The organism is Natronohydrobacter thiooxidans (assembly GCF_001884735.1).
GTDB lineage: Bacteria > Pseudomonadota > Alphaproteobacteria > Rhodobacterales > Rhodobacteraceae > Roseinatronobacter > Roseinatronobacter thiooxidans_A.
Map to the genome: position 1 here is coordinate 57,672 of NZ_MJAP01000035.1, position 57,671 is coordinate 115,342.

General features: G+C 61.0%; 51 protein-coding genes (1 of these 51 only partly in view). 17 read left to right on the forward strand and 34 right to left on the reverse strand.

Annotated features, from left to right (window positions below):
* Nucleotides 1–306 precede the first annotated feature (306 nt).
* From mutT to BG457_RS18595, 3 genes are all read right to left on the reverse strand, one after another.
* Nucleotides 307–705, reverse strand: a complete 399-nt coding sequence (gene mutT / locus BG457_RS18585; RefSeq protein WP_071799356.1) for an 8-oxo-dGTP diphosphatase MutT — start codon at nt 703–705, stop codon at nt 307–309.
* Nucleotides 702–2,018, reverse strand: coding sequence for a bifunctional glutamate N-acetyltransferase/amino-acid acetyltransferase ArgJ (gene argJ, locus BG457_RS18590; RefSeq protein WP_084657740.1), 1,317 nt, complete (start codon nt 2,016–2,018; stop codon nt 702–704). Before argJ ends, mutT begins: the two co-directional genes overlap by 4 nt.
* Before the next feature lie 62 nt (nt 2,019–2,080).
* Entirely contained in the window at nt 2,081–2,938 is an 858-nt protein-coding gene (locus tag BG457_RS18595; RefSeq protein ID WP_071799357.1) for a peptidylprolyl isomerase, read from the reverse strand.
* A 221-nt stretch (nt 2,939–3,159) separates the two neighbouring features.
* Here BG457_RS18595 and secA point away from each other — a divergent pair, with 221 nt between their 5' ends.
* A complete protein-coding gene (gene secA / locus BG457_RS18600; RefSeq protein ID WP_071799358.1) occupies nt 3,160–5,850 on the forward strand; it encodes a preprotein translocase subunit SecA in 2,691 nt (896 codons plus the stop codon).
* Nucleotides 5,851–5,966: 116 nt separating this feature from the next.
* The gene (locus BG457_RS18605; RefSeq protein WP_071799359.1) at nt 5,967–6,992 is read left to right on the forward strand and encodes a hypothetical protein; all 1,026 of its coding nucleotides are present in this window, start codon (nt 5,967–5,969) and stop codon (nt 6,990–6,992) included.
* Between the two features lie 47 nt (nt 6,993–7,039).
* On the opposite strand, the gene radC is transcribed toward BG457_RS18605, so the two are convergent.
* Entirely contained in the window at nt 7,040–7,774 is a 735-nt protein-coding gene (gene radC, locus BG457_RS18610) for a RadC family protein (RefSeq protein WP_071799360.1), read from the reverse strand.
* A 206-nt stretch (nt 7,775–7,980) separates the two neighbouring features.
* Here radC and BG457_RS18615 point away from each other — a divergent pair, with 206 nt between their 5' ends.
* Both BG457_RS18615 and BG457_RS20390 read left to right on the forward strand, forming a co-directional pair.
* Complete coding sequence (locus BG457_RS18615; protein WP_071799361.1) at nt 7,981–8,277, forward strand: hypothetical protein; 297 nt, start codon at nt 7,981–7,983, stop codon at nt 8,275–8,277.
* A gap of 186 nt (nt 8,278–8,463) precedes the next feature.
* Entirely contained in the window at nt 8,464–8,802 is a 339-nt protein-coding gene (locus BG457_RS20390; protein WP_175546836.1) for a hypothetical protein, read from the forward strand.
* On the opposite strand, the gene dnaJ is transcribed toward BG457_RS20390, so the two are convergent.
* The gene (dnaJ, locus tag BG457_RS18625; RefSeq protein ID WP_071799363.1) at nt 8,803–9,954 is read right to left on the reverse strand and encodes a molecular chaperone DnaJ; all 1,152 of its coding nucleotides are present in this window, start codon (nt 9,952–9,954) and stop codon (nt 8,803–8,805) included.
* A gap of 72 nt (nt 9,955–10,026) precedes the next feature.
* On the reverse strand, nt 10,027–11,937 hold the full coding sequence (dnaK, locus tag BG457_RS18630; RefSeq protein ID WP_071799364.1) for a molecular chaperone DnaK: 1,911 nt from the start codon (nt 11,935–11,937) through the stop codon (nt 10,027–10,029).
* A 261-nt stretch (nt 11,938–12,198) separates the two neighbouring features.
* Between dnaK and BG457_RS18635 the strand changes: the two genes are divergently transcribed.
* Complete coding sequence (locus BG457_RS18635) at nt 12,199–13,320, forward strand: baeRF11 domain-containing protein (protein WP_071799365.1); 1,122 nt, start codon at nt 12,199–12,201, stop codon at nt 13,318–13,320.
* Nucleotides 13,321–13,372: 52 nt separating this feature from the next.
* Here the strand turns inward: BG457_RS18635 and BG457_RS18640 are convergent, their stop codons facing one another.
* The 3 genes from BG457_RS18640 to BG457_RS18650 form a co-directional block, all read right to left on the reverse strand.
* On the reverse strand, nt 13,373–15,379 hold the full coding sequence (locus tag BG457_RS18640; protein WP_071799366.1) for a M3 family metallopeptidase: 2,007 nt from the start codon (nt 15,377–15,379) through the stop codon (nt 13,373–13,375).
* An 89-nt stretch (nt 15,380–15,468) separates the two neighbouring features.
* A complete protein-coding gene (gene cueR / locus BG457_RS18645) occupies nt 15,469–15,906 on the reverse strand; it encodes a Cu(I)-responsive transcriptional regulator (RefSeq protein WP_071799367.1) in 438 nt (145 codons plus the stop codon).
* Nucleotides 15,903–18,380, reverse strand: coding sequence for a heavy metal translocating P-type ATPase (locus tag BG457_RS18650; RefSeq protein ID WP_071799368.1), 2,478 nt, complete (start codon nt 18,378–18,380; stop codon nt 15,903–15,905). The genes cueR and BG457_RS18650 overlap by 4 nt, the downstream gene beginning before the upstream one ends.
* Before the next feature lie 164 nt (nt 18,381–18,544).
* On the opposite strand from BG457_RS18650, the gene BG457_RS18655 reads away from it, so the two are divergent.
* Together BG457_RS18655 and copM are read left to right on the forward strand one after the other, a co-directional pair.
* Nucleotides 18,545–18,739 (forward strand): heavy-metal-associated domain-containing protein, encoded by a 195-nt coding sequence (locus tag BG457_RS18655; RefSeq protein ID WP_071799369.1) that lies wholly within the window; start codon nt 18,545–18,547, stop codon nt 18,737–18,739.
* 86 nt (nt 18,740–18,825) lie between these two features.
* On the forward strand, nt 18,826–19,149 hold the full coding sequence (gene copM / locus BG457_RS18660; RefSeq protein ID WP_425434938.1) for a CopM family metallochaperone: 324 nt from the start codon (nt 18,826–18,828) through the stop codon (nt 19,147–19,149).
* Nucleotides 19,150–19,229: 80 nt separating this feature from the next.
* Here the strand turns inward: copM and BG457_RS18665 are convergent, their stop codons facing one another.
* The 10 genes from BG457_RS18665 to BG457_RS18710 form a co-directional block, all read right to left on the reverse strand.
* Nucleotides 19,230–20,339 (reverse strand): Gfo/Idh/MocA family protein, encoded by a 1,110-nt coding sequence (locus BG457_RS18665; protein WP_084657736.1) that lies wholly within the window; start codon nt 20,337–20,339, stop codon nt 19,230–19,232.
* A 2-nt stretch (nt 20,340–20,341) separates the two neighbouring features.
* Nucleotides 20,342–21,403 carry a sugar phosphate isomerase/epimerase family protein gene (locus BG457_RS18670; RefSeq protein WP_071799372.1) on the reverse strand — a complete coding sequence of 354 codons (1,062 nt, stop codon included), beginning with the start codon at nt 21,401–21,403 and terminating at the stop codon, nt 20,342–20,344.
* 36 nt (nt 21,404–21,439) lie between these two features.
* On the reverse strand, nt 21,440–23,041 hold the full coding sequence (locus tag BG457_RS18675) for a glycoside hydrolase family 43 protein (protein ID WP_071799373.1): 1,602 nt from the start codon (nt 23,039–23,041) through the stop codon (nt 21,440–21,442).
* Nucleotides 23,038–24,081: an L-glyceraldehyde 3-phosphate reductase gene (gene mgrA, locus BG457_RS18680; RefSeq protein ID WP_071799374.1), complete on the reverse strand. Its 1,044-nt coding sequence runs from the start codon at nt 24,079–24,081 to the stop codon at nt 23,038–23,040. Before mgrA ends, BG457_RS18675 begins: the two co-directional genes overlap by 4 nt.
* The gene (locus BG457_RS18685; protein ID WP_071799375.1) at nt 24,078–25,199 is read right to left on the reverse strand and encodes a Gfo/Idh/MocA family protein; all 1,122 of its coding nucleotides are present in this window, start codon (nt 25,197–25,199) and stop codon (nt 24,078–24,080) included. The genes mgrA and BG457_RS18685 overlap by 4 nt, the downstream gene beginning before the upstream one ends.
* 10 nt (nt 25,200–25,209) lie before the next feature.
* Nucleotides 25,210–25,959: a sugar phosphate isomerase/epimerase family protein gene (locus BG457_RS18690; protein ID WP_071799376.1), complete on the reverse strand. Its 750-nt coding sequence runs from the start codon at nt 25,957–25,959 to the stop codon at nt 25,210–25,212.
* A 33-nt stretch (nt 25,960–25,992) separates the two neighbouring features.
* Nucleotides 25,993–27,078, reverse strand: coding sequence for an ABC transporter ATP-binding protein (locus BG457_RS18695; RefSeq protein WP_071799377.1), 1,086 nt, complete (start codon nt 27,076–27,078; stop codon nt 25,993–25,995).
* Between the two features lie 4 nt (nt 27,079–27,082).
* A complete protein-coding gene (locus tag BG457_RS18700; protein WP_071799378.1) occupies nt 27,083–28,006 on the reverse strand; it encodes a carbohydrate ABC transporter permease in 924 nt (307 codons plus the stop codon).
* Entirely contained in the window at nt 28,003–28,914 is a 912-nt protein-coding gene (locus BG457_RS18705; protein ID WP_071799379.1) for a carbohydrate ABC transporter permease, read from the reverse strand. Before BG457_RS18705 ends, BG457_RS18700 begins: the two co-directional genes overlap by 4 nt.
* Before the next feature lie 65 nt (nt 28,915–28,979).
* Nucleotides 28,980–30,215, reverse strand: coding sequence for an ABC transporter substrate-binding protein (locus BG457_RS18710; RefSeq protein ID WP_071799380.1), 1,236 nt, complete (start codon nt 30,213–30,215; stop codon nt 28,980–28,982).
* A 212-nt stretch (nt 30,216–30,427) separates the two neighbouring features.
* Here BG457_RS18710 and BG457_RS18715 point away from each other — a divergent pair, with 212 nt between their 5' ends.
* Nucleotides 30,428–31,456 (forward strand): LacI family DNA-binding transcriptional regulator, encoded by a 1,029-nt coding sequence (locus tag BG457_RS18715; RefSeq protein ID WP_071799381.1) that lies wholly within the window; start codon nt 30,428–30,430, stop codon nt 31,454–31,456.
* Nucleotides 31,457–31,505: 49 nt separating this feature from the next.
* Here BG457_RS18715 and BG457_RS18720 read toward each other — a convergent pair whose 3' ends face one another.
* The 7 genes from BG457_RS18720 to BG457_RS18750 are packed head-to-tail and all read right to left on the reverse strand — an operon-like array spanning nt 31,506 to nt 38,292.
* Entirely contained in the window at nt 31,506–32,240 is a 735-nt protein-coding gene (locus BG457_RS18720) for a GntR family transcriptional regulator (protein WP_071799382.1), read from the reverse strand.
* The gene (locus tag BG457_RS18725) at nt 32,237–33,124 is read right to left on the reverse strand and encodes an N-acetylmuramic acid 6-phosphate etherase (protein ID WP_071799383.1); all 888 of its coding nucleotides are present in this window, start codon (nt 33,122–33,124) and stop codon (nt 32,237–32,239) included. Before BG457_RS18725 ends, BG457_RS18720 begins: the two co-directional genes overlap by 4 nt.
* A gap of 33 nt (nt 33,125–33,157) precedes the next feature.
* Nucleotides 33,158–34,159, reverse strand: a complete 1,002-nt coding sequence (locus BG457_RS18730; protein ID WP_071799384.1) for an ABC transporter ATP-binding protein — start codon at nt 34,157–34,159, stop codon at nt 33,158–33,160.
* 15 nt (nt 34,160–34,174) lie between these two features.
* Nucleotides 34,175–35,200 carry a Gfo/Idh/MocA family protein gene (locus BG457_RS18735; protein ID WP_175546837.1) on the reverse strand — a complete coding sequence of 342 codons (1,026 nt, stop codon included), beginning with the start codon at nt 35,198–35,200 and terminating at the stop codon, nt 34,175–34,177.
* The gene (locus BG457_RS18740) at nt 35,197–36,033 is read right to left on the reverse strand and encodes a carbohydrate ABC transporter permease (protein ID WP_071799385.1); all 837 of its coding nucleotides are present in this window, start codon (nt 36,031–36,033) and stop codon (nt 35,197–35,199) included. Before BG457_RS18740 ends, BG457_RS18735 begins: the two co-directional genes overlap by 4 nt.
* A gap of 12 nt (nt 36,034–36,045) precedes the next feature.
* A complete protein-coding gene (locus BG457_RS18745) occupies nt 36,046–36,978 on the reverse strand; it encodes a carbohydrate ABC transporter permease (RefSeq protein ID WP_071799386.1) in 933 nt (310 codons plus the stop codon).
* 60 nt (nt 36,979–37,038) lie between these two features.
* Nucleotides 37,039–38,292 carry an ABC transporter substrate-binding protein gene (locus BG457_RS18750; RefSeq protein ID WP_071799387.1) on the reverse strand — a complete coding sequence of 418 codons (1,254 nt, stop codon included), beginning with the start codon at nt 38,290–38,292 and terminating at the stop codon, nt 37,039–37,041.
* A gap of 300 nt (nt 38,293–38,592) precedes the next feature.
* Between BG457_RS18750 and BG457_RS18755 the strand changes: the two genes are divergently transcribed.
* From BG457_RS18755 to nagA, 3 genes are read left to right on the forward strand one after another with little or no spacing between them, the layout of a single operon-like run.
* Nucleotides 38,593–39,483, forward strand: coding sequence for a glucosamine kinase nucleotide-binding domain-containing protein (locus tag BG457_RS18755; protein WP_175546838.1), 891 nt, complete (start codon nt 38,593–38,595; stop codon nt 39,481–39,483).
* Nucleotides 39,480–40,502, forward strand: a complete 1,023-nt coding sequence (locus BG457_RS18760; protein ID WP_071799389.1) for an SIS domain-containing protein — start codon at nt 39,480–39,482, stop codon at nt 40,500–40,502. The genes BG457_RS18755 and BG457_RS18760 overlap by 4 nt, the downstream gene beginning before the upstream one ends.
* Nucleotides 40,502–41,647 (forward strand): N-acetylglucosamine-6-phosphate deacetylase, encoded by a 1,146-nt coding sequence (nagA, locus tag BG457_RS18765; protein ID WP_071799390.1) that lies wholly within the window; start codon nt 40,502–40,504, stop codon nt 41,645–41,647. The genes BG457_RS18760 and nagA overlap by 1 nt, the downstream gene beginning before the upstream one ends.
* 42 nt (nt 41,648–41,689) lie before the next feature.
* Here the strand turns inward: nagA and BG457_RS18770 are convergent, their stop codons facing one another.
* Complete coding sequence (locus BG457_RS18770) at nt 41,690–43,036, reverse strand: NAD(P)-binding domain-containing protein (protein ID WP_071799408.1); 1,347 nt, start codon at nt 43,034–43,036, stop codon at nt 41,690–41,692.
* A 168-nt stretch (nt 43,037–43,204) separates the two neighbouring features.
* Between BG457_RS18770 and BG457_RS18775 the strand changes: the two genes are divergently transcribed.
* The gene (locus BG457_RS18775; RefSeq protein WP_071799391.1) at nt 43,205–44,506 is read left to right on the forward strand and encodes an ABC transporter substrate-binding protein; all 1,302 of its coding nucleotides are present in this window, start codon (nt 43,205–43,207) and stop codon (nt 44,504–44,506) included.
* Between the two features lie 41 nt (nt 44,507–44,547).
* Here the strand turns inward: BG457_RS18775 and BG457_RS18780 are convergent, their stop codons facing one another.
* On the reverse strand, nt 44,548–45,267 hold the full coding sequence (locus tag BG457_RS18780; protein WP_071799392.1) for a FadR/GntR family transcriptional regulator: 720 nt from the start codon (nt 45,265–45,267) through the stop codon (nt 44,548–44,550).
* Between the two features lie 177 nt (nt 45,268–45,444).
* The gene (locus BG457_RS18785; RefSeq protein ID WP_071799393.1) at nt 45,445–46,815 is read right to left on the reverse strand and encodes an ammonium transporter; all 1,371 of its coding nucleotides are present in this window, start codon (nt 46,813–46,815) and stop codon (nt 45,445–45,447) included.
* A 562-nt stretch (nt 46,816–47,377) separates the two neighbouring features.
* Between BG457_RS18785 and BG457_RS18790 the strand changes: the two genes are divergently transcribed.
* The 4 genes from BG457_RS18790 to BG457_RS18805 all read left to right on the forward strand — a co-directional run bounded on the left by BG457_RS18790 (nt 47,378) and on the right by BG457_RS18805 (nt 52,487).
* Nucleotides 47,378–48,628: a sarcosine oxidase subunit beta family protein gene (locus tag BG457_RS18790; protein ID WP_071799394.1), complete on the forward strand. Its 1,251-nt coding sequence runs from the start codon at nt 47,378–47,380 to the stop codon at nt 48,626–48,628.
* 76 nt (nt 48,629–48,704) lie between these two features.
* Entirely contained in the window at nt 48,705–48,992 is a 288-nt protein-coding gene (locus BG457_RS18795; protein ID WP_071799395.1) for a sarcosine oxidase subunit delta, read from the forward strand.
* Complete coding sequence (locus BG457_RS18800) at nt 48,989–51,934, forward strand: sarcosine oxidase subunit alpha family protein (RefSeq protein WP_071799396.1); 2,946 nt, start codon at nt 48,989–48,991, stop codon at nt 51,932–51,934. Before BG457_RS18795 ends, BG457_RS18800 begins: the two co-directional genes overlap by 4 nt.
* A complete protein-coding gene (locus BG457_RS18805; RefSeq protein WP_071799409.1) occupies nt 51,927–52,487 on the forward strand; it encodes a sarcosine oxidase subunit gamma in 561 nt (186 codons plus the stop codon). Before BG457_RS18800 ends, BG457_RS18805 begins: the two co-directional genes overlap by 8 nt.
* Here the strand turns inward: BG457_RS18805 and BG457_RS18810 are convergent.
* Nucleotides 52,462–53,445 (reverse strand): GlxA family transcriptional regulator, encoded by a 984-nt coding sequence (locus BG457_RS18810; RefSeq protein ID WP_071799410.1) that lies wholly within the window; start codon nt 53,443–53,445, stop codon nt 52,462–52,464. The genes BG457_RS18805 and BG457_RS18810 overlap by 26 nt on opposite strands.
* A gap of 134 nt (nt 53,446–53,579) precedes the next feature.
* On the opposite strand from BG457_RS18810, the gene BG457_RS18815 reads away from it, so the two are divergent.
* A complete protein-coding gene (locus tag BG457_RS18815) occupies nt 53,580–54,242 on the forward strand; it encodes a helix-turn-helix domain-containing protein (protein WP_071799397.1) in 663 nt (220 codons plus the stop codon).
* Between the two features lies 1 nt (nt 54,243).
* Here the strand turns inward: BG457_RS18815 and BG457_RS18820 are convergent, their stop codons facing one another.
* The 4 genes from BG457_RS18820 to BG457_RS18835 form a co-directional block, all read right to left on the reverse strand.
* Nucleotides 54,244–55,311: a heme-dependent oxidative N-demethylase family protein gene (locus BG457_RS18820; RefSeq protein WP_071799398.1), complete on the reverse strand. Its 1,068-nt coding sequence runs from the start codon at nt 55,309–55,311 to the stop codon at nt 54,244–54,246.
* 12 nt (nt 55,312–55,323) lie between these two features.
* Nucleotides 55,324–56,289 (reverse strand): PDR/VanB family oxidoreductase, encoded by a 966-nt coding sequence (locus BG457_RS18825; protein WP_071799399.1) that lies wholly within the window; start codon nt 56,287–56,289, stop codon nt 55,324–55,326.
* The gene (locus BG457_RS18830; protein WP_071799400.1) at nt 56,286–56,891 is read right to left on the reverse strand and encodes a dimethylamine monooxygenase subunit DmmA family protein; all 606 of its coding nucleotides are present in this window, start codon (nt 56,889–56,891) and stop codon (nt 56,286–56,288) included. Before BG457_RS18830 ends, BG457_RS18825 begins: the two co-directional genes overlap by 4 nt.
* A gap of 74 nt (nt 56,892–56,965) precedes the next feature.
* Nucleotides 56,966–57,671, reverse strand: partial view of an aminomethyl transferase family protein gene (locus BG457_RS18835; RefSeq protein ID WP_071799401.1) — the 3' portion only. It continues 431 nt past the right edge of the window; only the last 706 of its 1,137 coding nucleotides appear in the window; its start codon lies off the right edge, out of view; the stop codon is at nt 56,966–56,968.

Genomic DNA, 57,671 nt, shown 5'->3' on the forward strand with positions numbered 1-57,671 from the left:
CTTGAGAGGATCAGGGCGTTCTGAGCAGAAACAACGCGACGTTGTTCAAGTGCCGCGCTTGGAGATCGGACTTGCAGGTTGCTTGCGCTTCCCTGTCCGAATTGGTGCCAGACTACAGAGCAGTCCTTAACTTCGTGTTACGTTCACTATGCGGCATTGGTGGTAAACGCGCAATCAAACCCCGCACGCCCAGCGCCATATTTCACCATTTTTCTGACAAATTTTCGCGGCCCCATGCGGGATAGAGCAACAATCTATGCGTGAATTAACCATTGTCTCGGAAAGCGAAAAGGCCCTGAGCCCGGGCTAGAGCCAGTCGCGCAATACCGGAATCAATGGCAAATCCGCAGGCGGCATCGGATAGTTGCGCAGATCCGCTGGCCGCACCCATTTCAATGCCTGCCCTTCGCGACTTTGCGGCTGTCCTTGCCATTTGCGGCAGACAAACAGCGGCATCAGCAGATGAAAGCTCTCATAGGCATGGCTGGCAAAACTCAGCGGTGCCAGGCAACTGGCCCAGGTGTCAATGCCCAGCTCTTCCTGCAACTCGCGAATCAGGGCCGCTTCCGGGGTCTCGCCGGGCTCGATCTTGCCGCCGGGGAATTCCCAGAGCCCCGCCATGGACTTGCCCTCCGGGCGCTGCGCCAGAAGCACGCGGCCATCGGCATCGACCAGCGCCACGGCAGCCACAAGGACCATCTTCACGAGCGATAATCCGCGTTGATCTCGATATAGCGGTGGGTCAGGTCGCAGGTCCAGACGGTCGCCGCGCCCACGCCAAGGCGGAGATCGACCCCGATCACCAGATCAGCCAGTTTCATATATGCCGCGCCGATCTCTTCGGCATAGCTGGGGGCAACCTGTCCATTCACGGCCACCAGATGCGGGCCGAAGCGGATCGACAGCCGGTCGCGATCAGCTTCCGCCCCGGATTTGCCCACAGCCATAACGATCCGGCCCCAGTTGGGATCCTCGCCCGCCACAGCGGTTTTCACCAGGGGCGAATCCGCAATCGCGAAGGCCACCTTGCGCGCATCCGCGTCAGACCGCGCGCCCGTCACAGTGACTTCGATGAATTTCGTGGCCCCTTCGCCATCCCGCACCACCTGATGCGCCAGATCAAGCATCACGCCGCCCAGTGCCTTGGCAAAAGCCTGCCCGTCCTCGCTGGCTGAATCGGTGATTTCGGGAGCATCGCTCTGCCCTGTCGCCGCGATCAGAAGCATGTCCGAGGTTGACGTGTCGCTGTCGACGGTGATGCAGTTGAAGCTGCGATCGGTCTCGCGCGAGGTCAGGGATTGCAGCACCGGGCGCGATATCTTTGCATCCGTGAAAATATAGACCAGCATCGTCGCCATATCGGGTGCGATCATGCCGGAGCCTTTGGCAATCCCCGCGATCCTGATCGGTTTTCCGCCGATTTCGACCTCTGCCGCAGCCCCTTTGGGGAAAGTATCGGTGGTCATGATGGCACGCGCGGCCTCTGGCAGCGCCTGCTCCGACAAGCCGGAGACAAGCAGGTCCAGCGCATCGGTGATTTTCTCATGCGGCAAGGACTGGCCGATCACCCCGGTCGACGAGGTGAAAACGCGACCCTGAGGCAAGTCCAGCTTTTCGGCAACTCCGGCGCAGATCGCGCTGACACTGGCCACACCGTCAGCGCCGGTAAAGGCATTGGCATTGCCGGAATTGACAAGGATGGCAGCCCCCTCGGCGCTGTCCTGACCAATCTTCTCCTGAGCATCCAGCACTGACGCGGCGCGGGTGGCGGACCGGGTGAAGGTTCCCGCAATCACGGTTCCGGGGGCCAGATGCGCCAGCATCACATCGGTACGCCCCTGATAGCGCACCCCGGCCTGTGCCGTGGCAAAGCGCGCACCCTTGATCACAGGAAGTTCGGGAAACGCTGCGGGTGCAAGCGGCGAGACCAGAGGTCCGCTTGTGCGACCATCATTCCCCTGCGCAGCGAGCTGCGCCGTCAGAGCCTTGATTTTCTTCTTGAGCTTCTTCTTGCCCATCGGACGCTCCATGTCAGACTACCAGCCCTGCTCGGGCTGGCCTTGTCCTACACTGGCGCAGATCAGTCGTCCAGAAGGTCGCTCCGCGTCAGGATCGAGGTATCCAGATCCTCATAGGCGCGTTCGATTGTTGCCGCTTCTGTCGCGCGGTTCAGTTCGGCCTGCGCAGCCTCGCGCTGAATGTTCTGCTCCAGCGCCTCGCGCACTTCTTCCAGCGGCGGGGCCGAGGACATGCGCGTGTCGTTCAAGAGCACCAAATGCCAGCCAAAACGGGTTTCCAGTGGCCCCATATAGTCGCCGACCTCCAGCGCCTGCACGGCTTCCTCAAACTCGGGGATCATCGCGCCAAGGCCAAACCAGCCCAGCGAGCCGCCACCCTCGGCGGCACCATCAACGGAATGTTCGCGCGCAAGTTCTGCGAAATCTGCGCCATCGTCGAGCATGGCCTTCAGTTCCAGCGCCTGTTCTTCCGTCTCGACGATGATATGCGAGGCGTTGAATTCCGGGGTGGGTTCGCGGCCGTCAAATTCGGTCACAAAGGCGGTGTAGGCCTCGGTGACATTCTCTTCGGTCAGGGCGGCTTCGGCGGCGCGGGTCAGGGCCGCATTGGCGATGAATGCGCGCTGCTCGTTTTCCAGCGCAATCTGCTCGCGGGCCGACAGGGTGCCTTCGGCTTCCTGCATGATCGCGGTCTGTTCGATCAGTTGTTCCATCAAGGGGGTGAACAACGCATCTGCGGGCATGGCGCGGAACTGATCCGGCAGAGCATCACGCGCCGTCAGCAGGTGCCCGAGCGTGATCTCGGTACCGTTCACGCGTGCCAGAACCGTATCGCGCGACAGGTCATCCTGCGCGAAAACCGGGGCCGAAACGGCGAGTGCGACCACAAGGGCCACCGAAACTCGCGAAAAACTGAGCATAATTCCTACTCCTGACTGGGCGCGGCGGGCGCGCAACGTTGACACTTTTGGGGCCGGCCATTACATCGCTGGCAGGTCTGGCCTGCTTGGGGTCGTGCGGTTCACCTGCCCTTCTATGGAAGCCAGTGCGCGCCGACAAGCCCGGCATCTCCCAGGGACCATGACGATTTGGTTAGCGGCAGGACATCTGGCCGCGCAACGGTATAAAGGGCGAACTACGCATGCTGGGTCTTGGCGCGATCACGAAGAAGGTTTTCGGAACAGCGAATGATCGCAAGGTAAAGACAGTTCGTCCGTTGGTCGCGAAGATCAATGCACTGGAACCTGAGTTTCAGGCCCTGTCCGACGAGGGGCTGATCGCCAAGACCGAGGAGTTGAAGGCGCGTGTCGCCGAAGGCGAAAGCCTTGATGCGGTGCTGCCCGAAGCTTTCGCCAATTGTCGCGAAGGTGCACGCCGCGCGCTTGGCCTGCGCGCTTTCGATGTGCAGTTGATCGGGGGCATTTTCCTGCATCAGGGCAATATCGCCGAGATGAAAACCGGGGAAGGCAAAACGCTGGTCGCCACTTTCCCTGCCTATCTGAATGCCCTGACCGGGCTTGGCGTGCATGTCGTGACGGTCAATGACTATCTGGCCAAGCGCGATGCCGAATGGATGAGCAAGGTCTTTGCCAAGCTTGGCATGCGCACCGGCGTCGTCTATTCGCAGCAGCCCGTCGCCGAGAAGCGCGACGCCTATGCCGCCGATGTGACCTATGCCACGAATAACGAACTGGGCTTCGATTATCTGCGCGACAATATGTGCATGCGCATCGAGGATATGAACCAGCGCGGTCACTATTTTGCGATCGTGGACGAGGTTGACTCGATCCTGATCGACGAGGCGCGCACGCCGCTGATCATTTCCGGGCCATCCGAGGATCGCTCGGATCTCTATGTGAAAGTGGATGCGCTGATCCCATCGCTGCAGCCCGAGCATTATGTGATCGACGAGAAGATCCGCAACGCCACCCTGACCGATGACGGCAATGAGTTCATTGAAGAGAAGCTGCGCGAAGCGGGGCTTCTGCCGGAAGGGCGTGCGCTTTATGATCCGGAATCCACCTCGCTGGTGCACCATGTCAATCAGGGTCTGCGCGCGCATAAGCTGTTCCTGAAGGACCAGAATTATATTGTCCGCGATGGTGAAGTCATCCTGATCGACGAATTCACCGGTCGGATGATGGTCGGTCGCCGCCTGAATGAAGGGCTGCATCAAGCCATCGAGGCGAAAGAGAATGTCGCGATCAAGCCCGAGAACGTCACCTATGCCTCGGTCACGTTCCAGAATTATTTCCGCCGCTACAAAAAACTTGCGGGCATGACCGGGACCGCCGCGACCGAAGCTGCGGAATTCCGTGAAATCTACAATATCGGCGTGGTCGAGATCCCGACCAACCTGCCGATCGCCCGGCTTGACGAGCATGATCAGGTCTATCGCACGGCGAAGGAAAAGCTTGAGGGCGTGCTGCAGGAGATCCGTGACGCACATGCCAAGGGTCAGCCGATCCTCGTCGGGACAACCTCGATCGAAAAATCGGAGGAGTTGTCGAACCTGCTGAAAGACGCAGGCATTCCGCATAACGTTCTGAACGCCCGGCAGCACGAACAGGAAGCGCAGATCGTCGCGGATGCAGGTCGGCTTGGCGCTGTCACGATTGCCACAAACATGGCCGGGCGCGGCACCGATATTCAACTGGGCGGCAATGTCGAAATGCGCGTGCTGCAGGCGCTGGCCAACGACCCCGAGGCTGACCCGGAAGCAACCCGCGCGCGGATTGAGGCCGAGGTCGCCGATGAGAAGGCCAAGGTCAAGGACGCAGGCGGGTTGTTCGTGCTGGCCACGGAGCGCCATGAAAGCCGCCGGATCGACAATCAGTTGCGCGGACGCTCTGGCCGTCAGGGGGATCCGGGCCGTTCGGTGTTCTTCCTCAGCCTCGAAGATGACCTGATGCGGATTTTCGGATCCGAACGGCTGGAGAAAGTGCTTTCAACGCTGGGCATGAAGGACGGCGAGGCGATTGTGCACCCCTGGGTGAACAAGTCGCTGGAAAAGGCGCAGGCCAAGGTCGAGGCGCGCAACTTCGATATACGCAAGGAATTGCTGAAATACGACAACGTGATGAATGACCAGCGCAGGGTGATCTTTGACCAGCGTCTGGAAATCATGGAAGCGGATGACCTGTCCGAAATCATTGATGACATGCGTCATCAGGTCGTGGATGACCTGATCGACCTGCATATGCCGCCGAAATCCTATTCCGAGCAATGGGACATGGAGGGTCTGCGCGCGCAGGTGCGCGAGAAACTCGGATTCGACACCCCAGCCGAAGCCTGGGGCGAGGAAGATGGCGTTGATCAGGAAGTGGTGCGCGAGCGCCTTATCGAGGCATCTGATGCGCTGATGGTCGAGAAACAGGCGCAGTTCGGGGAAGCCACGCTGCGCAACCTTGAAAAGCAGGTCCTGCTGGAAACCATCGACCGCAAGTGGCGCGAGCATCTGCTGACGCTCGATCATCTGCGCTCGGCGGTGCGCTTCCGCGGCTATGCGCAGAAAGACCCGCTCAACGAATACAAATCCGAAGGCTTCCTGCTGTTCGAGAAGATGCTCAACTCGCTGCGCGAAGATGTGTCGCGCTACCTGTCGCGCATCCGCCCGCTGAGCGAGGAGGAGCAGCGCGAGATGATGCGCCAGATCGCGCTGCAGCAGCAGAGTCTTGCTGTGGCCGAAGCAAATCAGGGGGAAGCCCCGGAACCGTTAGTCGCGGGTTTCGATGAAACCGATCCGGCGACATGGGGGAGCCCGGGGCGCAATGACCCCTGCCCCTGTGGCTCGGGCAAAAAGTTCAAGCATTGTCACGGGAGCGTGCTTTAATCCTGCACATGGGTCAATTTTGTTTCACAATCTGACTTTGTGACATTCTTCGGCCCCAAATCCGCCCGATTCGACCCGCATCTTGCGCTCAACCGTTCGAAGTTGGATGCAAGAACATGAAAAAGCAGACGATCATTCGCGGAGTTGCCATTGTGGTGGCGGGGATTTCAGCCTCGGTCTATGGTGCACAGCATTTGTCAGGCAATCGCAGCGGGGTGAGCTCTGTTGCGCAGATTGCCGCCCCGGGTTCGACCGCGCAGATCAGAAGCGCCGGTTTTCTTGGCGGAAGCGTGCCGTCAGCGCCAGAAGATCATGCAATCACGGTAAATGAAACCAGCTTTGCCGCACTGACCGAGGGGACGGACCTTGCATCAGGTGAAGCGGCGCTGGACTTCGCCCCTCAGCTTGAAGCAGCCGGGAACACGCTTACACCGGGCGGCCCGGACTGCACACCGCGCCTGACGGCGCACGCGGCGATTGACGCGCTTATCGAAGTGTCGCTATCGGCCCCGTGTCATCCGCAGGAACGGTTGGTGATCAGTCACGCAGACCTGGCATTCAGCGCCTATACCTCGGAGAATGGCGGCTTCTCGACCTATCTGCCAGCACTCTCGGCGGATGGGAAAATCGACATTTTCCTCGGCGAGGATCACTTCTTACAAACCGAAACGCTGGTGCCGGATGTCGATGCGCATATCCGTGTGGCACTGCAATGGGTGGGGGATGCAGAGTTTTCACTGCACGCCTATCACATGGGCGCCCGCTTCGGAGAGGCGGGGCATATTCACGCCCTCAAGCCCTTCGACGCCGATCTGGACGAAGCCTTCCTGATCTCGCTTGGAGACAAGCGCGGTCCGGAGCCAATGCTTGCGGAAATTTACTCCATTCCGACGCATCTGGTGGGCAGCAGTCGTGTCGAACTTGCGCTGGATTTCGGTGGCGAAGATTGCGGGCGTGACCTGTCGGCTTTCGTTCTGCAATCCGGCGGCGGCGCCGCAACCGAAGTCAATGATGCCAGCTTCGCCACTCCGGACTGCCCTGCCCAGAGCGGCACACTGATTATGCCGCTCACCCTGCCGGCCGTGCAACACGCGGGCATCACTCCAACTGACGGGGTTTTTCTGTCTGGTGTGCTGGACTGAACCGCCCTGCGTTGGGTGGGACGTCCCCGGCGGTGCTGCAAGCCCCGTCAAAGCAACCCTTCGCTGCGCAAGCTGATCTCGCGGGAATGGCCGATGATCAGATGATCATGGACTGTGATCGACAAAGCTTCCGCCGCGCGCCGGACCATCTGCGTCATCGCGATATCCGCCTCTGATGGCGTAGGATCACCAGAAGGGTGGTTGTGGACAAGAATCAAGGCTGACGCATTCAACTCCAAAGCCTGTCGCAGGATCTCGCGTGGGTAGACCGGGACATGATCGACAGTCCCGTCGCCGAGCACAAGATCCGCGATCAGTACATTCTTGCGGTCCAGAAACAGAACGCGGAACTGCTCTGTCTCGCGATGCGCAAGTGATGTATGACAATAATCCAGCAATGCGTTCCAGTTCGATATGATCGGACGGTTCAGGATACGCGCACGCGCCATGCGCTGCGCACATGCCTCCAGAAGCTTGAGCTCAGCGACCATAGCCTCCGACATCCCGGGAACCGCACGCAAGCGGACGGGTGCTGCGGCCACAACCCTGTTCAGATCGCCAAATGTGTCGAGCAGCCGTTGCGCCAGCAGTCCGATACTCGAATCTGGCAGTGCATCCGACAGAAGCATTTCCAGCAGGTCGCAGTCCGAGATCGTTCGCAAACTGCCCTCGACAAAACCCCCACGACGTGCTGCAGCAGTAGCAAGCTGCCCTGAAGCGGCGGGTCTCGCAGCGAATAACGACAAGCCTTGATCTGTGAAACTGGCATGATCTGCACGCATGCCGCGATCATGACTCAGGGAATCATAACAACGCGTTAACCACGGCCTTTTCTGCTCAGAAATGTTGCCAGATCCAGAGTCTGGTGTTAGCATTATCACAAGTGTGGCATTTCCCTGTGATTTAGCAGGATTCCGCGCACTTGGACGGGGCATTTTGAGCAGTTGATAAAAGCATATAATCAAACCTTATCGATTGGAGGACTACAATGAAGAAGATCGCACTCCCGGCACTTGCACTGGCAATGGCTCCGTTTCTCGCGACACCGGCGGCTGCATGGAAGGGTCACGTCGTCGAATGTTTCGACAAAGTCTATGTGGCTCCTGAATACAAGACCACCAAGCATCTGGTGAAAGCGGCAAAAACCACTCTGGAATACCGCAACGGCAAAGGCATGGAGCAAATCTATCGCATGCACTACCCGGCGATCTACGAAGAGAAGAAGCATCTCGTTCGTCCCGGTCACTATGTGATGCGCCCTGCGCCCTGCCGCAAAGGCAACTAACCCTTTACGCATCTGACTTCTGAAAAGATCGCGCGCCCATTTGCGGGTAACTCTTGGTCGCAGATGATCAACAGGACGGAAGTTCGAAGCTTTTTCCTCGGCGCGCTCATATAGCGCGCCGAATCTCAGATGAATCCCCGTGGCGTCATCTTTTTGGTTGCGCCCCCAGGCTGAGGAAAGCGGAACATGCGTGCACTACTACTTCTGGCGGGCACTTTGGCGATTTCAGGATGCGCATATTTCTTCCCAAGTCGCTCGGAGAGTTCATGCGACGCCGCGAGCCACGCGCTCCGGGTTCACGACTCCCGGATTGAAGCGGCGCGCGCGAGTGGCAGCATGGGGTTCACGGCCAATCTCGCGACCCGCGGCTACCAGACCTATCATTGCGTCACGACGCGGGGCAATCAGGTCGCCTGCTCGACACTTGAACATGGCCTGCACAATCACGCGTCCACCCAGGTCAAACGGCTGATACGCGAACGCAGCATGATTGAAAATCGTGTCGCACGCGCCTGCGGGCTTTGATCAGCCCTTCATGCCGTCCCAGAAACCTTTGACCTTGTCAAAGAAACCCGAGCTTTCGGGGTTGTTCTCTGCGCTGAGCTTTTCGAACTCCTGCAGCAGTTCTTTCTGACGCTGTGTCAGATTGACAGGTGTTTCCACGGCCAGTTCGATCAGCATGTCGCCCTGCCCCCCCCCGCGCAGCGCGGGCATGCCCTTGCCACGCAGGCGCATCTGACGGCCGGACTGGCTGCCTGCAGGGACTTTGACACGCGACCTGCCACCGTCGATTGTCGGCACTTCCACCTCGCCGCCAAGGGCTGCGCGCGCCATGCTGACGGGAACGCGGCAATGAAGCGTCAGATCATCGCGCTTGAAGATCTGATGCTCGGCCACATTGACGAAAATATACAGATCGCCCGAGGGACCACCCCGCAGCCCGGCTTCGCCTTCGCCAGAGAGCCGAATCCGCGTGCCGGTTTCAACCCCCGCCGGAATGTTCACAGAGAGGCTGGCCTCTTTCTCGACCCGACCTGATCCGGTGCAAACCTTGCACGGATTCTTGACAATCTGCCCGGAGCCGCCGCAGGTCGGACAAGTCCGCTCGACCGTGAAAAACCCTTGCTGCGCGCGTACCTTGCCCATTCCGGAGCAGGTCGGACAGGTGACAGGCTCAGCGCCACCTTCGGCACCGGTCCCGCTGCAGGATTCACATTCGGACAGGCGCGGGACACGGATGGTTCTGCGCGTGCCGGAATAGGCTTCTTCCAAGGAAATCCGCATATTGTAGCGCAGATCCGAGCCGCGCGTGGCGCGCGATCTTGCGTTGCCGCGCCCACCGCCAACGAAATCACCGAAGAGATCCTCGAACACATCAGAAAAGGCGCTGGCGAAATCGGCATTGCCGCCAAAACCCCCGGGCCGACCACCCTGTCCTGCCCCCATTCCGCCATCGAATGCCGCGTGGCCATAGCGGTCATAGGCAGCTTTCTTGTCGGGGTCTTTCAGGGCATCATAAGCCTCGTTCACTTCCTTGAACTGGGCTTCGGCATCAGGATTTTCAGAGTTGCGATCAGGGTGCAACTCCTTGGCTTTCCGGCGATAGGCTTTCTTCAACTCTTCGGCAGAAGCATTCCGATCAACCCCGAGCACATCGTAGAAATCGCGTTTGGCCATGGCGTTTTCGCTCCTAAGACGGCACCCGATCTGATCTGGTCAGATCGGGCGCACGTTCCATCACCACAAGGCTTACTTGCGTTTGTCTTCGCCGAGATCTTCGAAATCGGCGTCCACAATGTCATCATCAACGCTGCGCGGACCTTCTTCACCTGCGTCACCAGACGCGGCTTCGGCTTGCGCCTTGTAGATGGCTTCACCCAGTTTCATCGACGCATCGGTAACATTCTGGATGCCGGATTTGATCTTGCCTGCATCCTCGCCCTCAAGCGTGTCCTTGAGCGCGGCGATGGCCAGCTCGATCGCCTCGACCGTGGTCGGGTCCACCTTGTCCTTATGCTCTTCGACGGCCTTCTCGGTCGAATGGATCAGGCTTTCGGCCTGATTCTTCGCCTCGACGAGTTCGCGGCGCTTCTTGTCGGCCTCGGCATTGGCTTCGGCGTCGCGCACCATCTTTTCGATATCCTCGTCGGACAGACCGCCCGAAGCTTGAATGGTGATCTTCTGCTCCTTGCCGGTGCCCTTGTCCCTAGCCGAGACATTGACGATCCCGTTCGCGTCGATGTCGAAAGTCACTTCGATCTGCGGCATACCGCGCGGAGCGGGGGGGATATCTTCCAGATTGAACTGACCCAGAAGCTTGTTATCCGCCGCCATTTCACGCTCGCCCTGGAAGACACGGATCGTCACCGCGTTCTGATTGTCCTCGGCGGTCGAGAAGACCTGCGATTTCTTGGTCGGAATCGTGGTGTTGCGGTCGATCAGGCGGGTAAAGACACCGCCCAGCGTTTCAATCCCCAGCGAGAGCGGGGTCACATCGAGCAGCACCACATCCTTGACATCGCCCTGCAACACGCCGGCCTGAATGGCCGCACCCATTGCGACAACCTCATCAGGGTTCACACCCTTATGCGGTTCCTTGCCGAAGAAATTGGTTACTTCCTCGATCACCTTGGGCATGCGGGTCATGCCGCCCACAAGGATCACCTCGTCAATGTCGCCTTTCGACAGACCGGCATCTTTCAGTGCTGCGGCACAGGGCTTGAGCGAGTTCTTGATCAGATCGCCAACCAGCGATTCCAGCTTGGCGCGGGTCAGCTTCATCACCAGATGCAGCGGCTGGCCGGTGTTCTTGTCCATCGAGATAAAGGGCTGGTTGATCTCGGTCTGCGAGGACGAGCTGAGTTCGATCTTGGCTTTCTCGGCAGCTTCCTTCAGCCGCTGCAGCGCCATCTTGTCCATCGTCAGGTCAACGCCGTTCTCTTTCTTGAACTCGTCGGCAAGGTAATTGACGATGCGCATGTCGAAATCTTCACCACCCAGGAAGGTGTCCCCGTTGGTCGATTTCACTTCAAAGAGGCCATCATCAATTTCAAGAATGGTGATATCGAACGTCCCGCCACCAAGGTCATAGACGGCAATGGTCCGGGTTTCCTTCTTGTCCAGACCATAGGCCAACGCGGCTGCCGTCGGTTCATTGATGATGCGCAACACTTCCAGACCGGCGATCTTGCCTGCGTCCTTGGTCGCCTGACGCTGTGCGTCATTGAAATAGGCGGGTACAGTGATGACGGCCTGCGTGACTTTCTCGCCAAGATAGCTTTCGGCGGTTTCCTTCATCTTCTGCAGGATGAAGGCTGAAATCTGGCTGGGGCTGTACTTCTCGCCACGCGATTCAACCCATGCATCACCATTGCCGCCGTCAATGATGGCATAGGGAACAAGTTTCTTGTCCTTTTCCACCTCGGCATCGGTCAAACGGCGCCCGATCAGGCGCTTGACCGCAAAAACCGTGTTGGTGGGGTTGGTGACGGCCTGACGCTTGGCGGGCTGGCCGACAAGGCGCTCATTCTCGGTGAAGGCCACAATGGACGGGGTGGTACGCGCCCCTTCGGAATTCTCGATCACACGCGGCTGGCTGCCATCCATGATGGCCACGCAGGAGTTGGTCGTGCCAAGGTCGATACCGATGACTTTACCCATAGTCTTGCATCCTCTTCTTCAAGCGATGTGGCAGCGGGCTGGTCCCATCAGGCCCCGGCCCATCAGAATTGTGTCAAAGCCCCGTGCCGGGGCGTCTTGGGCGCTATATAGGAAGGGGCTTGAGGCGCTGCAACCGTCACAGAGCTGTGAAAAAGCGGTGATCCGAACTTTTCTTCCTGTCACGCGGCCTTGGCGGTCAGTTGCCATATCGGGGCGAAAATGGCATGCCGCAACCATCACTGAATAAGGAGTAGAGTAATCATGCTATATGTAGATATTCCCACGCAATCCGAGATCGGTCAGCTCATTGCCACGCGCGGCGAGGCGCTGGTCAGCATTTACCTGACGACCACCCCCGAGACGCAGCATATCGACGCCGCCCGTACACGGCTGAAGCAGCTTGCCGGTCAGGCCGTCGCACAACTGGAGGAGGTTGGCGTCGCCAAGCGGACCATCTGGCCCATCGAAGAACAGCTTGACGATCTGCTGGACGACGATGATTTTTGGCGCGTTCAGGCCAATTCTCTGGCGATCTTCGTCACGCCCGAACGGCTGCGCAGCTACCGCCTGCCCAACCATCTGTCCGAGACCGTGCAGGTTTCGGACCGGTTCCATGTCAAGCCCTTGCTGCGCGCGGTCTCGATGCCGCAACACGCCTTTGTTCTGGCGCTGGCCGAAAACGAGCTGCGCCTGGTCGAGGTTCTGGGCGATCAGCCTGCGCAGGAAGTGCATGTGCAGGGGCTGCCCAAGGATGCGGCCTCTGTCGCGAGGACGGCAAATGTCAATTCGCGCAGCTATTCGGGCCGTCTGGGTGGCGGCGAGGGTCAGAAACACCATCTGCGCCAGTATTGCCGCGCCATCGATACAGCCCTTCGCGGCCTTCTGTCGGGGCGGCAAGAGCCGCTGATTCTGGCGGCAACGGATCCGCTCTTGTCGATGTATCGCTCGATCAACAGCTACCCGCATCTGGCCGAAACTGCGATTGTCACCAGCCCGGTACGCGTTCCGGCGCACGAGCTTGGGGCGCAGGCACGCGAGATCCTGGACGAGATCAACGCCGCATCCGTCGCGGCATTCGGCGAGTTGTATTCAGCCCGCGAGAATGAAGGGCGCGCAACGACACAGGTGGCGCGCGCGGCCCGTGCGGCGACCTTTGGCGCTGTGGATACGCTGCTGGTCGATATCGACAATGTGCTGCCCGGTCTTGTGGATGAAACCACCGGCGAGATCACCTTTGACGAAAGCGACAGCGCCGTAAGCTATGGCGTGATTGACGAAATTGCCGGGCGTGTCATCGCCAATGGCGGCAAGGTCATCGCAGTGCGGCGCGCGGATATCCCACAGGAAGCCGAACTCGCGGCGGTTCTGCGCTACGCGATCTGAGTTAGGGTTTCACCATTGTTCAAGGCCGGAGTGCTGCAATTCCGGCCTTTACTCATGCCGCCAGACCCCGGCCTTTCAACAGCGCCGCGACCCCCGGCATGCGGCCACGAAACGCGGTATAGAGCGCTTCCGCGTCGTCGCTGCCGCCAGCCGACAGGATGAATCGCTCTAGCCTATGAGCAGTGTCGCGGTCGAAAGCATCGCCGGTTTCGCGAAACGCGTCAAAGGCATCCGCATCCATCACTTCCGACCACATATAGCTGTAATAGCCACTGGAATAGCCATCCCCCGAGAAAACATGGGCGAAGTGCGGCGTGGCATGACGCATCCGGATGGCGCGCGGCATGCCCAGCGCATCCAGTATCTCGGCCTGCTTCTGCATCGGATCGGCGGGCGGGGGTCCGTCATGAAATTCCAGATCGACGAATGCCGAGGCGACATATTCAACCGTCGCAAAACCCTGATCGAAATTCTGCGCCCCCAGAAGGCGCTCCAGCAGATCTGCGGGCATCGACGCGCCGGTCTCAATATGGCGCGCATGCTGGCTCAGCACGTCGGGCACTTCCAGCCAATGCTCGTAAAGCTGGCTTGGCAGTTCCACAAAATCCCGCGCGACAGATGTGCCCGCGATGAACCCATGCGTGACATCCGACAGGATCTGGTGCAGCGCGTGGCCGAATTCGTGAAACAGCGTGCGCGCATCATCATAGGACAGCAGCGCCGGATCACCCTTGGCGAAGTTGCAGATATTCACGACGACAGGCCGCACGTCGCCCCCCAGCTTGCGCTGGCCGCGCATGGTCGAACACCATGCGCCCGAGCGTTTCGAGGCCCGCGCAAAGTAATCGCCGATGAACACCGCCATAAGTCGTCCGTCGCGCGTCACCTCCCATGCCCGCGCATCCGGGTGATAGAGCGGTATGTCCAGCGGGCGGAACTCCAGTCCGAAAAGACGGTTCGCGCAATCGAATGCCGCGGCGATCATGTTGTCCAGCGCAAGATAGGGCTTCAGCGCAGCCTCATCGATATCATGCTCGGCGCGGCGCAGCTTCTCCGCGTAATAGCGCCAGTCCCATGGCTCCAGCGGCGCGGCATAGCCGTCAGCCTGCAGCATCGCTTCCAACGTCAAGGCATCCGCCAGCGCCTTCGCGCGCGCCGGTTCCCAGACCTGCATCAGCAATTCGCGCACCGCATCCGGCGCCCCGGCCATCTCGGTTTCCAGCTTGTAGCGCGCGAAATTCTCGTAGCCCAGAAGCTGCGCCCGCTCGGCACGCAGCGCGAGGATCTCGGCAGCAATCGCACGATTGTCCGTCGCGCCACCATTGGCCCCGCGCGCTACCCATGCCTCATAGGCGATCTCGCGCAGGTCTCGACGATCCGAGAATTGCAGGAAAGGCACGATCAGCGAGCGGCTCAGCGTCAGCACATGCCCGTCCTGCCCCCGCTCTTCGGCGGCGGCCTTCGCGCTGGAGATCACGAAATCCGGCAAGCCCGCCAGATCCTCCAGCGGCATCATCCAGTCCCGCTCATCCGCAAGCAGGTTCTGGGTGAACTCGGTCCCCAGCGATGCAAGCCGGGATTTTATCTCGGTCAGACGCGCGGATTCCTCACCCTCCAACGCAGCGCCCGCGCGCAGGAACATGCGCCGATAGAGCATCAGCACTCGCGCCTGTTCGGCATCCAGATCCAGCGTATCGCGAGCGTCCCACAGCGCCTCGATCCGCTGGAAGAGTGCCTTGTTATTCACGATTTCCGAAGAATAGGCAGACAGCTTTGGCGACAGGTCGCGCTGCAAGGCTTCGCGCGTCGGGTTCGAGTCGCTGCTGGCGAGATTGAAGAACACGCCCGCCACACGGTCGAGCAGGTCATCGGCCTGTTCCATCGCCGCAATTGTGTTGGCGAATGTGGGGGGCTCGGGGCACTCCGCGATCGCGGCATAGGCCGCGCGGCCTGCATCAAGTGCGGCCTCGAATGCCGGCGCGAAATCCTCGTCACGGATCATCTGGAACGGGGGAAGCTGAAATTCGGTCTGCCAGTCGGAAAGAAGCGCGTTGGTCATTCTGGGCCTTTCGGGATCGCTTTGGCCAGAAGCTAGGGGCATTTCCGCGCAGGTTCAATGCGGGGCGGGATCTGATCCTTGATCGAAGGTCACGCCTTGCCGAAGCGCGAAGCTGCGTTCCGCCGTTCCGGCGCGCGGTTGGTCGCTTCAAGTTCCGACAGGATCGGGCAATCGGGCCGGTCATTACCGTGGCAGGCATGCGCCAGCGTCTCAAGGGTCGAGGCCATATCTTCGAGTTCCGCGATCTTGCGGCGCAGATCCGCCACATGCGCGAGCGCCAGCCGCTTTACATCCGCACTCTGGCGCGACTGGTCCCGCCACAGGCCAAGAAGCTCGCTGATCCCGTCCACGGAAAACCCCAGATCCCGCGCGCGGCGGATGAAGCGCAGCATATGCACGTCCTGACTGGAGTAGACGCGGTAGCCCGAGGCTGTGCGCCCGGCAGGCGGGATCAGCCCGGTTTCCTCATAGTAACGGATCATCTTGGCCGAAACGCCCGAGGCTTTCGCCGCATCACCGATATTCATGCCAATTCCTTTCCCTGAGCGACAGGCGGAACCCAGCCACGCAAGCGCAGCGCATTGGTCAGCACAAAGACTGATGACAACGCCATCGCCCCTGCCGCGAAAACGGGCGAGAGCAGCAGCCCGAAGGCAGGCCAGAGAACCCCCGCTGCAACCGGTATCAGCGCTGTATTATAGGCGAAGGCCCAGAACAGATTCTGCTGGATATTGCGGATCGTGGCTTTCGACAGCGCAACCGCATTTGGCACCGCTTGCAGGCTGCCCGACATCAGCACGACATCGGCAGCCTCGATGGCAATATCCGTTCCGGTGCCGATGGCAATACCCACATCTGCCTCGGCCAGCGCGGGTGCATCATTGATCCCGTCCCCCACGAATGCCAGCTTGCCATAGCGGGCACGCAGGTCGCGTATGGCATCCACCTTGCCCGCTGGCAGCATCTCGGCCATGATATGATCTATGCCCAGTTGATCCGCGATTGCCTGAGCAGTGCGCTGGTTGTCGCCTGTCACCATGGCGACGCACAAGCCCAGATCATGCAGCGCGCGTATGGCCTGCAGGGTCGTGGGCTTTATCGGATCTGCAACCGCAATGATCGCCGCAAGCTTGCCGCCGATAGCCGCATAAAGCGGGGACTTGCCCTCGGTCGCCAGACGCTCGGCGGTCGCAGAGAACGGGCCGACGTCCAGACCGAGCTTTGCCATGTAGCGGTCGGCACCGATCTCGACCTGCTGGCCGTCGACCATGGCCGCGACCCCGAAACCGGTCAGACTGTCAAAGGCCGTCAGCGCAGGCAGGTCGAGCCCCTCGACCTTCGCTGCATCCACAATGGCCCGCGCAATGGGGTGCTCGGATTTCGCTTCTACCGCAGCCACTTGCGCTATCACCACCGCGCGCTCGAAACCGGGCATCACATCCAGATCGGTCAGTACCGGACGGCCCTCGGTCAGGGTGCCGGTCTTGTCAAAGGCCACAATCTGCGTGTCACGCAACTGCTGTAGGGCCTGCCCCTTGCGAAACAGCGCGCCCATTTCCGCGCCGCGCCCGGTACCCACCATGATCGAGGTGGGCGTAGCTAGTCCCATCGCACAGGGGCAGGCAATGATGAGAACCGCCACGGCATTGACCAGCGCAAAGGTCAGGGCCGGGTCGGGGCCGAACAGGAGCCAGACACCGAAAGTCAGCACGGCGACCGCCATCACTGCGGGCACGAACCAGAGCGTCACCCGGTCCACCAGGGCCTGTATCGGCAGTTTGGAACCTTGCGCCGCTTCGACCATGCGAATGATTTGCGCGAGCATCGTGTCCCCACCGACCGCAGTTGCCCGAAAGGCCAGCGCGCCCGTCTGGTTTACGGTCCCGCCCACCACGCTGGCCCCGGCGGTTTTGACCACTGGCACAGGCTCGCCGGTGATCATGGACTCATCGATATAGCTTTCGCCTTCGACGACCGTGCCATCGACGGGCACGCGCTCACCAGGCCGCAATTCGATCATGTCGCCGGGGGTGACGTCCGCGATGGCAAGCTCGACCAGCCCTTCTGCGCGCCGCACCCGCGCGGTTCTGGCCTGCAACCCGATCAATCGCTGAATCGCCTGCGACGTCCGGCCCTTGGCGCGGGCTTCCAGATAGCGGCCCAGTAGGATCAGGGTGACAATGACGGCTGCAGCTTCAAAATAGACATTGACGGTGCCTGCAGGCAGCAGTGCAGGGGCGAATGTCGCCACCGACGAATAGCCATAGGCGGCCATCGTGCCCATGGCAACAAGGCTGTTCATATCCGGCGCTCCGCGCAAAAGCGCCGGAAAGCCATGCATGTAGAACCGGATGCCGGGGAAAGCCAGAACCAGCGTGGTCAGCCCAAACTGAATCAGCCAGTTGGCCTGCATCCCAATGGTGGCCATTATCAGATGATGCAGTGCCGGGATCATATGCGAACCCATCTCAAGCACAAAGACAGGAAGCGTCAATATGCCCGCGATCACCAGGGCACGCCGCAGTTCCGCGGCCTCGGAGTCGCGGCGGAGCGCTGTGCTGTCCTCCTCGGCGGCACGCCGCACATGCGCGCCGAAGCCAACCGATTCGACTGCCGCAATCAGCTGGTCCGGGGCAATATGGCCGGTCACGCTGGCACGCTCGGTCGCAAGGTTCACATGCGCTGCATGTACACCCGGAACGGCACCCAGCGCGCCCTCGACGCGACCCACGCAGGAGGCACAGCTCATGCCTTCGATCACAAGCTCGATTTGCTGTGGCGGCACCTCATAGCCTGCCTTCTCGATGGCTTCGACAAGCGACAAACGATCCACATCCACGCCTGCCTGCACATCAGCCCGCTCTGTTGCAAGGTTTATATGCGCGGAAATGACCCCCGGCACAGCCTCAAGCGCGCGCTCGGCACGACCGACGCAGGAGGCGCAGCTCATGCCCTTGATCGGAAAAGCATGCATCCTTGAGGATTTGGCAGGGGCGTTCATTGGTTTCTCTTTGCATCTTGCGTGGGTGAAATGCATCTAATCCTTCCCACCATGGGAAGGTCAAGATGCGCGTGGGAATCGAAGTAGATTCACATTGGCCTATTGACCTTCCAATGGTGGGAAGCCCCATCTGGGGCATATCAGTGACATGAGAGGATACCCTGATGCAGTTTCACATAGCGAACATGGAATGCGGCGGCTGCGCGCGCGGCGTGACGCGGGCGATCCAGTCGGTCGATCCGAAGGCCATCGTTGAGACCGACCCGCCCGCGCGCCGCGTCACGGTCCAGTCCGAACAACCGCAAACCGCCTTTCTGCCGACGCTCGAAGCCGCTGGCTTCCCGGCGACCCCTGCCTGAGGAGATCACAGATGAGAAAACTATCCCTTGCATTCCTGCTTGGCGCCGGATTGGTGGCGGGCGGTCTGGCTTATGCCCAGTCCCAGATGGATCACGGCGATCATGGCCATATGGACCATGGTGCTCATGCAGATCATGGCCTGACCAGCGACGACCCGGTGATCGCAGCCTATATGGCGGCGAATGATCGGATGCATCGCGATATGGATATTGCTTTCACAGGTGATGCCGATGTCGATTTCGTGCGCGGCATGATCCCGCACCATCAGGGCGCGATCGACATGGCAAAAGTGGTTCTGGAGTTCGGCAGCGATCCTGAAATTCGCGCCCTGGCGGAGGAGGTGATCACCGCGCAGAATGCGGAGATAGCGATGATGCGGGACTGGCTGGCCGCGCGCGGGCTGGAATGACGCAAAACGGTCGGAGCGTGTCAAAACGCTCCGACCGCAAGGCAGTATGTCTTCAGTGTGGCAACGGGCCTCGTCTGAGGTTAGCCGCCAAGTTCGGTCCATTTGCCGCCATCCTGCGATGACCGCAGACAGGCATCAATGAAGCGCATCCCCGACAGACCATCCTTCAGCCCCGGCAGAACGCCAGTGCTGTCCTTGGCGCGGATTGCCTCTGCTGCTTCGCGATAAAGCGTCGCAAAGCCTTCGAGATAGCCTTCCGGATGCCCCGCCGGCGTGCGGATCGTGGCAAGTCCGGCCTCGCTGGCGCCGGCCCCGCCGCGGGTCAGGATCTGTTTGGGCTGACCAAAGCGCGTGAAGGTCATCTGATTGGGGTTTTCCTGCGCCCAGTCGAGCGATCCCTTGTCCCCAATCACCCGCAGACGCAGCGCGTTCTCATTCCCCACGGCGACCTGAGAGGCCCAGAGCATCCCCTTAGCCCCGCTGGCGTAGCGCAGCATGACATGGGCATTGTCATCTACCGCGCGGCCCTCGACAAAGCTGGTCAGATCTGCAGCAAGCGCTGCGGGGGTCTCACCGGTAACGAACTCGGCCAGTTGCCAGCCATGGGTGCCGATATCCCCAATCGCCCCGCCCGCGCCAGAGCGCGCAGGGTCCGTACGCCATTCGGCCTGTTTACCGGTGGCCGCCTCGGTCAGCCAGTCCTGCACATATTCGATATGGACCAGCCGCAAGCGCCCCAATTCGCCATTCGCGACCATCTCGCGCGCCTGCCGGATCAGCGGATAGCCGGAATAGTTATGCGTCAGAATGAACAGCTTGCCCGAACGCGCTGCCACCTCTTCCAGCGCCAGCGCATCTTCAAGCTTTGAGGCCAGCGGCTTGTCGCAGATCACATGGATCCCCGCCTCCAGAAAGGCACGCGCGACCGGCACATGCATATGATTGGGCGTGACGATGGCCACTGCGTCAATCCCGTCTTCGCGCGCGGCCTCTGCCTCGGCCATCTGCGCGAAACTGTCATAGCTGCGCTTGATGCCAAGCGCTGCCGCCGAGGAACGCGCGCGTTCCGGGTCAGATGACAGCGCTCCCGCAACCAGTTCCCACTGCCCGTCGATGCGCGCGGCAATCCGGTGGACCGCGCCGATGAATGCGCCTTCACCGCCACCGACCATTCCAAGTTTCAGTGTCATACTCATTGCTCCGTCCCCAGCATGGCGCGGATCTGGCCCATATCGACAGCGCCGCCCGCAAAATCGTCAAATGCCTTGTCAGTCACTTCGATAATATGACTTGCGATGAAGGGTGCGCCTTCTGCGGCACCCTGTTCCGGCGATTTCAGGCAGCATTCCCATTCCAGCACCGCCCAGCTGTCATAGTCGTATTGCGCCAGTTTCGAGAAGATCCCACTGAAATCCACCTGCCCGTCACCGAGGCTACGGAACCGACCCGCACGGTTCAGCCAGGGCTGATAGCCCGAATAGACCCCTTGCCGCCCATCCGGGTTGAACTCGGCATCCTTGACGTGGAACGCGCAGATGCGGTCGTGATACAGGTCGATGAAGGCCAGATAATCCATCTGCTGCAGCAGGAAATGCGACGGGTCGTAGTTGATCTGCGCGCGCGGATGTTCGTTCAGCGCGTCCAGGAACATCTCCCATGTGGCCCCGTCGAAGACATCTTCGCCCGGATGGATTTCATAGCCCAGATCGACTCCATTCTCGTCATAGACATCCAGAATGGGTTTCCAGCGCCGTGCAAGCTCGGCAAAGGCTTCCTCGATCAGCCCGGCTGGGCGCTGCGGCCAGGGGTAGAGATAGGGAAAGGCGAGTGAGCCGGTAAATCCGACCGAGGCGGTCAGACCCAGATGGCGGCTGGCAATGGCCGCTTTCTTGACCTGATCCACGGCCCATTCCTGACGAGCCGCAGGCTTGCCATGCAAGGCTTTGGGCGCGAAGGCATCGAAGGCAAGGTCATAGGCCGGATTCACGGCAACAAGCTGGCCCTGCAGATGGGTCGAAAGCTCTGTGATCTCGACCCCGGCCTCAGCGCAGATGCCTGCCACCTCGTCGCAGTAATCCTTGCTTTCGGCAGCGCGATCCAGATCGAATAGCCGGGCATCGAATGTGGGGATCTGCACCCCTTTATAGCCAAGTGACGCCGCCCATTTCGTAATATTCGGCAGTGAATTGAAAGGTGCAGCATCACCGGCAAACTGAGCCAGAAACAGCGCGGGGCCTTTGATCTTTGCGGGCATGATATCCTCTTCCTTTATTATCTTGTCTGGGCCGTGTCAGACCCGGTCGGCTTTGGGCAGATAGTCGAAATTGCGAAACCGCGCGCTTCGCCCCTGCCCGGTGATGTCGAAGGCCAGCATCCCGACGAAGGCGCCGGTGAAGGAGCCATGTTCCCCCCGCCCGCCTTCGTCCGAGATGACTGCGGCATCCAGCGCGGGGCCAAGCGCCTGCCAGTCACCGCCCTGATGCCAGAAGAACTGTTGCACCGAACGGCTGACCTTCACCGCGAGCCAGACCGGACCGGGCGCCAATACCACAGGATCGCAGGGCCAGTGCAGCGCCGCGTTAGGCCAGTCACCGGGGCATGACATTATTGTCAGGCAGCGGCCCAGCGTTTCGTCCCATGTCACGGCGGCGAAATGGAACTTGTGACGATTGTAATAGGTCGCAAGCCCGGCGGCTTGTTGATAGGTCTCGGGGTCGAAATCGGCCAGTTCTGTCTCTGCGCGGTATTGCAGATGTTCCTGCCTGCGCGCGATCAGCGCCTGTTCGAACCAACTGCCGATGCTTTCGCGCCCGTGCAGTACCAACCCGTCCTGACCGAGGGTGAACAACCGTTCAGGACAGGGTGTGCGCAGCCATTGAAATTCAGGAGGCAGATCAGGCCCGTCGAACACCCTGCGCACCGACCCCACAGGGCGCGGCGAAGCTGACGCGGGAGCAGGCACGTCCAGCGCGGGCACGGTGCCACCATGCTCCAGATAGAGCCAGTCATCATCGCCCCAGACACATTTCTGGATCGCGGTTTCCCGCCCGAGCGGCGAGAACCGCCCCGGAAGCGGACGCGAGCACAAATGGGTGTGATAAACTTCGCCCTTGGGCGTCTCGACGATCTGGCCATGCCCTGCGCGCTGCAAGGGCGCGTCGGGATGATCTTTCGAGGTGATCAGATGCGTCTGGGGATGCATCTCATATGGCCCCTCGATCTGACGCGCCCGCGCCATGGTGACGGCATGACCGTAGCCTGTGCCCCCCTCGGCGGTGGTCAGGTAATACCAGCCATTGCGCTTGAACAGATGCGGCCCTTCGACCAGCCCAAGCGGTGATCCGGCAAAGATATTGCGCACCGGGCCGATTAGACCGTGCTCGGGGTGCCATTCCTGCAGCAGGATCCCGTCAAAAGCGGGGCTTTTGGGCTGCCCGCCCAATGAGCGCCCGCGATGGTTCCATTGCATGTTGACGAACCATTTGCGGCCATCCTCATCATGGAACAGTGACGGATCGAAACCCGAGGAATTGACATAGACCGGATCGGACCACGGCCCCTCGATGGCAGGCGCAGTGACGATGTAGTTATGCGCGTCCTTGAAATTGCCATCAAGCCGTTTCACATCCGTATAGACCAGCCAGAAGAGCCCGTCGGCATAGGACAGGCATGGGGCCCAGACACCGCAACTGTCCGGGTTGCCCCGCATGTCCAACTGGCTGGCGCGGGACAGCGGGCGGCAGGCCAGATCCCAGTTCACCAGATCGGTCGAGCGGTGGATCTGGACGCCGGGAAACCACTCGAAGGTCGAGGTAGCAATGAAATACTCATCGCCCACCCGACAGATCGAGGGGTCAGGATTGAACCCCGGCAGGATCGGATTGCGGATCATGGCGCGTCGCTTTCCTGCGAGGATTGCGCCCAGAGGTTGATATCCTCCTCTGAAGCGTGACGGTCGATCTCGGCCAGTTCATCCGCCGTGAAGTCCAGATTTCCGACAGCCCCCGCGCAATCGATCACTTGTTCGGGGCGCGAGGCCCCGATCAGGGCCGTGGTAATGCCACTGCCGCGCAAGACCCAGGCAATCGCCATCTGCGCCAGAGTCTGCCCGCGCCGCTGCGCAACCTCGTTCAGCGCGCGGATGCTACTGATCGCGCGCGGGGTGATCATCCGCTGATCCAGCGACTTACCCTGACTGGCGCGACTTCCCTCGGGAATACCGTTCAGATATTTGGTGGACAGCATGCCTTGCGCCAGAGGCGTGAAGGCAATCGAGCCGATGCCCAGTTCCAGCAAGGTGTCCTTCAACCCGTCGCGTTCCACCCAGCGGTTCAGGATATTGTAGCTGGGCTGGTGAATGACGCAGGGCGTGCCGAGATCCTTCAGAATTGCCACTGCCTGCCGGGTGCGGGCGGAATTGTAGCTGGAAATGCCGACATAATGTGCCCTCCCCGAACGCACGATGAAATCAAGCGCCGACATGGTTTCTTCCAATGGCGTGTCCGGGTCGAAGCGATGGGAATAGAAGATATCGACATAATCCAGCCCCATCCGCTTGAGCGAGGCATCGCAGGAGGAGACCAGATATTTCCGGCTGCCCCATTCGCCGTAAGGGCCGGGCCACATGCGATATCCCGCCTTGGTGGAAATCACCAACTCGTCCCGATAGGGGGCGAAATCTGTGCGCAGGATCTCCCCGAAGGCGGCTTCTGCCGCCCCCGGTTCAGGGCCATAGTTATTGGCCAGATCGAAATGGGTGATGCCGTGGTCAAAGGCCGTGCGGCAGATGGCGCGTTTCACTGCATGGGGCGTGTCATCACCGAAGTTATGCCACAGCCCCAGCGAAATCGCCGGCAGCATCAGCCCGGAAGCCCCGCAGCGCCGGTATTGCATACGCTCGTAGCGATCATCTGCCGCGCGATAGTCCCTCATGCCAGCAATCCTTGCGCCGCCTCGGGTGACAGCGCTTCGGGGCGCTCGCAGGTGGTGGTCAGATCCAGAACCTGCCCGGTTTCCCCTGCAACAAGGATCGAGGTCATCACATCCACCACATGCAGCGAGAACTCCAGCGAGCAGCGATGCGCCCGCCCTTCCGTGATCGCCAGCGCCATATCGGCCAGCCCGGCGGCGCGGTAATTGGCGTTCACTCCATCATTCGTGCGGGCAAAGGGATGATCCCAGGCCACACCGGCCGAGGTGAAGGCGGCTTTCTGCGTCATCCGCACCTCGCCGCCGAAGAAATTCGGGTCGGGCACATGCAGCGTGCCTTCGGCACCATACAGCTCCATCGGCGCATGGCCGTGCTGCCAGACATCCCAGCTTGCGCAATAGGTCACTTGCGCGCCCGAATGGAATTGCAGGATTGCATGGATCGTGGTGGGGGTGCCGACCGGGATCTTCTCGCCATAGCGCGGTTGCGAGGTGATCGTGCGTTCCGCCTGTGCGCTCATGCTCATCGCAGTTACACGCTTCACCGGCCCCAGAAGCTGCACTAGATTCGAGATGTAATAGGGCCCCAGATCCAGAATCGGCCCGCCGCCGGGCTGGAAGAAGAAATCGGGATTGGGGTGCCACATCTCCATGCCGGGACTTTGCACGAAACAGGTGCCGGAACTGATCTTGCCCAGACGGCCACTGTCGATCAGGTGCCGGGCAAGCTGATGCGCCCCCCCCATGAAAGTGTCCGGCGCGGAGCCCACGCGCAGGCCCTTCGCGGCGGCTTTTTCCGCAAGCTTCTGGCCTTCCTCCAGTGACAGCACGAAGGGCTTTTCGGAATAGACATGCTTGCCCGCCTCAAGGCATTGCAGCGACACATCGAAATGCGCAGCGGGAACGGTCAGGTTCACGATGACGTCGATATCCTCTGCCGCAAGCAATTGTCCGATCGTGTCAGCACGCAGGCCAAACTCCGCCGCGCGCGCCTTCGCCGCATCAAGGTTCAGATCCGCACAGGCGCGCATCTCGATGCCGCGAAAGATTGGTGCAAGGCGCATATAGGCGGCAGAGATATTGCCGCAGCCCAGAACGCCGATTCCCAGTGTCTTGCTCATATTCGCCCTCTCAGAACATGCGGAAGTTGGTGATCGACCGGCGCGCAAAGCGGGCCAGATCGTTGGGGTTGTCGTGCTCCATGACAAAGAGCTTTACACCGGCATCATGCAGGGCCGCCCTGATTGCGGGCCAGTCCATCACGCCCTCGCCCACATCGGCCCATCCGTCCTCGTCTGCGGCCTCGCCCTCCGGGGCAATGTCCTTCACATGCGCGGCGGTGATCCGGTCGGCATGGTCCTTGATCCATGCGAGCGGCTCGGCACCCCCCCGCACGATCCAGGCGATATCGGCTTCCCATTCCATCGAGGGCGCGCCTTCGAGCAACAGCGTCATCGGGATTTCACCCGAGGACAGCGCCATGAATTCCCAATGGTGATTGTGCCAGCCGAAACGCAAACCCGCGTCCTGCACGCGCTTGGCCGCGACCTCCAGCCGTGTGGCCAGCTCGCGCCATGCCGTCGCATCGGCACCTTCGCGGTAAATATCATCCGGCGCAGGGCAATAGAGCTGCGACATGCCGAGCGCGCGCGCGGCGGCGATCGTCTTGTCGAACTCTTCCTCAAAGCTCGCCAGAGGGAAGAAATGCCCCGAAGGCATCGAAAGCCCGCGCGTATCGAGTGCCGCGCGAAAGGTGGCCGCGTCCTGATAGACCCCGCCAAAGCCTTCGACCTGTGTGTAGCCAAGCGCGGCAAGTTGATCGAGCACATCCTCCCAGGGGGTGAAGTTGCGCGCTGAATAAAGCTGGAATGAGACATCCATGCCGGGAACCTTTCCGGTTGTGTTGTGGCCCTGTCAGAGCCGGTTTTCCGTTTTCTTGTCGAAGAGTGACAGCCGCGCCGGATCGAACCCGATGGGCATGCGGTCGCCAATGGCCACCGGTTCCTGCCCGTCCATGCGGAAGCGAAGTTCCTGCCCGTTCACCGTGGCCCAGACCTGCGTGTCGGATCCCATCGGCTCGACCATATCGACCAGAGCTTCAAGCTGAACCGGCTGCCCGTCGGCCCAGCGGCCCGACTGGATATGCTCGGGCCGCAGCCCCAGCCAGACCGGGCCGGATGTGGGCGCGCCGACGAATTCATAGCCCTGCACCGAGAAGGACAGGCCCCGCCCGGTGTCGAAACTCTGCGCTGCGGCCTCAAGCTGGCCTTCCATGAAATTCATCGCGGGCGAGCCGATGAAACCGGCGACATATTTGTTCACGGGCCGGTTGTAGATTTCCGAGGGCGGCGCAAGCTGCATGATCTGCCCGCCCTTCATGATCGCGATCCGGTCGGCCAGGGTCATCGCCTCGACCTGATCATGGGTCACATAGATCATGGTGTTTTTCAGCGTCTGGTGCAGGCGCTTGATCTCGACCCGCAGATCGGCGCGCAGTTTCGCGTCGAGGTTCGACAGCGGTTCGTCGAACAGGAACACATCCACATCGCGCACCAGCGCGCGGCCAATGGCTACCCGCTGACGCTGGCCGCCGGACAATGCGCCGGGCTTGCGTTTCAGCAGCGGTTCAATCTGCAGGACCGCGGCGGCGCGGGCAATGCGCGTTGCAATCTCATCTTTGGGCACGCGCGCGTTCTTCAGCCCGAAAGACAGGTTCCCCTCGACCGTCATCTGCGGATAGAGCGCATAGGACTGGAACACCATGCCGATGCCGCGCTGCGAGGGTTCTTCCCATGTCACGTTGCGGCCCTGAATATGGATCTCTCCATCCGTGACATCCAGCAGCCCCGCGATGCAGTTCAAAAGCGTGGACTTGCCACAACCGGATGATCCGAGCAGCACCAGAAATTCGCCCTGTCCGACCCGCAGATTCAGATCCTCCAGCACCGTGACAGCCCCGAAGGCCAGCTTCAGTTCCTTGATTTCGATAGAGTTTTCCATGTTCTCAGCCCTTGACTGCGCCGGCAGCAATGCCGCGAACAAAAAGTCTGCCAGAGAAGAAATACACCACCAGCGGCACCAGCCCGGTCAGCAGGGTGGCCGCCATGTTGACATTGTATTCCTTCACGCCCTGCACCGAATTGACGATGTTATTCAGCTGTACGGTCATCGGGTAATTCTCTGGCCGCGTGTAGACGACGCCGAACAGGAAATCGTTCCAGATGCCCGTGACCTGAATGATGCCGGACACCACGAAGATCGGCAGCGACATCGGGATCACGATACGGAAGAATATCCCCCAGAACCCTGCGCCATCGACCCGCGCCGCCTTGAACAGTTCTTCGGGCAAGGCTACGAAGTAGTTGCGGAACAGCAGTACATTGATCGGCATCGCAAAGATCGTATGCACCAGCACAAGGCCCCACAGCGAACCAAACAAGCCCATTTCGCGCAGGATGATCACCAGCGGGTAAAGCAGCACCTGATAGGGGATGAAAGCGCCCAGCAGCAGGATGCCGAAAAACACTTCCGAGCCTCTGAACCGCCAGCAGGCCAGCACATAGCCTGTGAGCGCCGCGACCGACACCGACAGGATCAGCGACGGGATCAGGATACGCACCGAGTTCCAGAAGCCACGGCTCAGTCCGTCGCAATTGATGCCGGTGCAGGCTTCCGACCAGGCTTTGACCCAGGGCTGGAATGTGATTTCGACAGGCGGCGAGAAGACATTGCCGACGCGGATTTCCGCCATGTCCTTCAGCGAGGTGACAAGCATCACATAGAGCGGCAGCAGATAATAGATGCTGAAGACAATCAGCGTACCATAGAGCATGATATTGCGTGGCGCGAAGGCACTTTTCGGCTTGGCCCCGCGCGGGGTCACTGCGCTCGCAGTTCCGGCAGCCGTGGTGATTTCGGTGGCACTCATTGGCGCTTCTCCCGGAATTGCATATAAGCCCATGGGATCAGGATGATCGCGACAGTGACCAGCATCATGGTCGAGGCCGCAAAGCCCTGTCCCAGATTCTGACGGGTGAACAGCGTGTCATAGACATATTTCGCGGGCACTTCGGACGAGATGCCGGGACCGCCGGATGTCATGGCGACAACCAGATCGTAAAGCTTCACAATCCCGCTTGTGACCAGCACCAGCGCTGTCACGAAAACCGGCTTCATCATCGGAATGATCACAACGACATAGGTCTTCCAGACCGGGATGCCATCCACGCGGCAGGCTTTCCAGATATCCTCGTCGATCCCGCGCAGCCCGGCGAGCATGATGACCATGATCAGGCCCGTCCCCTGCCACAATCCGGCGATCAGCAGGCCGATAATGACCAGATCGGGGTTATAGAGCGGATCGAAGTTGAACCCCGAAATGCCAAGCCCGCGCACAATGGACTGGATGCCGAATTCCGGGTTCAGGATCCATTGCCAGACCAGCCCGGTAACGATGAAGGACAGTGCGAACGGGTAGAGGAAGATCGTGCGGAAGGTATCTTCATAGCGGATCTTGCGGTCCAGCAATGCGGCCAGCAGAAAACCCAGACACATGGTCAAGACCAGCGACACGATCCCGTAAACCGCAAGGTTTTCGATCGAGACCAGCCAGCGCCGCGTACTCCAGAGCCTCTCATACTGGTCAAACCCCACCCAGCGCAGACGTGGCAGCAGGCGCGAGTCGGTGAAGGAATGAACGATCGTCCAGATCGTTCCACCAACAAAGACGCCAAGACCAACAAGGACCATGGGGATGGCGGCAAGCTTGGACGAGAAGTTTCTGAACAATCGGATGGGCGGGCGTGCACGGGCGCCGCCGCTTCTGGCGCGGGACATCAGGGCCTCCGGTCTGTCTGGGGAATGTGGCCCTTCACTCTGGCGAAGGGCCACGGCCTTGCGGATCAGTCCGCGCTGGCGATGATCTCAACATAGAGGCGCTGCGCCTCTTCTGCCGAGAAGTTCGGATCGTTCCAGAACTCGACCATCAGATCCTCGATCTGGCCCTGCGTGTCCGGCGAGAATGTCTGGTTCGCATCGGGCAGGATCGCGCCGGTTGCCAGAATTTCCAGGCCCTTCTGCATGCAGTCATTGGCTGCGGCGAGATCAATATCACCGCGCACCGGCAGCGAGCCTTTCTTCAGGTTGAAAGCCACCTGCGCCTCTTGCGAGATCATCAGTGATGCGAGTTCAAGCTGCGCGGCCTCGACCTCGGGGTTATTGACCTTGGGGAAATAGAAGGCGTCGCCCCCGGTCGAGATGATTTCATTCACACCCAGACCCGGCAGGCAGGAATAATCCTCGCCCGCGACAAGCCCGGCCACCTGAAATTCGCCCTGTGCCCAGTCGCCCATGATCTGCCCGCCAGCCTGACCGGTAATGACCAGATTGGTCGCCTGATTCCAGTCCTGCACGTTGGAGCGTGCGCTGAAGGCACGCGCCTGAGCCGCCGCTTCAAAAACGCGGGCATATTCGGGTCCGGCCGCCACTTCGGCATTCTGGTCAATATGCACGGCTTCCCATGCCTCGATACCGGCAAGCGCAATCGCCATGACACCGAAAGCACCGTTCGACTGCCAGGGCTGCCCGCCCATTGCCAGCGGGATTTTCCCGGCTTCTTCCAGCGCAGGCGCGGCGGCCACGAATTCATCCCAGTTGGTCGGGACCGGGACACCTGCATCTTCATAGGCCTTGTGGCTCAGCCACAGCCATTGCCAGGAATGAATATTGATCGGAACACAATAGATGCGGCCATCCAGCGTACAGCTGTCCAGAAGTGAGGTCGGGTTCACGAAATCGCGCCAGCCCTCTGCCTCGGCCAGATCCGTCAGGTCGAGCATCAGGCCAGCCTCGACCAGTTCCTCGGCCTGACGCCCGTGGTTGAACTGCGTGGCGCCCATCGGATCGCCACCGGTAATCCGGCCAATCATGATAGGCCGCGCGGTGCCCCCGGAGCCGGCGATGGCGCCATCCACCCAGTTGTGCTCGGTATTCTCATTGAAGAGACGCGCAAACTCGGCGACAGCGGCAGCTTCGCCGCCCGATGTCCACCAATGCGTCACTTCAAGATCGACAGCGAATGCTGCGGATCCAACGGAAATCAGGCTGGTGCTGGCCAGCAATGCGAGGGTCTTTTTCATGCGTTCCTCCCTGAACGGCGAAAGTGTCGTGCGCTTCGGTGCGACGGCAATCCTGGAACTCCCTTGCCAGCACCGTGTAATCGATTACACTTCACCTCGACGGCTGTTCTTGTTGGAGCCGAATCAAGATGTAATCGATTACAGAAGCTTCACCTAGCTGCGACAACCTGTCAAGAAGTTTGTCACAGAGCCACACAAGGTCAAATGCCCCGATGCAGAAACTCCAGCCCAAGATCAAGGATGTCGCGCATGTCGCGGGCGTATCGACCGCAACGGTCAGTCGCGCCCTGACCCAGCCTGAACGCTTGTCAGAGACGACGCGCGAGAAGGTCTTTGACGCCATCCGCGCCACGGGCTACCGGGTCAACAAGGCCGCGCGGAACCTGCGCACGCGCCGCGCCGGGGCGGTTCTGGTGCTGGTCCCAAATCTCGGAAACCCTTTCTTTTCCACGATCCTGTCCAGCATCAACGAGGTGTTGGCCGCAAATGGCTATTCCGTGCTGGTCTTCGACAGCCAGCAACCCAGCGCGCCTGGTCAGGTCGTCTCGGACTATATGCTCAACGGCAGCGTGGACGGGTTGATCACGCTTGATGGCAACGTCTCCAGCGCGATGGGTGACACACTGAAGAACGCCCATATGCTCGGAAATGTCGTGTTCTGCTGTGAATGGTCCGATGCGCTGCCCTTGCCGTCAATTCGCAGTGACAATGCGCTGGGGGCGCGGCTTGCAGTCGATCATCTCTTCGCCCTGGGCCATCGCAGGATCGCCCATGTCACCGGCCCGGCAGATAATATCCTCGCAAAGGTGCGCAGAGCTGCGTTTGAAGCGCGATGCGCGGAGCTTGGCCTCACTGTTGCACCCGAATGGATCATTCCGGGCGATTTTACACTGGCGTCGGGCGCGCATGCCGCAGAACAGCTTGTGGCGATGCCCGAGCGTCCGACGGCCGTGTTCTGTGCCTCTGATGAGATGGCGCTCAGCCTGATATCCCGCTGCAAGCAGCATGGGCTGAGCGTTCCGAAGGATCTGTCCGTGGTCGGATTCGATGATCTGGAAATCGCTGGCTTCGTGCAACCATCTCTGACCACCATCCGGCAGGATCGTACCGGCCTCGGGCGGCGCGCGGCGGAAGAGCTGATCACACGCCTGAATTCGGTTCAGCCGCAAGAGATATCACGCATCGTCCTTTCACCGGTCGACCTGATCATCCGCGATACAACCGCGACTATCGGCCCGTAACCGCCCTGCACCGCACAAACTGTCTGTTCTGGCACGCTTCGTCAGACACTCAGATTTCGCGCAGCTCGCTTACGAAATCATACCGGTCGCCACGATAGGCTGAGCGCGTCAACTCGACCATCGTGCCATCCGCCAGATAGCCGCGCCGCTCGATCCGCAATACTGCGGCACCCGTGGGCACGCCGAGATGCTGCGCCTCTTCCTCGGTTGCAAGCGAGGCGGTCACACGCTGAAGCCCTGTCACGGGTTTCGCCCCGGTCAGCGCGAGTGCGGCATAGAGCGAGCTGTCTACGCTATTGTGGTCGCGCAGATATGCTTCCGGAACCACGGCATGTTCCAGAGCCAGCGGCTCGCCATTCGCGGTACGGATGCGGCGAAAGCGCTTTACCGGCGTGTTCACAGCGAAACCGAACGCAATCACCTCGTCGGGGGATGCCAGATCGGTTGCCTTTTCCAGCCAGACCGACCCGGCAGCCAACCCGCGCCTGCGCAAATCTTCCGAAAACCCCGCCAGCATGGACGAGGGTTGTTCGATCCGAGGCGCAACATAGGTGCCCGAACCCTGCCTGCGCGAGAGCACACCCTCGCGCATCAGCAGATCAATCGCCTTGCGCACGGTGACACGGGACACGGCCATGCGCTCGGCAATGTCGCGTTCGGAGGGCAGTGCCTCACCCACGGCAAATTCGCCCTGATGGACCTTCTCGCGCAGGATTGCGGCCAGCCGGACATAGATCGGCGTGGCTTCGGCCCGCGAGGTGAGAAGTTCCTGACGCAGGCTCATTCCGCCCCCCTGAAGACGGTGATTGCCTCGCGCAATATCCCCCCGGCTTCTGCCAAGGCAGCCTCTGCCTGTTCCGGCGCTGCGCCCAGCGCCACCAGAACCGCAGGCTTCACCCGCCAGCCACAGTGTTCCAGTGCCGCCGCCGCGGCTTCGGGCGAGACATCGGCGATCCGCACGACCATATCGCGTGCGCGCCCCCGCAGCTTGATGTTCTGCGGGCGCATATCGACCATCAGACCCTCATGCACATGACCCAGTCGCACCATGATCTGCGTCGAGATCATGTTGAGAACGACCTTCTGCGCGGTTCCGGCCTTCATCCGGGTCGAGCCTGCGACAACCTCGGCGCCGGTTTCCGTGGCGATCGCATGTTCCGCGACCTCCAGCAGCCGCGCGCCGGGGTTGCAGGAAATCGCGACGGTCAGTGCACCCGCAGAACGCGCGGCCTGCAGCGCGGCGATCGTGAAAGGTGTACGCCCGCTGGCCGCGAGCCCGATCACGAGATCCTGCGGGCCGATCCCGGCCGCCGCGACCTGCGCGCGCGCATCTTCCGCGTCATCTTCCGCACCCTCGATCCCAAGGCTCAACGCAGCAGGACCGCCCGCGATCAGGTACTGCGTGCGCTCTTCCGGCCAGTTGAAGGTCGGGCCCAGTTCGGTGCCATCCTGCACGGCAATGCGGATCGAGGTTCCCGCGCCCGCATAGACCAGCCGCCCGCCTGCGCGCAGGCGCGGCAGCGCCGCCTCAACCACCTCGGCAAGTGCAGGCAAGGCCGGGCCGATACTGGCAACGGCGGCGATCTGGCTTTCCCAGATGGCGCGCAGCGCGGTCAGGCTGTCCCATGTGTCGAGCGCGCGGTAACGGGGGTCTGCATGTTCTGTCATGAAATAGTCCTTAAGCTCGGATTGCCGGGAAAGTCACGCGGCCATTCGCAACCCGTCATCCCCGAAATGAAATGCACGCGCCATGTCAGGGGTCACGAAAGCACGGTCATCGACCGAGGCTGCGTGTTCCCCGAACAACCGCACCGTGATCAGCCCATGCGGGTCGGCACGCAGATAGATCAGCGTCTCGCCGCCAAGATGCTCGACATGGCTCACCCGCCCCTCGATCAGCCCACCGTCGCGCGAAAGCGTCAGATGTTCAGGGCGGATACCAAGCGACCTGCCCGGCTGACCCAGCGCAGGGGCATTGAGGAAATTCATCTTCGGTGAGCCGATGAAACCTGCGACGAATTCATTGGCGGGGTTGTTATAGAGCTCCATCGGTGCGCCGACCTGTTCGATCCGCCCGTCGCGCAGCACCACGATCCGGTCGGCGAGCGTCATCGCCTCGACCTGATCATGGGTCACATAGATCATGGTCGCGCCCAGTTCGCGGTGCAGATTGGCGATCTCGATCCGGGTCTGGACACGCAGCGCGGCGTCAAGGTTCGACAACGGTTCATCGAAGAGAAAAAGCTTTGGCTTGCGCACAATAGCGCGGCCAATGGCGACGCGCTGGCGCTGCCCACCGGACAATTCACCGGGGCGGCGGGTCAGGTATTTCTCCAGATCCAGCATTTTCGCGGCGCGATCGACTTTCTCGGCAATCTCGGCGCGCGGTTGCCCGGCCTGTTTCAGCCCCAGCCCCATATTGTCCCGCACATTCAGATGCGGGTAGAGCGCATAGGACTGGAATACCATCGCGATTTCGCGCTTGGAGGGCGGCACCGTGTTCACCACCGCTGCGTCGATGCAGACATCGCCCGAGGTGATATCCTCCAGCCCGGCGATCATGCGCAGCAGCGTTGATTTCCCGCAGCCCGAGGGGCCGACGAAGACGCAGAACTCGCCGTCCTTCACCTCCAGATCCACATCGCGGATCACATCGACCGGGCCGAAAGACTTGCAAACCTTGTTCAGTGTCAGATTTCCCATGAGGTTTCCCCTCCCTTACCCAAGACGCACAGGCTGACCTGTGCGCACGCTTTGATCTGCCGCCAGACACACCGCGACCGACCGCACAGCATCGGCCACATGGCGGCTCAAATCCTGATCTTCGCTGATGGCCTGTGCCATTGCGGCCGCCTGACGGTCACACAGACCCTGATGGCCGGGGCTGTCCGCGAAGCTTCGCACACTCTCGCCCTGCCCGATCGGGGCCACGATCAGATGATCCGCCGCGGTGTGTCCCTCGACATCAGCAGAGCCGATCCCCTGCGGCGCCCGCAAACTGACCGCACCGCCCGGCGAGACGATATCCTTCACGAAATGGGCGGTCTCGGACATCATCGGCCCCCAACCTGCCTCGTACCAGCCACAAGAGCCATCGGCGAAGAGCACCTGAAAATGGCCGTAATTATACATGTCCGGCGCAATCTCATCCGACAGGCGCAAGCCCATGCCGCGCACTTCCACAGGTGCCGCATCGGTGATCTGGCACATCACATCGACATAATGCACGCCGCAATCGACAATGGGTGCGGTGGATCGCATCAGCGCCTTGTGGATTTCCCATGCCGGACCGGTGGAACGCTGGTTCAGATTCAGCCGGAACACATACGGCCCTTGCAGGTCGCGCGCCGCCTCGATCAGCGCCACCCAGGTAGGGTGATGGCGCAGGATATGGCCAACCATCAGTTTGCGGCCCGTGCGCTTGGCAGCCTCGGCCACGGCCTCGCAATCGGCCACAGTGGTTGCCAGCGGCTTCTCCACAAAGACATGCGCGCCCGCGTCCATGGCCTTGATCGCCAGCGCGGCATGGCTGTCGGAATAGGTCGCAACCGCAACCATATCGGGCTTGTGCCGCGCCAGCGCCGCGTCGAAATCCTGCTCGACGGGCAGATGCGCCAATGCCTCGGGCAAGGCAACATCCGAGCGGTTTACCAGCCCCACCAGATCGAACTCGGGGCGGGCCTGATAGGCCAAAGCATGGCTCTGCCCCATCTGCCCAAGCCCCACCACCAGAACCCGGATCATTTCACCGCCCCCCGCGTGATGCCGCGAATAAGCTGGCGCGAGAAGATCAGATAGAGCACCACCACCGGAAAGATCGCGAGTGTCAGAGCCGCAAGGACCGCGTTCCAGTTGGTCACATACTGGCCAAGGAAGATCTGGCTGCCCAGCGTCAGGGTCTTGGTGCTTTCACCCGGCGCGAGGATCAGCGGGAACCACAGGTCGTTCCAGATCGGGATCATGGTGAACACCGCGACCGTGGCCAGCGCGGGTCGGACCAGCGGCAGCGCGATGGTGAAGAAGATGCGATATTCGCTCAACCCGTCGATGCGCGCGGCGTTTTTCAGATCATCCGACACCTGCCGCATGAATTCCGACAGGATGAACACCGCCAGCGGCAGGCCATTGGCCGTGTAAACCAGGATCAGCGCCCAATGCGTGTTGACCAGATTGGCCGCGACCATCATTTCCAGAATGGCGACAGTGCCCAGCCGGATCGGGATCATGATGCCAAGCGCCAGATAGAGCCCCATCAGCAGATTGCCGCGAAAGCGGTATTCGGCCAGTGCAAAGGCCGCCATGGCCCCGAACAGAAGCGCGAAGAAAAGCGAGGCCACGGTGACGATCAGCGAGTTCTGGAAATAGAGCAGGAAATTGCCCTGCTCCAGCACCGTCTGAAAGCCCACCAGATCAAAGCTCTGGCGCGTGGGCAGCGCAAGCGGATCATTAAAGATCGCCCGGCGCGATTTCATCGAATTGATGACGATCAGAAAGACCGGATAGAGCGCGAGGATCGTGTAGGCGATCAGGATCGCATGGGCGGCGGAAGAGCGCAGGATATTGGCGCGTGCTGACATGATCTTGCCCCCTCAGAATTGGTAGCGGCGCAGCCGCGTCTGGATGCCGAACAGGTAAAGCGACACACCGGCCAGGATGATGAAGAACATCACCGTTGCCACAGTCGCGCCCATATGCGGATCACCCAGTTGCAGCTGGAAACCGAAGAAGGTGCGGAACAGGAAGCTGCCCAGAATATCGGTCGAGTAGTTCGGGCCCGCCAATGCGCCCTGCGCCACATAGATCAGATCGAAAGCGTTGAAATTGCCGACAAAGGTCAGGATCGAGATGATCCCGATCGTGGGCAGGATCAGCGGCAGCTTGATCTTCCAGAACTGGCTGGCCCCCGTGATCCCGTCCATCTCGGCGGCCTCCAGCACCTCGTCCGGGATCGACAGCAGGGCCGCATAGATCAGCATCATCGGAATGCCGACGAATTGCCAGACAGAGATCAGCGCCAGCGTCGTCAGCGCCGAGCTTTCCTGCCCCAGCCATGGCGCGAACCAGTTTCCCAGGCCAATTGCATCCATCATGTTCGGCGCGACCCCCCAGAGTGGCGACAGGATCAGTCGCCAGACAAAACCCACAATCACGAAACTCAGGATTGCGGGAATGAAGATCGCTGTGCGGTAGAAGGCAGCAAACCGCAGCCGGGGTGAAGACAGGATCGCGGCCAGCGCGATGCCGATCGGGTTCTGCACCAGCATATGAATAATGAAGAACCACAGATTGTTCCATGTCGCGTTCCAGAAGGCCCCCGACCAGCGCGGATCGGTGAACAGTGTCACGAAATTCGCCAGCCCCACGAATTCCCGCGTATTCCCTTGGCCGCGCGTGAACAGCGACAGGTTCAGCGTGCCGAAGAGCGGGATGATCATGATCGCCGTATAGACAATGAGAGCAGGGGCCAGAAACACGGCGATATGCCAGCGGATCGGGCGCCGCGTTGCGCGGGACCGGGACATGGGAACCTCCGATTGCATGGGGGCATGGCCCCGGATCAGGTCCGGAGCCAGAGTTCGCGCTTACTGATGCGGCGCATACCAGGAGGACAGACCCGCCTGCAAAGCCTCGCCCGCTTCTTCGGGAGTCCATGTTCCGCGCATCACATTTGCAGAGGCAGTCCAGCTCTCGTTCGACAGGTTCGGCGTGCCGCGCGAAACGATCTGGTGGAAGGGACGGATCGTGCTCTCGCACTGTCCGCGCCAGCTCAGGAATTCTTCTGCCAACGGATCATCAAGCGTCACCTCGGCCGAAGAGAGCGGGAAGAAACCGGGGATCGCATTAGCGAAAAGCGTCGAAGCTTCAGCACCCGTCAGCCAGTCGAGGAAGATGCGCCCGGCCTCCTGATTGGGCGACGCGGCATTCAGGCCGATCCCCATATCGGTGTGATCCGAGATGTAGCACCCCTCGGTCCCGGCGGGGACAGGCGGCGGGAAGGCGCCCATCTCGAAATCGGCCTGCTCGCGGAAGCCTGCGATTTCCCATGAACCCGAAGGATAGATCGCAGCACGACCGAGCGTGAACAGGTTCTGACTGTCAGGGTAGCTTTGCGACTCATACCCGCGACCAAGATACTGCGACCAGCGCGCGAGTTGACGGAACGGAGCGACCCATTCCTCATCGGTCAGGCGGCTTTCCCCGGCGATGAGCGCCGCGCGCCCCTCCTCACCGCGCCAGAAGTTCACCCCGATATTGGCAAAACCCATCGTGGCGGCTTCCCACTGGTCGTTGATGCCCATGGCCATCGGGATATAGCTGCCCTCTTCCTGGATCGCATCCAGAACGGCGAAGAACTCGTCTTCGGTCGCAGGCACTTCAAGCCCAAGCTCGTTGAAGATATCGACATTGTAGATGAAGCCGTGGATCACCGAGGCCAGCGGTACGCAGAAGGTCTGGCTGCCATCATCCGTAGACCATGCCGATTTCGCGACATCCGAGTAATTGGCCATGCCCGGCAAATCCGTCAGGTCCGAGAGCTGCCCACGCTCGAAAAGCTGCAGCGACGCATCAAAGGCGCGGCAGGTGACGATATCGCCTGCGGTGCCCGCATCAAGCTTCGAGTTCAGCGCGGAATTATATTGCGCGGGCGCGGTTGGCTGAAAATCCAGCCTGATGCCGGGATGGGCAGCCTCGAATGCCGGAATGATCTGGTTGCGCCAGATCGTGATATCGTCATTCCGCCAGCTTTCGATGGTCAGTGTCACATCCTGCGCGAACACCCCCGTTGCACAGAGCGCAAAAGCTGTTGTCAGGGACAGGGTCTTACGGATCGTCATGGCAGTCCTCCTTGTTGCAGCAGGGGCACCATGCCGGACTCGCGATCCCGTTTCCGCCAGTGCCTCCCCGCACATCAGTAGAACCAAATTAATACCATTTGTCCAGAGAAATTTCTCCCATCGCCCAACGAACCGATCCGTAAAGGTGACAAAGAAGGAATAACTTGTTATATATCATGGGATAAATGTACGATGTTCAGCTGCATTCAGGCCAGATTCCAACTCAGATTTTCGCCAATACCACTCAAAACCACTTTTCATTTGGTATCGCTTTGGTATTATGAGCGCGAGGAGATACTGATGCAGATATTTGTTGGACTGGATGGCGGCGGCACGGCCTGCAGGGCGCAGGCGCAACTGGGTTGCGGCCCGTACACCGAGATCCTGACTGGCGGCGCCGCCAATGTTTTCAGTGACTTTCCCTCGGCACTGAATGAAATATCAGCGCTTCTTGCCGCAGCATTGGAACAAGCCCGCGCGCTGGCACCGGGGGTCATATTTGCACCGCCGCAAATCGCGATCGGTCTCGCGGGGGTCAGCGAATCCGGGGCCACCACACGCTTGCGCAACGCACTCCCCTACGCGCAATTGACAATTCTGGGTGACATAGACATCTCGCTTGCCGGGGCTTTCGAGGATCAGGATGGAATCGTGATGGCCGTCGGCACCGGTTCAGTCCTTGCGCGCCAGCGCTCTGGTCAGATGCTGCGCCTTGGTGGCTACGGTTTCACCCTCGGCGACGAGGGCAGCGGCGCATGGATTGGCCGCGAGGCATTGCGCCGCGCGCTTCATGCGCGCGACAGGCTTGGCCCCGACGGCCCGCTGGTTGCCGATATCTGGCACAAACACGCCACGCTCGCGGATATGATCAGCTTCGCCGGGCGCGCAAAACCGTCGGATTACGCGGCTCTCGCGCCGCTTGTGCTTCACCATGACCGACAACATTGCCCGGTGGCGGGATCGATTCTCGACGAAGGATGCGCCTATCTGCTGGCTGCGATCACGCGGCTGCAAGAGGGGGACACCGATATGCCGGTAGCCCCACTTGGTGGGCTGGGATCAGCCCTGCTCGACCGGATCACAGGGCATGGAGGTGCAAAACTGCGCCGAACCACCCCGAAGGGAACAGCGCTGGATGGCGCGATATGGACAGCGCGTCAATGCGCCAGAACAGAGGATTTGCCCGCATGACCCAGACCTTCATGGCTCAGGAAATCGCAGAGATTCCGGCAAGCGTCGCGGCCTGCCTGAGCAATAACGCCGAGGCACAGGCCGCTCTGGCCGAAACCCTGCGCGCCTTCGACCCGCAGCTTGTGATCACGGTCGCGCGCGGATCATCCGATCATGCGGCGAGCTACTTCAAATACGCCTGCGAAATCGTGACCGGGATCCCGGTGGCCTCGGTCGGGCCATCCATTGCCTCGGTCTATGCCACGCCGCTGCGCCTGCCGCGCACCATGTCACTGTCGATCTCTCAATCCGGCCAAAGTCCGGATATCGTGGCCATGACCCGCTCGGCGCGCTCCTCTGGCGCGATTGCAGTTGCGCTGACCAACAATCCCGAGAGTGATCTTGCCCGCGAAAGCAATCATTGCCTGCCCCTGCATTGCGGACCGGAACGTAGCGTCGCGGCCACCAAGAGCTTCGTTACATCCGTCGTGGCGGGACTTGCGTTGCTGGCCACCTGGCGCGACGATCAGGCCCTTGCGAAGGCGCTGAGCGCGCTGCCCGATGCCTGCGAAAACGCTCTGGAATGTGACTGGTCTGCCCTGTCCGACAGGCTGGTGCGCGCGCCCGCGCTCTATGTTCTTGGGCGCGGCGCAGGCTATGCCATCGCCAGTGAGGTCGCGCTGAAATTCAAGGAAACATCGGCTATTCATGCCGAAGCCTATTCCGCCGCCGAAGTGATGCACGGTCCGGCGGCACTGGTCGAGCGCGGCTTTCCGGTGCTGGGCCTGATCTGCGAGGATGCCGCGCAAGAAGGATTCTCGGCGACGACCCAACGTCTGAAGGCGCAAGGGGCCGATGTCTTTGCAACCGCACCGGTGCCCGGGGTGATCGAACTCCCGGTCGCACCACCGCTACACCCGCTGATCGACCCGCTGTTGCGTGTGGTGTCCTTCTATGCCTTCATCGAGGCCTTGGCCCGACGCCGTGGGCTGCAACCCGACACACCACGCCATCTGCGCAAGATTACCGAGACAGTCTGATGATCCGAGTGTTCAAAGCGGCCCATGTCTTTGACGGCTGGGCCCTGCATCGCAACGCTGCGGTCAGCGTGACGGCAAACGGCGAGATTGCCGCTTTGCACCTGGAGGGCGGGATCCCGCCGGGCGGCGCGGAGGTCACGGATTTCGGCGCGGGCATCCTTGCCCCCGGATTTGTCGATCTGCAGGTCAATGGTGGCGATGGTGTGATGGTCGGGCCGGACACGGATACCGCGCAACTCGCGCGGATCTGTGCGGCGCATATGCGTCTTGGTGCAACCGCCATCCTGCCGACATTGATCAGTGACACGCCCGAGACCACGCGCCGGGTGATCGAGGCCGGAATTGCCGCCGCGCGCCAGAACCTGCCCGGCTTCGCCGGTCTGCATCTCGAAGGCCCGCATCTCGACCCGGCACGCAAGGGGGCGCATGATCCAGCATTCCTGCGGCCCATGACCGAAAGCGACCTCGACCTGCTCTGCGCCGCCGCGCAGAAATTGCCCGCGCTTCTGGTCACGCTGGCCCCCGAATCAGCGACGCTTGACCAGATCGCAGCGTTGTCCCGCGCCGGGGTGATCGTCAGTCTTGGCCATAGCGACTGCTCGGCCGAACAGGCGCGGGCCGCCCATGCCGCCGGGGCGCGCTGCGTCACGCATCTCTATAACGCAATGGGCGCATTGGCGAACCGCTCTCCCGGACTGGTCGGCGCGGCGCTGACAACGCCGTTTGTGGCCGGGATCATCGCGGATGGCGTCCATGTTGCGCCGGAATGCCTGCAGGTGGCACTCGCGATGAAATCCGCCGATACGCTGTTTCTCGTCAGTGACGCCATGGCAGTTGCTGGCAGCAGTGCGGACCAGTTCACCCTGAACGGGCGGCGCATCCTACGGCGGCAGAATCGCCTGACGCTTGAGGATGGGACATTGGCGGGTGCGGATATCTCGCTACCGCAATCGGTGCGCCATCTGGTTGGACTGGGGGTTGACACTACGCGCGCCCTGGCGATGGCCAGTCGCATCCCCGCCGATATTATCCATGCACAGGACCGGGGAAGGATGACACCGGGGGCGCGTGCGGATTTTGTTGTCCTTACACCCGACCTGGAACTAACGGCTACCTGCCGCTCTGGCGCCCTCGCATCTGAATAAGAAGGCTCTCTTGGTGCTTATCCAAGAGAGCCAACCCATTTTCTAGCTTCTCAGATAGCTCTCCATACTGTCATCAAGCGCGTCTCTCCACGGCGTATGATGCACCGGCGCCATGCTGCCGGTGATGACAGAGCGATAGCTGTTGTCGCGGAACGCCATGATGTCCTTGGCCTTGTGCTTCTTCCATTCAAAGAAGGCTTCCGACGCACCTTCGATGTCAAACGACGGGTAGTCGGTTTCCGCCACCAGTTCCTTGACGTAATCGGCCTGATACTGGATGGCATATTTCGTGTCCTCACCGGCATCTTCCCGCGCGACGCGCTCGGTGACATCGGCGAGCAACGTGTCCTTGTCCGCTGGGATTTCGATCTTGCCCATGATCGCGTCCCTCACCCACCAGGCCTGCGCGTCGAACATGTTGAAAGTGAACCACTGGTCCTGCATCCCGAGGTAGAAGAGCTTGGGATTATGTACCCAGACCACGCCCTTATACAGGTCCGCCGTGGCCAGCCGGTTCGCGGTTCTCAGGCGCAGATCATCAGGCAGGAAGTTGAAAAAATGCTTGTAGCCCGTGCACAGGATGATCGCATCCACATGTTTCGAACTGCCGTCGACGAAATAAGCGGTATTGCCCTCGACCCGCTCAAGCGCTGGTTTTTCTTCCCAGTTATCAGGCCATTTGAACCCCATCGGCGCTGACCGGTAGCATGAGGTGATCGACTTCGCCCCGTATTTCCAGCATTGCGAGCCAATATCCTCTGCGGAATAGGATGCGCCCATCACCAGAATCTCCTTGCCAGCAAATTCGCGCGCATCGCGGAAATCATGAGCATGCAGCAAGCGACCGTTGAAGGTTTCAAAACCCGGATAGTGCGGGACATTCGGGACCGAGAAATGACCCGAGGCCACAATCACATGGTCGAAGGTCTCGGAATAGACATGATCCTTCTCATGGTCATGCACAGTCACGGTGAACAGGCCAGTATCCTCATCATACTCGATCCAGCGCACGGGTGAGCTGAAGCGGATCCAGTCACGCACCCCGGCTTTCTTCACGCGCCCCTCGATATAGTCGAACAACACGGCGCGCGGCGGATAGGACGCGATCTGCTTGCCGAAATGCTCCTCGAAGGAATAATCGGCAAATTCCAGCCCTTCCTTGGGTCCATTGGACCAGAGATAGCGGTACATCGAGCAATGCACCGGCTCGCCGTTCTCATCCAGCCCCGTGCGCCAGGTGTAGTTCCACAGCCCGCCCCAGTCGCTCTGCTTCTCGAAGCAAACGATCTCGGGGATTGCCTCGCCCTTGGCCGCGGCGGATTGAAAGGCGCGCATTTGCGCGAGCCCCGAAGGACCGGCACCGATAATGGCTATTCGTTTCTGGGACATGTAGCGCTCCATGTTGGCAGGTTTGAACCAATTATGCATTCTATCTGAACCAAAACTGCGCCAATAAGGACCAATCTGTCAACCAATTTTCACCAAAGGAAACCAAATTTCATCTGCAGGCCTAAAATCTGCTCTCGCACTGCCCGCTTCCCGTGCTAGACCAGACCCATGAACGAGCCCAGTTTCGCCCATCGGATCGCCATGCGCAGCCTCTTGCCCAGCTATCGCGTGGGCATGTCACAAGAGATCACGATTGGCATGCTGGTGCCGCTCAGCGGGCCGGCGGCCTCCTGGGGGGAACCAGGGCTGAACGGATGCCGCATATGGGAGGATTGGCTCAACACCGCCGGAGGCGCATTGATTGCAGGTCGGCGCTATCCGGTGCGCATCATTGCCGAAGACTCGGGCTCCACACCCGATCAGGTGCTGGAGGCCGCGCGCAAACTCGTGCTCTCGGACAAGGTCGCGCTCCTGATGATGCTCGGGGGCGACACCAGCGCGCCGCTGCGGGAGTTTCTGAATGCCCATAAGGTGCTGGCCTCGACCCTGCTGCCTACTGACCTGTCGCCTGACATGCGCACCCTGATCGCCCCATCCGAAGTGCACCCGGTCTATAATGTCACTGCGGTTGCATGGCTCGCACGCACACGGCCCGACCTGAAACGAATCGCATTATGCAGCCAGCGGGATTCTTTCGGCCTGCCATCGCTTGCCACCTATCGCGCGGCCCTGCGCGCAGCCGAATTGGCGCTTGCCGCAGAAGTGCAGTATCCTCCGGATCAGACCGATGTGGCGGCCATCGTGGACCCGATGCTTGCCGCAAACCCCGATGTGCTGTGCTGGTGTACGAGCTACACGCCGTTGGTCCATGCAATGACCGAATACGCCCATCTACAGGGCTTCCGGGGCACGATCCTGTCCTGCACGATGGACCAGTATGACCGGCTGATCGCGCGCACCTCGCCTGATTTCATGGAAGGAACCGTATTCCAATTCCCCGATTTCGATGATCCGGCCTTGACGGAAAAGGCCTTCTTCTTCAATCAGCCCAGCCTGTTCTATTCTGAGTATCAGCGGCGCTTTCCCGGAACATGGAGTGCAGTGAGTTGGGAATATGCCGCGATTCTCGATATCTGGCATGCGGCAGTCGAAAAGGTCGGTGCCCTGGGGGCGGCATCCGTGATGGCGGCGATGAAGCAGATGGGAAGCGTCAGCCACGCCTTCGGACCTGCACAATGGTGGGGCGAAAGCCTTTTCGGGATCGACAATGCCTTGGTCGGGGACTGGCCCGTTGTTCGGATCACCGAGGGCAAGGCTCAGGTCGTCAGCTTCGAATCCATCCCGGACTGGCTGGCACAACACGAATCGCTGCTGATCGAAGAAATGTCAGACCTCGGCCAGATTTGGCACCAGAGATTCGGACGCAACACCAACAACACCCCGACCTCGGCGCGCGGGCTTGTCCTGTAAGGTGCGTGCTGAGCACGCACCTTACAGGGAGCAGAGTGCACTCAGTTCTCGTGCAGCAGCAGCTTCTGTTCCTCGATCAGGTGCAGTTTGATAAACTCGACCGCCGCTTCCACATCCCGCGACGCGATGGCGTTGAACAATGTGTTGTAGCGTTTCTGATACTCCGCAATCCGGTCCGGGGTCAGATGCCGTCGCATCAGCGCGGTGCGGAAACTCTGACGGCAGACCGCTATTGTCAGCTCATAACAGGATTCCAGCAGCGGATTGCGCGTGCCCTTCGCAATCTTGCGATACAGATCTTCCTCACAGTTCACAAATTCCGACACATCTGTCCGCACCGCCTCAATGCGCGACACGATCTCATCCAGTTCATCCAGCTCGCGCGGGCTCATATTGATCGTGGCAAGGCGCACCATCTCAGGCTCGATGATGCTGCGCACCACCAGATGATCCAGCGGACTGGTGCGCTCGGCCACGCTGTCGGGCTGATTGTCCGGCGCCGCACTAGCACGCCAGATCACAAAACTGCCGCTGCCGGCGCGGCGACGGATGATGGCATGCGACTCCAGCACATCCAGCGCCTCGCGGACGGTGTTGCGCGACACGCCCAGATCGGCGGCCAGAGACCGTTCGCTGGGAAGCCGCGTATCGGCAGGATATTCTTCGGCCTTGATCTTGGCAAAAAGCGTATCAATGACCACTTGCACCGTCCCGCCAACATTATAGCCCGAGATCAGCTCTGCATCCGGTCTGCTGGCCATGCGCAATCCCACTCTGGTTTCACCCTGGTTCTCTTGCGCCACGGGTCTGCACAAGGGGCGCGCGATACTCAACTTATGTCCTGTATCCTCACATAATGAGTGCCAGCGAAAAACGCCAGCGGGCTTTGATGGCACGCTGTCACCCCGGCAGTTCCGCCAGGGCGACAGCGGTTCAGCCTACTCGGCGGGCTTCAGGACGATGGCATCGCCGTCATGCGTCACATCCCAGTTCTTCCCGTCCAAGCCCTCGGCCTGTTCATCCGCGCTGACGCGCAAGCCGATCGTCTTCTCCAGAATGAAGCCCACGACCAGCGCCGTGATGGCCCCTGCAGCGATGCAAGCCAGCGTGCCGACGATCTGCATCACGATCCCGATCTGGCCATGCTGAAACGCATAGGCCCCTTCCTCGATACCCAGATACCCGCCGCGCGGTGTACCCGCCTTGAAAAGGCCCAGCATGATCAGCCCATAAGTGCCAGCACCAAGGAACAGGGGAAACAGCTTGTGCTCGTCGATCCCGCGCTTGAGCGTGAACTCATAGACAGCCCAGGCGACGAAAGGCGCACCCAGCGACACAATGAACATCTGCCAGGGCAGGTAAACGTCGAAACCCGACGCGCCTGCAACATAGCCCGCAAGCGGACCCAGCAGCGTATAGGCATAGTTGCGCGTCTTGTAGGCGATCATCAGCCCGGAAAGCGCGCCACCGGCCCAGGCCAGCCCGTAATTGTTGAAGGCGATCCCGACCGAGGTATTCGCCATGGTCACCGACACGGCCAGCGCTTCGGGGTCGAAGAAAAACAGGCAGGACAGGATGACCATGGGCAGCCCTGCGAAAATCGTCATGAGCCCCGTCGCCGCCAGTCCGATGCTGGGCGCATTGTAGCTGGGCACCTTGGGGTGCGGCGCGAACATGCCCGGCCGGGCGCCCAGCTTCGGCACCAGAACCAGCGCCATGCCCGCGGGGAACAGATAGACGAACCCCACGCCGAAGAAGTCGTGGAACCCCGGATTGGTCAGCGGCCCGACCGATCCCCATGTGGCCCAGCTCAGCGCAGAGGAAACCAGTGTCGCGGCGGCGCATAGAATGAAATAGGCCGCAGCCTTGATGCGCTCTGCCACGGCGAAATGCAGCAGCACATTGATGATCCCTGCAAAGCAGGCCAGGAAGAACACGAATATCTGAAAATTGTTCAGCCCCGGAAATACATCGCCGGGCACTTCATGCGCGCGCGCATTGACCATTCCACCGCCAAGCCACCAGTCAGCGATCGAGTCGCCCAAGGTGGCATCTTCGATGATGTAATATTGCGCGGCCCATAATGCGAAGCCGATCAGGAAGTAGACGGCGAAGCCGATGAAGAAGCCCATCAGCTTTTCGATGGTCGAGGTCAGCAGGTTCTTGCTGCGGGTTGTGCCGGCATCGATCATCAGCAGCCCGACCACGACCATGATCGCGCCGACCGTGCCAGAGGCATAGACAAGGTTTTGTACAAGTGAGCTCAGACTGACCTGATCAGCCTGAACGGTCGCAAGGTTAAGTGACATGTCCCTCTCCTGTTGTGAGGTGGTATGCGGGCGGTGTTTGCCCTTGGCCGGCACCGGCGCATTTGCAACCAATACGTCGGAACTGGTCTTCTCTTTGGTCCGGAACCCGCTGCGTCAGGGCGCCGCACAGACAAAGACTGCCTCAAACTCGCGATTTCACAAAAGATAAATTTAACTTGGGGAATATATTTTTCTTTCGGATTGATTTTATGAGCAAATTTGGTGCAAATTGGACCTAACTGGTTCCACCCTCAAGCTGCGCCAGCCCTCAACATCCCGAAAAAGGCGCATCCAGGGCGAATCATTCCTTTTCAAGGTACACCGGCACCCATGCCGCAAATGGGCCAGCAATCCGGCCCCGACCGAGCAACTTCGAAGGCATGCTGCGTAAATATTCCGGTATATTTTTCTGACGCTTGCCCGCCAACACCAATCGACAGATTATCGTGGCGCGCGCAGCATCATTTTGCGCCGAGTCGCATCTGAAAGCGAGTCTGTCAGTTTTCAGCGCAAGATCGGCGCCACAACACGCTAGGACTGGGCTGTAACCAAGAGGCATGTCATGCGCTATTCCGGCTTTCGCGTTCTCAAAGAGGCCCTGACCGGCCATAGGGGCTGGACTCCCGCCTGGCGCGAACCGGCCCCCCAGCCGCATTATGACATCGTGATCGTGGGCGGGGGCGGTCATGGACTGGCCACGGCCTATTATCTGGCCAAGGAATTCCGCCAGCACCGGATTGCCGTGATCGAGAAGGGCTGGATCGGCGGGGGCAATGTCGGGCGAAACACGACCATCATCCGCTCGAATTACCTGCTGGATGGCAACGAACCCTTCTACGAGTTCTCGCTCAAGCTTTGGGAAGGGCTGGAGCAGGATTTCAACTATAACGCCATGGTCAGCCAGCGCGGTATCCTGAACCTGATCCATACCGACGCCCAGCGCGACGCGTTCACCCGGCGCGGCAATGCCATGATCCTCAATGGTGCCGATGCCGAACTGCTCAGCGCCGAGCAGGTGCGCCGCGAATACCCGTTCCTGAACTTCGACGATGCGCGTTTCCCGATCAAGGGCGGCCTCGCCCAGCGTCGCGGCGGGACCGTCCGCCATGATGCCGTCGCCTGGGGCTATGCGCGCGGGGCCGATAGCCGCGGGGTCGATATCCTCCAGAATTGCGAAGTCACTGGCTTCCGTATCGAGCATGGCAAATGTCTCGGCGTCGAGACCTCGCGCGGCTTTATCGGTGCGGGCAAGGTCGGTGTTGCGGTCGCAGGCAGCTCGTCGCGCGTCATGGCGAAAGCGGGGATGCGCCTGCCCATCGAATCCCATGTCCTGCAGGCTTTTGTCTCCGAAGGGCTCAAACCCGTCCTGCCCGGCGTCATCACTTTCGGCGCAGGCCACTTCTATTGCAGCCAGTCCGACAAGGGCGGGTTGGTCTTCGGCGGCGACATTGACGGCTACAACTCCTACGCCCAGCGCGGCAACCTGCCGGTGATCGAAGATGTCGCCGAAGGCGGCATGGCCCTCTTCCCTGGGCTTGGCCGCGTGCGCCTGCTGCGCGTCTGGGGCGGGATCATGGATATGAGCATGGACGGCTCGCCCATCATCGACCGCACCCATGTGGACGGGCTCTATTTCAATGGTGGCTGGTGCTATGGCGGATTCAAGGCGACGCCTGCCTCGGGCTGGTGCTTCGCGCATCTGCTGGCAACCGGCACCCCGCACCCGACCGCCACCGCCTACCGCTTCGACCGGTTTGAGCGCGGCTATATGATCGACGAAAAAGGCATGGGCGCGCAGCCCAATCTGCACTGAGCGCGCCAATGTTTCATCTTGCCAAAAATACTCAAACACCCCGCCGCATCCCGGCGCAGCGCTTGCGAGAGCAGCCATGATCATCAACCATCCCCTTCTCGGCCCCTGTGATGCGCAGGAATTCACCTATAAGGGCGATGCCCGCCTGATCGACCGCCCCGATGGCATGGCCGAGGGGTCCGGCCCCGCCTTTTACGACTATGCCTATCTGCGCGACAATCCGGCGGGCGAGCATCGCGAATTGTGGTTTCACGAACAGGGCGATCGTTCCTGGCTGGTCGTCACCCGCAACACCGTCACGCATGACATCATATCGGTAGAACTCGCGCGCGATGTCGCGCGCAGCATGGGGCGCAGCAGATGAGGCTCAAGGCAGGCGGCCAGATTGACCGTGACACGAAACTGAGCTTTCGGTTCGACGGCAAACATTACAAGGGCCATCCCGGCGACACGCTCGCCTCTGCCCTTCTCGCCAATGGCGTCCGGCTGATGGGGCGCTCCTTCAAATATCACCGCCCGCGCGGGGTGCTGACTGCGGGCAGTGATGAGCCCAATGCGCTGGTCGAATTGCGCAGCGGCGGGCGACAGGAACCCAATACCCGCGCCACCGTGGTGGAGCTGTTCGACGGGTTGCATGCCGCGCCCCAGAACGCATGGCCAAGCTTGCGGTTTGACGCACTCGCGATCAATGACAAGCTGTCAAACTTCCTGACGGCCGGTTTCTACTACAAGACCTTCATGTGGCCCGCTGCGTTTTGGGAAAAGCTCTATGAGCCGATCATCCGCCGTGCGGCTGGTCTGGGGTCAATTACCACCCAGCCCGACCCCGACCCATATGACAAGGGTTTCCTGCATTGCGACCTGCTGATCATCGGCGCTGGCCCTTCCGGTCTGATGGCGGCACTCACCGCCGGGCGCGCTGGCGCACGGGTCATCCTCGCGGATGAGGATTTCCGCATGGGCGGGCGCCTGAATGCCGAGAGCTATGCCATCAGCGAAATGGCGGGCAGCGACTGGGCCGCGCAGATTGTGGCGGAACTGGTCAGCCTGCCCAATGTCCGCCTGATGCCGCGCACAACCGTGTTCGGCGCCTTTGACCACGGCATCTATGGCGCGGTCGAGCGTGTCTCGGACCATCTGCCCGTCCCGCAGACTGGCAAACCCCGCCAGACCCTCTGGCGCATCTACACCAGACGCACGCTGCTCTGCGCGGGGGCGCTGGAACGCCCGATTGCTTTCGCCAATAATGACCGCCCCGGCATCATGACCGCCAGCGCCTTGCGCGCCTATGTCAACCGCTGGGCGGTGTCACCCGCCGAAACCGTCGCCGTGTTCACCAACAATGATGACGGCCATCGCACCGCCGCCGACCTGATCGCCAAGGGGGTGAAGGTTGCGGCCCTGATCGACACCCGGCCCGACGCCCCCAAAGCCGCTGGCACAGAGCTTCTCGCAGGCGCGCAGGTGATCGACACATCCGGGCGGCTCGGTCTGACCGGGGTCACGGTCAAACTCGCCAATGGCCAGACCCGCAAACTCGCCTGCGGTGCGCTCGGGGTCTCGGGCGGCTGGAACCCCAATGTCTCGCTGACCTGCCACCAGCGCGGGCGGCCCGCCTGGGAAGAGCGCATCGCTGCCTTCGTCCCAGCAGGCGATCTGCCGCAGGGCATGATCGTGGCGGGCGCGGCCGGAGGGCAGTTCAGCACCCATGCCACCCTTGCAGGCGGGGCCGAGAAAGCCGCGCAGGCGCTGACTGATCTTGGCATCACAGCGACTAAACCCGATCTGCCACAGGCCGAGGACGCGCCCACCCGCATCACCCCCTTCTGGCATGTGAAGAGCGACAAACGCGCCTGGCTGGATTTCCAGAATGATGTGACCGTCAAGGATGTGAAACTCGCCCATCAGGAAGGCTTCCGTTCGGTCGAGCATCTGAAGCGCTACACGACGCTGGGCATGGCGACCGATCAGGGCAAGACCTCGAATATGGGCGGTCTTGCGATCATGGCCGAACTGACCGGCCAGAGCATCGCCCAGACCGGCACCACCATGTTCCGCCCGCCCTATACACCGGTCGCCATGGGCGTGCTCGCAGGCCGCTCGACCGGGCAGGATTTCCGCCCCACCCGTCTGACGCCCAGCCATCACTGGGCCAAGGAACAGGGCGCGGTCTTTGTCGAGGTGGGCATGTGGCTACGCGCCCAGTGGTTCCCGCGCAAAGGCGAAACGACATGGCGCGAAAGCGTGGACCGCGAAGTAAGCGCCACCCGTGCCTCGGTCGGCGTCTGCGACGTGACGACATTGGGCAAGATCGACGTGCAGGGCACGGACGCCGCCGAATTCCTCAACCGGAGTTATTGCAACGCTTTCGCCAAGCTGCCTGTAGGCCGCGTACGCTATGGTCTGATGCTTAGAGAGGACGGGATCGCCTTTGACGATGGCACCGCCGCGCGACTGGCCGAGGATCATTTCGTCGTCACCACCACCACCGCCAATGCCGTCCCGGTCTATCGCCACATGGAATTTGCCCGCCAATGCCTCTGGCCGGACATGGATGTGCAACTCATCTCGACGACCGAGGCCTGGGCGCAATATGCCATTGCTGGCCCGAACGCCCGCAAACTGTTGCAAAAGATCGTCGACCCGGCTTTCGACATCTCGAATGATGCTTTCCCCTTCATGGCCTGCGCGGAAATCACCGTCTGCAATGGCTGCCCGGCACGGCTGTTCCGCATCTCGTTTTCGGGCGAACTCGCCTATGAACTCGCAGTGCCCACCCGCTACGGCGATGCCCTGATCCGGCGCATCATGGCGGAAGGGGCCGAATTTGACGTGACCCCCTATGGCACTGAAGCCCTTGGCGTCATGCGCATCGAGAAGGGTCATGCCGCGGGCAACGAGCTGAACGGCCAGACCACCGCGCTCAATCTCGGCATGGGGCGCATGGTCAGCGAGAAGAAAGACAGTATCGGCGCCGTCCTGTCCCGCCGCGAAGGGCTGAGCACGGCCGACGCGCTGAAGCTTGTGGGCTTCCGCCCCAAGAACCCGCAATCCCGCATTCCGGCGGGCGCGCATCTGCTGGAAAAAGGCGCTAAAATGATCGTTGCGAATGATCTGGGTTATGTCACCTCGGCCTGCTATTCGCCGACGCTTGAAAGCTATATCGCCATCGGCTTCCTGAAAAACGGGCAGGCTCGGATGGGGGAAACCCTGCGCGCTGCCAGCCCTCTTACGGGCGAGGATGTCGAGATCGAGATTGTCTCTGCCCATTTTGTTGATCCGGAAGGAGACCGCCTCCGTGCATGATCTGGCCCCCATGACTGCGCTTGGCGCATCAGAACCGCGTACCGACACGATCGGTCCCATCCGCATTACCGAGGCCCCGGACTGGGCGCTCGCATCCGTCGCCGCGCGTCTGGGACAGGAAGCGACCTGCCAGACTGCGCTGCGCAAGTTGCTCGGCACGCCAGCGCCCGGCGTCGCGGCTCAGGCCAGCGGGCCGGTTCTGTCGGCCTTCTGGATCGGCCCGCATATCTGGATGTTCGAGGCCCCCTATGCCACGCATCCCGACCTTGCCCAGCAAGTGAAGGCAGCCTGCGCCGATACTGCCAGCGTGACGGACCAGACCGGCGCATGGGTGCGGTTTGAACTGACCGGGCGGGACTTGCCACGCCTGATGGAACGGCTGTGCAATCTGGACATGGGCGCGATGCAAGCGGGCCATGCGCGTCGCAGCGTGATCGAACATCTTGGCTGCTATGTGATCCGCCACGAAGACAGCATCACTCTCTATGGCCCGCGCTCCTCGGCGCAAACCCTGCATCACGCGCTGATTACGGCTGCGAGATCGGTGTTCTGACCGGCGCGGCGCTCGATGGCAGCGGCGCATTCTCGCGCACCCGGAACATGTTGATCTTGCGCCGGTCCTCTTCCGGCGTCAGCCCGTAATTCTCGGCATAGCGCGCGCGGAAGGGGCTGGCGCTGGAATAGCCAATCGCCTCGGCAATCTCGCGCATCGAACGGTTGGAATACATCACCAGTTGTCGGGCGGCAGCAAGTCGCATGTTGCGGTAATAGATCAGCGGGCTTTTCCCGGTCAGTTTCTTGAACAGCCGCTCCAGATGGCGCGGTGAAATCCCGATCTGATCGCAGATATCTGCAATGCAGATCGGGTCTTCCAGATTCTCCGACATGAGCTGCACCGCCCGCGCCAAAGGATCGGGCAGCATATCCGCCGTAACGGCCACCCGTGGCGCGGGGATTTTCTGGCGCACCCCTTCGCCGCGCACCAGCGGATGCTGGAACCAGCAGGCGACCTCAGTCATCACATCGGCCCCAAGGCGCTTATCGATCATCATCAACGCCAGATCGAAGGCCGCAGCTGCGCCCGCCACGGTCACGCGCCGACGGTCGGGCATGATCACCTCATCCGTTGTCGCATGGTGCGGAAATTCGTCGGCGAAGGCCGCCGCATAGCACCAATGTACCGACGTCACATGTCCTTCCATCACCCCCGCCCGCGCCAACAGGAACACGCCCCCGCTGACACCGCCAAGGATGGCACCGTGACGCTCCAGCGCGCGCAGCGCCCCGAAACCCGCGCGCGGGTTTTCAAAGCGCGCATCGGGCGGGCTGAGCACGATCAGATAGTCCACATCCCGCGCCGCCCCAAGATCGGCAGAGGGATGAAACCGCACCATCGCGCTGCTGTCCACAGGCGCACCATGCTCCGAGATCAGCGTCCATCGAAAGGCGGTCTCGCCCGAAATCTCATTCGCGGCCCGCAAGGGTTCAATCATCGAGGTCAGACAAGCCATGGGAAATCCCGGAAAGATCAGGATTCCCAGATGGATATTTTCATTTGCGGTACTGCAATCTATACTCTCGTGAAACATTCTGCGCCCCTCCCTACCTTTGCGGGATATTCGACATTCAGATTGATGGAGTGACCATGCCACAGGCGATCAAGCAAGCCGATACGAAGGACCGCACCGCACGGCTCAGCCAGGATCCGCACCGCCTGCGCGAAGAGCGCGAGAATGTGCTGGAAGTGGCTATCGGACGCGAGGTGCGCGCCTTTCGTCGACAGAAAGACATCACTGTTGCGGAACTTGCAGCACGCACCGGCCTGTCCATCGGGATGCTGTCCAAGATCGAGAATGGCAATACCTCGCCCTCGCTGACGACCCTTCAGACGCTGGCCCACGCGCTGAGTGTGCCGCTGACATCCTTTTTTCGCGGCTTTGAAGAGCATCGCGAGGCTGTGCACACCCGCGCGGGCGAAGGTGTCGAGATTGAACGCGCGGGCACGCGGGCGGGGCATCAGTATAACCTGCTGGGCCATATTGGTGCCAACGCAAGCGGTGTCATGGTCGAGCCCTATCTGATTACTCTGAGCACCGAATCGGATATTTTCCCCACCTTCCAGCACGGCGGAATCGAGACGATCTACATGCTGGAAGGCGAACTTCGCTACCGCCACAGCAATAACCTCTACCATCTGCGCCCCGGCGACACGTTGTTCTTCGATGCTGACGCGCCGCACGGGCCGGAAGTCCTGGAGAAACTTCCGGCCCGGTATCTGTCGATTATCTGCTACCCGCAAAACACCTGACCTATCTTTCCAGTGGCGGCTCTGTGTCCAGGTCGGGCCAGATGCCGGGTGAGGTGGGTTTCCCGTCGTCATATTGTGCCAGGTAGTCGAGGATCATGGGACGGTTACGGATAAAGCCCTTGTAGGTCGCCAGTTCCTCGGGCAGGTCGCGGATCACGCGATGCAAGCGGCGGCCCCATTTCGGCACGGTCACCAGATCTTCCAACGCGATCAGGTAGCAGCGGATCGGAAAAACCAGCGCGTTTGAGCGTGGCAAGCGGTAGAAAGTCTGCAACTCGACCCGCAGATGTTGCTTGCGACCGATATTCTCGGGCGTGAGTGTCGTCTTCTGCGCGCCCCATTTGTGATAATTCTCGGGGCTGGTATCCAGCAGCGGGTTGACCGTCATCGTCCAGTTCAGACGCCGCGCGGGGCTGCCTTGCTGAATGTTCAGCAGGAATTTCAGCGCCCGTTTGAACACGCCCATTTCATGCGCCAGCGGCACCGGCGCGTGCCATTCGAAGAAATTCATCCCGATATCGAAATCCAGCGACCAGTCGGCCTGCGTCGTGACCATGCCCGCATCCATCCACAGATTATTCTCGCGCTGGTCCAGAACAGCATAATCACCCTGCGCCTGACGAGTGATATATTCCATCGGCCCATAGGGAAGGCTCGCTTCATCCATGAAGGTGAAGCTGTCATCAATGCCCAGGGGCTTGTTGATCCAGCGCCACTGGTTGCCATTGCGGTGCAGCTCGAACAGATCCGGGTAATCCTCGGATTTGCTGACCATGATCAGCTCAAGCAGATCCCAGCCCGCCAGTGTCATATGCGGCAATGACTGGCAGCGCAGCGGGTCATCGGCCAGCACCAGCGCCCGGTCGCGCATTTCCGAGATATAATGCTCGTCCACATCGAAGCGCTTCTCGAAGACCGATCCGGCAGGCCCGCCGCGATGCTGTTCCATATTCACCGAATACATGTAGCTGTCTTCGTGGAACGGGAAGGGAAAGCGCTTGATCGCCCATTCCGAATTGCGGAAGGTGAAATCGTCGCGGAAGGTCTCGTCATTGAACTGAATGGTCATGGCATCCCCCTGTTAGCGGTCCAGCACCAGTGTCTTGCCCTCGAACCGGCTGACACAGGGCATGATTTTCTCGCCACTGGCGTGCTCGCATTCGTCCAGCCAGTGATCGTTATGCAATATCGTGCCATCATGGCGGATGACGCGGGTCTCGCATTGCCCGCAGGCCCCGCCCCGGCACAGATAGGGCGCATCCACGCCCGCCCGCTCGATCGCCTCCAGCAGGCTTTCATGCTCGCCCACCTGCACTGTCTTGCCGGATGTCGCGAGTTCCACTGCAAAGGGCTTGCCGGACTGCGGAGCGAGGAACTCCTCATAATGCACGGCAGCTTCCGGCCAGCCCAGATCGGCGGCTGTCCCACGCACCCAGTCGATCATGCCGCGCGGCCCGCAGACATAGAGATGCGTCCCCAGCGGCTGGCCCTTCAGCAGATCACGAAGCGGGATGCGCTGGTCCTGATCGTCGTGATAGACATGCACATGCGCCGGATGGCGGGTGCTCAGATCCGCAGCATAGCTGGCAAGCGCCGCATTGCGCACCGAGTAATGCAACTCGAACCGGCCCGAGAGATATTCAAGCTGCCGGATTTGCGACAGGAACGGCGTGATCCCGATCCCGCCTGCGAACATCAGATGCTTCTTCGCGGTCATGTCCAGCGAGAACAGATTGACCGGATAGCTGATCACCATCCTCTCGCCCACCTGCACCTTGTCATGCAGGAAGATCGACCCGCCACGCCCCTGAGCGTCACGGCGCACCGAGATCGCGTAATGGCTGGGATCCATCGGATCGGACATCAGTGAATAGGGATTCAACCGCAGACGGTCGCCATCGTGCATTTCAACGACGGTATGCGCGCCGCCCGAGAAGGGTGGCAGGCTGCCCCCTTCCGCATGTTCGAACTCAAACCGCGTGACCAGATCATTCAGTTTGATCTTGGCCCGCACGACAACGGGGATCTTCTGCGTGCCTGCGCTCATTTGTACAACTCCACCGGTTCAGGAACCTCGCCGGGATCTTCGGCATCGATACAGACCCCCTGAAACGCCGCCAGCCTGCGCGAGTAATGGTCGCGCACGAACAGGTTCAGCCCGCAATGGCTGCACACGAACGGGTCTGTCATCACATCCTCTGTGATCCCCTTGCAATGCACGCATTGCATCCGCCGCGCGACTGAACCGCGATGCTCGGTCTGGATTGCCGCCAGCGGGATACCAGCCTGCAAGGCTTCGTTCATCGCCTGCCCGATCAGCCCTTCCGTGCCCGCCAGATAGACCTGAGCGCCCATCACTGTATCCTGCAGTACGCGCCGGATCCGCTGCACGGTTGCCGGGTAGCTGGGCCCGACATGCAGGATCGAGGGACCAGCGGCGCGCAACTTTTCCTCCAGCGCGCCCGCATCGCGCGGGATGAAGATCACATGCGCCTGCGCCATGAGCTCCGGCGCGGCATTGGCCAGATCCAGCAGCGCCTCGGCGCCCGCGCCATCGGCGATCATCAGATGCTGGGTGCCCTTTCGCGCCTCAAGCGTGCCATAGACCGGCCGGCTGGTGATGGAAGGAGGGAAATCGAACTTGCTCATCCGGGGTCATGCTCCGTCTGTCGCGTCGTGAAAGAAAAGGCGCGGCCCCGCAGGGGTGCCGCGCCCGACTATGGTCAACCTTTCGCCGTGCGGCGCTTCTTGTCCGGGTCATAGAAGGGCATGGAATGGGCGACGCAGGGAATGTCACCATCCGAATTCTTCACCACCAGCGGCGCGCCATCCACCGCGCAATCCACCGGCATCCGGGCAATGCCGACATTATGCTTGTTGAGCGAGGAATACATGCCGATCGTGACGACGCCGACCTGCTTGCCATCCTTCATCAGCGGCGCACCCTCCTCGGCCGGCGTGGTGCCTTCAAGCTTCACACCATAGATCTTGAAGCGCTCCTTGCCCTTCAGCCGGTAATGCTCTTCGGCGCCACGGAACCCGGTCTTGCCCTTGGAAACGGTGAAATCCAGCCCCAGTTCCCAGAGCGTATCACCGCATTTCTCATTCTCGAACGGGTATTTCTCGGAATTGTCATAGGGGAAGAACAGCAGGTAGCTTTCCGCGCGCAAGAGATCGAGCGTGGTAAACCGCGTGGGAATGATCCCCATCGGCGCGCCCTTCTCGACCAGCGCATCCCAGATTTCGACCGCATCCTGTGCGCGGCAGAAAATCTCATAGCCGCGCTCGCCCGTGTAGCCCGTGCGCGAGATCATCACCGGCTTGTCCCAGAGTGTGGTCTGCGTATGCGCGAAATAGGGCAGTTCGCGGATTCCCGGCACGCCTTGCGCCTCAAGGAAATCCACCGCCAGCGGCCCCTGCAGCGAGATG

Bases quoted from the DNA above. Each gene is read 5' to 3' on its own strand.
- BG457_RS18755 (WP_175546838.1), top strand. From the start codon at position 38,593: ATGCAGATATTTGTTGGACTGGATGGCGGCGGCACGGCCTGCAGGGCG.
- BG457_RS18830 (WP_071799400.1), bottom strand. From the start codon at position 56,891: ATGAGCAAGTTCGATTTCCCTCCTTCCATCACCAGCCGGCCGGTCTAT.
- BG457_RS18655 (WP_071799369.1), top strand. From the start codon at position 18,545: ATGCAGTTTCACATAGCGAACATGGAATGCGGCGGCTGCGCGCGCGGC.
- cueR (WP_071799367.1), bottom strand. From the start codon at position 15,906: ATGAATATCGGTGATGCGGCGAAAGCCTCGGGCGTTTCGGCCAAGATG.
- copM (WP_425434938.1), top strand. From the start codon at position 18,826: ATGGATCACGGCGATCATGGCCATATGGACCATGGTGCTCATGCAGAT.
- BG457_RS18750 (WP_071799387.1), bottom strand. From the start codon at position 38,292: ATGACGATCCGTAAGACCCTGTCCCTGACAACAGCTTTTGCGCTCTGT.
- BG457_RS18780 (WP_071799392.1), bottom strand. From the start codon at position 45,267: ATGGCCAGCAGACCGGATGCAGAGCTGATCTCGGGCTATAATGTTGGC.
- BG457_RS18810 (WP_071799410.1), bottom strand. From the start codon at position 53,445: ATGGCTTGTCTGACCTCGATGATTGAACCCTTGCGGGCCGCGAATGAG.
- BG457_RS18640 (WP_071799366.1), bottom strand. From the start codon at position 15,379: ATGACCAACGCGCTTCTTTCCGACTGGCAGACCGAATTTCAGCTTCCC.
- BG457_RS18790 (WP_071799394.1), top strand. From the start codon at position 47,378: ATGCGCTATTCCGGCTTTCGCGTTCTCAAAGAGGCCCTGACCGGCCAT.
- BG457_RS18605 (WP_071799359.1), top strand. From the start codon at position 5,967: ATGAAAAAGCAGACGATCATTCGCGGAGTTGCCATTGTGGTGGCGGGG.
- BG457_RS18775 (WP_071799391.1), top strand. From the start codon at position 43,205: ATGAACGAGCCCAGTTTCGCCCATCGGATCGCCATGCGCAGCCTCTTG.
- BG457_RS18705 (WP_071799379.1), bottom strand. From the start codon at position 28,914: ATGTCCCGCGCCAGAAGCGGCGGCGCCCGTGCACGCCCGCCCATCCGA.
- BG457_RS18820 (WP_071799398.1), bottom strand. From the start codon at position 55,311: ATGACCATTCAGTTCAATGACGAGACCTTCCGCGACGATTTCACCTTC.
- BG457_RS18800 (WP_071799396.1), top strand. From the start codon at position 48,989: ATGAGGCTCAAGGCAGGCGGCCAGATTGACCGTGACACGAAACTGAGC.
- radC (WP_071799360.1), bottom strand. From the start codon at position 7,774: ATGCGTGCAGATCATGCCAGTTTCACAGATCAAGGCTTGTCGTTATTC.
- BG457_RS18700 (WP_071799378.1), bottom strand. From the start codon at position 28,006: ATGAGTGCCACCGAAATCACCACGGCTGCCGGAACTGCGAGCGCAGTG.
- BG457_RS18735 (WP_175546837.1), bottom strand. From the start codon at position 35,200: ATGATCCGGGTTCTGGTGGTGGGGCTTGGGCAGATGGGGCAGAGCCAT.
- BG457_RS18665 (WP_084657736.1), bottom strand. From the start codon at position 20,339: ATGACACTGAAACTTGGAATGGTCGGTGGCGGTGAAGGCGCATTCATC.
- BG457_RS18720 (WP_071799382.1), bottom strand. From the start codon at position 32,240: ATGAGCCTGCGTCAGGAACTTCTCACCTCGCGGGCCGAAGCCACGCCG.
- BG457_RS18650 (WP_071799368.1), bottom strand. From the start codon at position 18,380: ATGAACGCCCCTGCCAAATCCTCAAGGATGCATGCTTTTCCGATCAAG.
- BG457_RS18690 (WP_071799376.1), bottom strand. From the start codon at position 25,959: ATGGATGTCTCATTCCAGCTTTATTCAGCGCGCAACTTCACCCCCTGG.
- nagA (WP_071799390.1), top strand. From the start codon at position 40,502: ATGATCCGAGTGTTCAAAGCGGCCCATGTCTTTGACGGCTGGGCCCTG.
- BG457_RS18825 (WP_071799399.1), bottom strand. From the start codon at position 56,289: ATGAGCGCAGGCACGCAGAAGATCCCCGTTGTCGTGCGGGCCAAGATC.
- BG457_RS18685 (WP_071799375.1), bottom strand. From the start codon at position 25,199: ATGAGCAAGACACTGGGAATCGGCGTTCTGGGCTGCGGCAATATCTCT.
- BG457_RS18770 (WP_071799408.1), bottom strand. From the start codon at position 43,036: ATGTCCCAGAAACGAATAGCCATTATCGGTGCCGGTCCTTCGGGGCTC.
- BG457_RS18595 (WP_071799357.1), bottom strand. From the start codon at position 2,938: ATGCTCAGTTTTTCGCGAGTTTCGGTGGCCCTTGTGGTCGCACTCGCC.
- dnaJ (WP_071799363.1), bottom strand. From the start codon at position 9,954: ATGGCCAAACGCGATTTCTACGATGTGCTCGGGGTTGATCGGAATGCT.
- secA (WP_071799358.1), top strand. From the start codon at position 3,160: ATGCTGGGTCTTGGCGCGATCACGAAGAAGGTTTTCGGAACAGCGAAT.
- BG457_RS20390 (WP_175546836.1), top strand. From the start codon at position 8,464: ATGCGTGCACTACTACTTCTGGCGGGCACTTTGGCGATTTCAGGATGC.
- argJ (WP_084657740.1), bottom strand. From the start codon at position 2,018: ATGGGCAAGAAGAAGCTCAAGAAGAAAATCAAGGCTCTGACGGCGCAG.
- BG457_RS18725 (WP_071799383.1), bottom strand. From the start codon at position 33,124: ATGACAGAACATGCAGACCCCCGTTACCGCGCGCTCGACACATGGGAC.
- BG457_RS18730 (WP_071799384.1), bottom strand. From the start codon at position 34,159: ATGGGAAATCTGACACTGAACAAGGTTTGCAAGTCTTTCGGCCCGGTC.
- BG457_RS18745 (WP_071799386.1), bottom strand. From the start codon at position 36,978: ATGTCCCGGTCCCGCGCAACGCGGCGCCCGATCCGCTGGCATATCGCC.
- BG457_RS18815 (WP_071799397.1), top strand. From the start codon at position 53,580: ATGCCACAGGCGATCAAGCAAGCCGATACGAAGGACCGCACCGCACGG.
- BG457_RS18675 (WP_071799373.1), bottom strand. From the start codon at position 23,041: ATGATCCGCAATCCGATCCTGCCGGGGTTCAATCCTGACCCCTCGATC.
- BG457_RS18710 (WP_071799380.1), bottom strand. From the start codon at position 30,215: ATGAAAAAGACCCTCGCATTGCTGGCCAGCACCAGCCTGATTTCCGTT.
- mgrA (WP_071799374.1), bottom strand. From the start codon at position 24,081: ATGAGGGACTATCGCGCGGCAGATGATCGCTACGAGCGTATGCAATAC.
- BG457_RS18785 (WP_071799393.1), bottom strand. From the start codon at position 46,815: ATGTCACTTAACCTTGCGACCGTTCAGGCTGATCAGGTCAGTCTGAGC.
- BG457_RS18740 (WP_071799385.1), bottom strand. From the start codon at position 36,033: ATGTCAGCACGCGCCAATATCCTGCGCTCTTCCGCCGCCCATGCGATC.
- BG457_RS18635 (WP_071799365.1), top strand. From the start codon at position 12,199: ATGCTATATGTAGATATTCCCACGCAATCCGAGATCGGTCAGCTCATT.
- BG457_RS18715 (WP_071799381.1), top strand. From the start codon at position 30,428: ATGCAGAAACTCCAGCCCAAGATCAAGGATGTCGCGCATGTCGCGGGC.
- BG457_RS18795 (WP_071799395.1), top strand. From the start codon at position 48,705: ATGATCATCAACCATCCCCTTCTCGGCCCCTGTGATGCGCAGGAATTC.
- BG457_RS18670 (WP_071799372.1), bottom strand. From the start codon at position 21,403: ATGCCCGCAAAGATCAAAGGCCCCGCGCTGTTTCTGGCTCAGTTTGCC.
- BG457_RS18760 (WP_071799389.1), top strand. From the start codon at position 39,480: ATGACCCAGACCTTCATGGCTCAGGAAATCGCAGAGATTCCGGCAAGC.
- dnaK (WP_071799364.1), bottom strand. From the start codon at position 11,937: ATGGGTAAAGTCATCGGTATCGACCTTGGCACGACCAACTCCTGCGTG.
- BG457_RS18695 (WP_071799377.1), bottom strand. From the start codon at position 27,078: ATGGAAAACTCTATCGAAATCAAGGAACTGAAGCTGGCCTTCGGGGCT.
- BG457_RS18615 (WP_071799361.1), top strand. From the start codon at position 7,981: ATGAAGAAGATCGCACTCCCGGCACTTGCACTGGCAATGGCTCCGTTT.